The organism is Solimonas sp. SE-A11, assembly GCF_030345715.1.
Lineage (GTDB): Bacteria > Pseudomonadota > Gammaproteobacteria > Nevskiales > Nevskiaceae > Solimonas_A.
This window is the reverse complement of sequence record NZ_JAUASX010000008.1, coordinates 1-56708: the sequence shown is the minus strand read 5'-3', so window position 1 is coordinate 56708 and position 56708 is coordinate 1. Positions and strand designations below refer to the sequence as shown.

The 56708-nt window shown below is 67.7% G+C and carries 53 protein-coding genes and 1 other RNA gene (1 of these 54 running past the window's edge); 6 read left to right on the top strand and 48 right to left on the bottom strand.

Translation table 11 applies throughout. The features are described from left to right. Positions 1–1330: the 3' portion of a phosphatidylserine/phosphatidylglycerophosphate/cardiolipin synthase family protein gene (locus QT386_RS10785; protein WP_289273768.1), read on the top strand. The gene continues 155 nt to the left of window position 1, outside the view; only the last 1330 of its 1485 coding nucleotides appear in the window; the start codon falls outside the window, past its left edge; the stop codon is at positions 1328–1330. On the opposite strand, the gene QT386_RS10780 is transcribed toward QT386_RS10785, so the two are convergent. The 15 genes from QT386_RS10780 to QT386_RS10710 all read right to left on the bottom strand — a co-directional run bounded on the left by QT386_RS10780 (position 1314) and on the right by QT386_RS10710 (position 19998). Continuing rightward, positions 1314–2180 carry a bifunctional diguanylate cyclase/phosphodiesterase gene (locus QT386_RS10780; protein ID WP_289273767.1) on the bottom strand — a complete coding sequence of 289 codons (867 nt, stop codon included), beginning with the start codon at positions 2178–2180 and terminating at the stop codon, positions 1314–1316. The genes QT386_RS10785 and QT386_RS10780 overlap by 17 nt on opposite strands. Before the next feature lie 85 nt (positions 2181–2265). After that, complete coding sequence (locus QT386_RS10775; RefSeq protein WP_289273766.1) at positions 2266–3210, bottom strand: oxidoreductase; 945 nt, start codon at positions 3208–3210, stop codon at positions 2266–2268. Further along, a complete protein-coding gene (locus QT386_RS10770) occupies positions 3207–4430 on the bottom strand; it encodes an NADH:flavin oxidoreductase (RefSeq protein ID WP_289273765.1) in 1224 nt (407 codons plus the stop codon). The genes QT386_RS10775 and QT386_RS10770 overlap by 4 nt, the downstream gene beginning before the upstream one ends. 74 nt (positions 4431–4504) lie before the next feature. Further along, positions 4505–5380, bottom strand: a complete 876-nt coding sequence (gene dapA, locus QT386_RS10765; protein ID WP_289273764.1) for a 4-hydroxy-tetrahydrodipicolinate synthase — start codon at positions 5378–5380, stop codon at positions 4505–4507. A gap of 137 nt (positions 5381–5517) precedes the next feature. Further along, positions 5518–5670 carry a hypothetical protein gene (locus QT386_RS10760; RefSeq protein WP_289273763.1) on the bottom strand — a complete coding sequence of 51 codons (153 nt, stop codon included), beginning with the start codon at positions 5668–5670 and terminating at the stop codon, positions 5518–5520. A gap of 34 nt (positions 5671–5704) precedes the next feature. Continuing rightward, the gene (locus tag QT386_RS10755; RefSeq protein ID WP_289273762.1) at positions 5705–6478 is read right to left on the bottom strand and encodes an enoyl-CoA hydratase-related protein; all 774 of its coding nucleotides are present in this window, start codon (positions 6476–6478) and stop codon (positions 5705–5707) included. Positions 6479–6490: 12 nt separating this feature from the next. Beyond that, positions 6491–7246: an SDR family NAD(P)-dependent oxidoreductase gene (locus QT386_RS10750; RefSeq protein WP_289273761.1), complete on the bottom strand. Its 756-nt coding sequence runs from the start codon at positions 7244–7246 to the stop codon at positions 6491–6493. A 99-nt stretch (positions 7247–7345) separates the two neighbouring features. After that, entirely contained in the window at positions 7346–8551 is a 1206-nt protein-coding gene (locus tag QT386_RS10745) for an MBL fold metallo-hydrolase (RefSeq protein WP_289273760.1), read from the bottom strand. A 74-nt stretch (positions 8552–8625) separates the two neighbouring features. Continuing rightward, positions 8626–9567: an enoyl-CoA hydratase/isomerase family protein gene (locus QT386_RS10740; protein WP_289273759.1), complete on the bottom strand. Its 942-nt coding sequence runs from the start codon at positions 9565–9567 to the stop codon at positions 8626–8628. Positions 9568–9637: 70 nt separating this feature from the next. After that, positions 9638–9979, bottom strand: coding sequence for a hypothetical protein (locus tag QT386_RS10735; protein WP_289273758.1), 342 nt, complete (start codon positions 9977–9979; stop codon positions 9638–9640). A gap of 126 nt (positions 9980–10105) precedes the next feature. Then, on the bottom strand, positions 10106–11839 hold the full coding sequence (locus QT386_RS10730) for an FAD-dependent oxidoreductase (RefSeq protein WP_289273757.1): 1734 nt from the start codon (positions 11837–11839) through the stop codon (positions 10106–10108). A 141-nt stretch (positions 11840–11980) separates the two neighbouring features. Beyond that, a complete protein-coding gene (locus QT386_RS10725) occupies positions 11981–13171 on the bottom strand; it encodes an acyl-CoA dehydrogenase family protein (protein WP_289273756.1) in 1191 nt (396 codons plus the stop codon). 139 nt (positions 13172–13310) lie between these two features. Next, entirely contained in the window at positions 13311–15959 is a 2649-nt protein-coding gene (locus tag QT386_RS10720; protein WP_289273755.1) for an RND family transporter, read from the bottom strand. Between the two features lie 131 nt (positions 15960–16090). Beyond that, positions 16091–18865: a preprotein translocase subunit SecA gene (gene secA / locus QT386_RS10715; RefSeq protein ID WP_289273754.1), complete on the bottom strand. Its 2775-nt coding sequence runs from the start codon at positions 18863–18865 to the stop codon at positions 16091–16093. A 212-nt stretch (positions 18866–19077) separates the two neighbouring features. Next, a complete protein-coding gene (locus QT386_RS10710; protein WP_289273753.1) occupies positions 19078–19998 on the bottom strand; it encodes a M23 family metallopeptidase in 921 nt (306 codons plus the stop codon). A gap of 8 nt (positions 19999–20006) precedes the next feature. Here QT386_RS10710 and QT386_RS10705 point away from each other — a divergent pair, with 8 nt between their 5' ends. Beyond that, positions 20007–20327, top strand: a complete 321-nt coding sequence (locus QT386_RS10705; RefSeq protein ID WP_289273752.1) for a DciA family protein — start codon at positions 20007–20009, stop codon at positions 20325–20327. Positions 20328–20508: 181 nt separating this feature from the next. Here the strand turns inward: QT386_RS10705 and lpxC are convergent, their stop codons facing one another. From lpxC to rnpB, 18 genes are all read right to left on the bottom strand, one after another. Continuing rightward, on the bottom strand, positions 20509–21432 hold the full coding sequence (gene lpxC / locus QT386_RS10700) for a UDP-3-O-acyl-N-acetylglucosamine deacetylase (protein WP_289273751.1): 924 nt from the start codon (positions 21430–21432) through the stop codon (positions 20509–20511). A 254-nt stretch (positions 21433–21686) separates the two neighbouring features. Next, positions 21687–22916 (bottom strand): cell division protein FtsZ, encoded by a 1230-nt coding sequence (gene ftsZ / locus QT386_RS10695; protein ID WP_289273750.1) that lies wholly within the window; start codon positions 22914–22916, stop codon positions 21687–21689. Between the two features lie 216 nt (positions 22917–23132). Then, positions 23133–24365 carry a cell division protein FtsA gene (ftsA, locus tag QT386_RS10690; RefSeq protein WP_289273749.1) on the bottom strand — a complete coding sequence of 411 codons (1233 nt, stop codon included), beginning with the start codon at positions 24363–24365 and terminating at the stop codon, positions 23133–23135. Beyond that, on the bottom strand, positions 24358–25128 hold the full coding sequence (locus QT386_RS10685; RefSeq protein ID WP_289273748.1) for a cell division protein FtsQ/DivIB: 771 nt from the start codon (positions 25126–25128) through the stop codon (positions 24358–24360). Before QT386_RS10685 ends, ftsA begins: the two co-directional genes overlap by 8 nt. Next, positions 25125–26063: a D-alanine--D-alanine ligase gene (locus QT386_RS10680; RefSeq protein ID WP_289273747.1), complete on the bottom strand. Its 939-nt coding sequence runs from the start codon at positions 26061–26063 to the stop codon at positions 25125–25127. The genes QT386_RS10685 and QT386_RS10680 overlap by 4 nt, the downstream gene beginning before the upstream one ends. After that, the gene (gene murB / locus QT386_RS10675; RefSeq protein WP_289273746.1) at positions 26060–27019 is read right to left on the bottom strand and encodes a UDP-N-acetylmuramate dehydrogenase; all 960 of its coding nucleotides are present in this window, start codon (positions 27017–27019) and stop codon (positions 26060–26062) included. The genes QT386_RS10680 and murB overlap by 4 nt, the downstream gene beginning before the upstream one ends. Next, on the bottom strand, positions 27016–28440 hold the full coding sequence (gene murC, locus QT386_RS10670) for a UDP-N-acetylmuramate--L-alanine ligase (protein ID WP_289273745.1): 1425 nt from the start codon (positions 28438–28440) through the stop codon (positions 27016–27018). Before murC ends, murB begins: the two co-directional genes overlap by 4 nt. Beyond that, complete coding sequence (murG, locus tag QT386_RS10665) at positions 28437–29513, bottom strand: undecaprenyldiphospho-muramoylpentapeptide beta-N-acetylglucosaminyltransferase (RefSeq protein ID WP_289273744.1); 1077 nt, start codon at positions 29511–29513, stop codon at positions 28437–28439. Before murG ends, murC begins: the two co-directional genes overlap by 4 nt. Beyond that, positions 29510–30778, bottom strand: a complete 1269-nt coding sequence (gene ftsW / locus QT386_RS10660) for a putative lipid II flippase FtsW (RefSeq protein WP_289273743.1) — start codon at positions 30776–30778, stop codon at positions 29510–29512. Before ftsW ends, murG begins: the two co-directional genes overlap by 4 nt. Further along, positions 30775–32139, bottom strand: a complete 1365-nt coding sequence (gene murD / locus QT386_RS10655; protein ID WP_289273742.1) for a UDP-N-acetylmuramoyl-L-alanine--D-glutamate ligase — start codon at positions 32137–32139, stop codon at positions 30775–30777. Before murD ends, ftsW begins: the two co-directional genes overlap by 4 nt. Before the next feature lie 4 nt (positions 32140–32143). Beyond that, positions 32144–33229: a phospho-N-acetylmuramoyl-pentapeptide-transferase gene (gene mraY / locus QT386_RS10650; RefSeq protein ID WP_289273741.1), complete on the bottom strand. Its 1086-nt coding sequence runs from the start codon at positions 33227–33229 to the stop codon at positions 32144–32146. Continuing rightward, positions 33229–34599, bottom strand: coding sequence for a UDP-N-acetylmuramoyl-tripeptide--D-alanyl-D-alanine ligase (gene murF, locus QT386_RS10645; RefSeq protein ID WP_289273740.1), 1371 nt, complete (start codon positions 34597–34599; stop codon positions 33229–33231). The genes mraY and murF overlap by 1 nt, the downstream gene beginning before the upstream one ends. After that, a complete protein-coding gene (locus QT386_RS10640; RefSeq protein ID WP_289273739.1) occupies positions 34596–36080 on the bottom strand; it encodes a UDP-N-acetylmuramoyl-L-alanyl-D-glutamate--2,6-diaminopimelate ligase in 1485 nt (494 codons plus the stop codon). The genes murF and QT386_RS10640 overlap by 4 nt, the downstream gene beginning before the upstream one ends. After that, positions 36077–37864 carry a penicillin-binding protein 2 gene (locus QT386_RS10635; protein ID WP_289273738.1) on the bottom strand — a complete coding sequence of 596 codons (1788 nt, stop codon included), beginning with the start codon at positions 37862–37864 and terminating at the stop codon, positions 36077–36079. Before QT386_RS10635 ends, QT386_RS10640 begins: the two co-directional genes overlap by 4 nt. Further along, complete coding sequence (ftsL, locus tag QT386_RS10630; RefSeq protein WP_289273737.1) at positions 37861–38133, bottom strand: cell division protein FtsL; 273 nt, start codon at positions 38131–38133, stop codon at positions 37861–37863. The genes QT386_RS10635 and ftsL overlap by 4 nt, the downstream gene beginning before the upstream one ends. Further along, a complete protein-coding gene (gene rsmH, locus QT386_RS10625; protein WP_289273736.1) occupies positions 38130–39083 on the bottom strand; it encodes a 16S rRNA (cytosine(1402)-N(4))-methyltransferase RsmH in 954 nt (317 codons plus the stop codon). Before rsmH ends, ftsL begins: the two co-directional genes overlap by 4 nt. A 60-nt stretch (positions 39084–39143) precedes the next feature. Then, positions 39144–39590 carry a division/cell wall cluster transcriptional repressor MraZ gene (gene mraZ, locus QT386_RS10620; protein ID WP_289273735.1) on the bottom strand — a complete coding sequence of 149 codons (447 nt, stop codon included), beginning with the start codon at positions 39588–39590 and terminating at the stop codon, positions 39144–39146. Positions 39591–40008: 418 nt separating this feature from the next. Beyond that, positions 40009–40390: RNase P RNA component class A (rnpB, locus tag QT386_RS10615), an RNA gene on the bottom strand. Positions 40391–40483: 93 nt separating this feature from the next. On the opposite strand from rnpB, the gene QT386_RS10610 reads away from it, so the two are divergent. From QT386_RS10610 to QT386_RS10600, 3 genes are read left to right on the top strand one after another with little or no spacing between them, the layout of a single operon-like run. Then, positions 40484–40915, top strand: a complete 432-nt coding sequence (locus QT386_RS10610) for an SRPBCC family protein (RefSeq protein ID WP_289273734.1) — start codon at positions 40484–40486, stop codon at positions 40913–40915. Continuing rightward, on the top strand, positions 40912–41682 hold the full coding sequence (locus QT386_RS10605; RefSeq protein WP_289273733.1) for an ABC transporter substrate-binding protein: 771 nt from the start codon (positions 40912–40914) through the stop codon (positions 41680–41682). The genes QT386_RS10610 and QT386_RS10605 overlap by 4 nt, the downstream gene beginning before the upstream one ends. Positions 41683–41688: 6 nt before the next feature. Further along, positions 41689–43377, top strand: a complete 1689-nt coding sequence (locus QT386_RS10600) for a hypothetical protein (RefSeq protein WP_289273732.1) — start codon at positions 41689–41691, stop codon at positions 43375–43377. Between the two features lie 208 nt (positions 43378–43585). On the opposite strand, the gene QT386_RS10595 is transcribed toward QT386_RS10600, so the two are convergent. The 15 genes from QT386_RS10595 to QT386_RS10525 all read right to left on the bottom strand — a co-directional run bounded on the left by QT386_RS10595 (position 43586) and on the right by QT386_RS10525 (position 55757). Then, positions 43586–44422 carry a hypothetical protein gene (locus QT386_RS10595; protein WP_289273731.1) on the bottom strand — a complete coding sequence of 279 codons (837 nt, stop codon included), beginning with the start codon at positions 44420–44422 and terminating at the stop codon, positions 43586–43588. A 34-nt stretch (positions 44423–44456) separates the two neighbouring features. Further along, a complete protein-coding gene (mgtE, locus tag QT386_RS10590; protein WP_289273730.1) occupies positions 44457–45809 on the bottom strand; it encodes a magnesium transporter in 1353 nt (450 codons plus the stop codon). A 2-nt stretch (positions 45810–45811) separates the two neighbouring features. Continuing rightward, entirely contained in the window at positions 45812–47554 is a 1743-nt protein-coding gene (ptsP, locus tag QT386_RS10585) for a phosphoenolpyruvate--protein phosphotransferase (RefSeq protein ID WP_289273729.1), read from the bottom strand. A gap of 8 nt (positions 47555–47562) precedes the next feature. Continuing rightward, positions 47563–47829, bottom strand: coding sequence for an HPr family phosphocarrier protein (locus QT386_RS10580; protein WP_289273728.1), 267 nt, complete (start codon positions 47827–47829; stop codon positions 47563–47565). A 1-nt stretch (position 47830) separates the two neighbouring features. Further along, positions 47831–48241 carry a PTS fructose transporter subunit IIA gene (locus tag QT386_RS10575; protein ID WP_289273727.1) on the bottom strand — a complete coding sequence of 137 codons (411 nt, stop codon included), beginning with the start codon at positions 48239–48241 and terminating at the stop codon, positions 47831–47833. After that, the gene (gene rapZ, locus QT386_RS10570; protein ID WP_289273726.1) at positions 48238–49131 is read right to left on the bottom strand and encodes an RNase adapter RapZ; all 894 of its coding nucleotides are present in this window, start codon (positions 49129–49131) and stop codon (positions 48238–48240) included. Before rapZ ends, QT386_RS10575 begins: the two co-directional genes overlap by 4 nt. Positions 49132–49165: 34 nt before the next feature. Further along, entirely contained in the window at positions 49166–49738 is a 573-nt protein-coding gene (locus tag QT386_RS10565; protein ID WP_289273725.1) for a hypothetical protein, read from the bottom strand. 69 nt (positions 49739–49807) lie between these two features. Beyond that, positions 49808–50266, bottom strand: a complete 459-nt coding sequence (locus tag QT386_RS10560) for a PTS sugar transporter subunit IIA (RefSeq protein ID WP_289273724.1) — start codon at positions 50264–50266, stop codon at positions 49808–49810. Between the two features lie 121 nt (positions 50267–50387). Next, positions 50388–50711, bottom strand: a complete 324-nt coding sequence (raiA, locus tag QT386_RS10555) for a ribosome-associated translation inhibitor RaiA (RefSeq protein ID WP_289273723.1) — start codon at positions 50709–50711, stop codon at positions 50388–50390. Positions 50712–50743: 32 nt separating this feature from the next. Beyond that, positions 50744–52219, bottom strand: coding sequence for an RNA polymerase factor sigma-54 (locus QT386_RS10550; protein ID WP_289273722.1), 1476 nt, complete (start codon positions 52217–52219; stop codon positions 50744–50746). 195 nt (positions 52220–52414) lie between these two features. Further along, a complete protein-coding gene (gene lptB, locus QT386_RS10545) occupies positions 52415–53149 on the bottom strand; it encodes an LPS export ABC transporter ATP-binding protein (protein WP_289273721.1) in 735 nt (244 codons plus the stop codon). Then, positions 53146–53751, bottom strand: a complete 606-nt coding sequence (lptA, locus tag QT386_RS10540; protein WP_289273720.1) for a lipopolysaccharide transport periplasmic protein LptA — start codon at positions 53749–53751, stop codon at positions 53146–53148. The genes lptB and lptA overlap by 4 nt, the downstream gene beginning before the upstream one ends. Next, complete coding sequence (gene lptC / locus QT386_RS10535) at positions 53729–54292, bottom strand: LPS export ABC transporter periplasmic protein LptC (RefSeq protein ID WP_289273719.1); 564 nt, start codon at positions 54290–54292, stop codon at positions 53729–53731. The genes lptA and lptC overlap by 23 nt, the downstream gene beginning before the upstream one ends. Continuing rightward, positions 54292–54807 (bottom strand): HAD family hydrolase, encoded by a 516-nt coding sequence (locus tag QT386_RS10530; protein WP_289273718.1) that lies wholly within the window; start codon positions 54805–54807, stop codon positions 54292–54294. The genes lptC and QT386_RS10530 overlap by 1 nt, the downstream gene beginning before the upstream one ends. Beyond that, entirely contained in the window at positions 54807–55757 is a 951-nt protein-coding gene (locus QT386_RS10525; RefSeq protein WP_289273717.1) for a KpsF/GutQ family sugar-phosphate isomerase, read from the bottom strand. The genes QT386_RS10530 and QT386_RS10525 overlap by 1 nt, the downstream gene beginning before the upstream one ends. Positions 55758–55804: 47 nt before the next feature. Here QT386_RS10525 and QT386_RS10520 point away from each other — a divergent pair, with 47 nt between their 5' ends. Continuing rightward, positions 55805–56530: a Sir2 family NAD-dependent protein deacetylase gene (locus QT386_RS10520; protein WP_289273716.1), complete on the top strand. Its 726-nt coding sequence runs from the start codon at positions 55805–55807 to the stop codon at positions 56528–56530. Positions 56531–56708 lie beyond the last annotated feature (178 nt).

Sequence of the window (56708 nt, the reverse complement as noted above, 5' to 3'; positions counted from 1 at the left end):
CCTCCCACGCCAGCTGCGCGCGGCGGTGGGCGACGGCGACTATGCCTTCATCGAGGAGGTCAGCCGCATCGAGTCCGTAGTGGCGCGGCGCCCCCTGATCGGCGGCAACCGCGTGCGCCTGCTCAAGGACGGCCCGGAAACGCACCGCGCCCAGCTCGAGGTCATCGCCCGTGCGCGGCACCACGTCCATCTCGACGTTTACCTGCTCACCGACGATGAGCTGGGCCAGCGCTACGCGGAGCTGCTGACGCGCAAGGCACGCGCCGGCGTGAAGGTGCGCCTGATCGTGGACGGCCTCGGCGGCATGGGCGCTGGCGAGGACTATCGTCGCCGCCTGCAGGAGGCCGGCGTGGAGATCCGCGAATTCCACAGCGTCAGTCCATGGAAGGATCCGCGGCTATGGCGCATGACGCGCCGCAACCATCGCAAGATCCTGGTGGTGGACGGGCGTGTAGCCTTCACCGGCGGCATCAACATCACCGACGACTACTCCGGCTCTTCCTCGGGAAGCGGCTCGCGGCTCAGCGGTAGTTCCGGTAGCCGGTCGAGTGACCGTTCGGGCAGCCGCTCCGCGCGCGGCTGGCGCGACACGCAGGTAGGCATCGAGGGGCCGGCGGTGGCGGAGTTCCAGCACCTGTTCCTGTACTGGTGGGGCGAACTGGGGGACCAGCAGCAGGACCCGCCGCTAACCCTGTTCCCGGGCATCGAACGGCGCGGCGACCAGTACGTGCGCGTGGTGGTGGACCAGGGCGAGGACCTGCTCGACAACCTGCTGGCACCCGCGGACAGTGCCTGGAAGGCGCTGAGCGGCAAGCAGCAGGACGAGGCCCGCATCTATGCCAGCTATCTCACTGCGATCGGCAAGGCGCGTCACCGCGTGTGGATCACGCAGGCCTACTTCGCGCCCAACGAGGCCTTCGTCGCGGCGCTGGAGGATGCCGCGCGGCGCGGCGTGGACGTGCGCCTGCTGATGCCGGGCGAGAGCGACGTGACGCTGCTCATGCACGCGGCGCGCTCCCATTACCAGCGCCTACTGGATGCCGGCATCCGGCTCTACGAGTATCAGGACACGGTGCTGCACGCCAAGACCGCGGTGATCGACGGAGTCTGGTCCACCGTGGGCTCCGCCAATCTCGACACCCGCAGCTTCATCCTCAACGACGAGGCCAACGCCATCATCATCGGCCGCGAGTTCGGCCGGCAGATGGAGGGCATGTTCGAGCAGGACCTGAAGTCAGCGAAGAACATCGACCCGAATGAGTGGAAGCAGCGGCCCTGGACGCAGCGCGTGAAGGAGCGCGGCGCGGCGGCGATCAAGTGGGCACTGTAGCGCTGCCCTGCGCAGCCAGCAGCTCGGCGAATTCCGCCGCCGGCATCGGCCGACCGGTGAAGAAGCCCTGCACGTAGTCGCAGTGCAGGCGCCGCAGCGTGTTCAGTTCGGACTCGGTCTCCACACCCTCGGCGACCACCCTGAGGCGCAGCGAGTGCGCCATGGCGACCATGGCGCGCACCACGCGCTGGTCGCGCGCGTCGCGGTCGACGCCGGCGACGAACTCGCGGTCGATCTTCAGCGCATGCATCGGCAGGTGCCGCAGGTAGCGGAAGGACGAATAGCCGGTGCCGAAATCGTCCAGTGCCACACCCAGGCCCAGCTCGCCGGCGGCGCGCAGGTTTTCGGTGGCGCGGGTGAAGTCGGAGATCAGGCCATGCTCGGTGACTTCCACGCGCAGCAGCCGGCCCGGGACACCGTGCCGCTGCAACGCCTCGGCGATCTGTGCGGCGAAGCCCGGCTGCTTGAGCTCGGCACCGGAAATGTTGATGGCCACCGGCACCGGCTCCAGCCCCTGGGCCTGCCAACGCGCGATCTGCGCCACCGCCTGCGAGAGCACATGCCGGCCCAGGTCCAGGATCAGGTCGCTGCGCTCGGCCAGCGGGATGAAACGCGCCGGGCTGACCTGGCCCAGTTCGGGATGACGCCAGCGCAGCAGGGCCTCCGCCGAGTGCAGGCGCAGGCCCCGGATGTCGAAGATCGGTTGGAAGACCAGGCTCAGCTGATCCTGCAGCAGCGCGTCCTGCAGACGGCGCTGCAGGGCGATGAGTTCCGGGTCGGCCGCCAAGGTGGCCAGCTCTGCCGACAGGTTTAACGAAAACAGGGCGCTATCGTCGACCATGCTCGACATGGATTACCTCCCCCGGTATCCGCCCAGTGCTACGGACAGCGGCAGGCTACACCGCCCGGCCGCCGGATTTCCCCACCCCCGGGGTCTAAACGTACCTCTCCCCTGTCAGGCCCTCGCAGGCCTCCCAGAGACGGCGGCGGACGGCCGGGTCCAGGGCCGGCTTCGATAGCCGGACCCGCCGGGGCAGGCCACGGAACTCGCCGAAGCCGTCCGGGCCGTAGAACTCGCCGCCTTTCACGTCTGCCGCAGCGGCGGCCTTGAGGATCGGCAAGGCCCCTTGCCCTGGTGCCTGGCCGAGCCAGCCCATAGCGATGCGAAAGGCAATGGCGGCCAGGTGGTCGGTGAAGCGCTGCGCCTGCTGGCCCTGGCGGCTGTCGCCGATGCCGGTGCGCGAGATACCGGGGTGCGCCGCCACTGCCTGCAGCGCCCAGCCCGCCGCGTCGGCACGCGCCTGCAGTTCCATGGCCAGCACCAGGCAGGCCAGCTTGGCCTGGTTGTAGGCGCGCTCCGGCTCGTAGCGCCGCTCCAGCTGCAGGTCGTCGAAGTACAGCTTGCCCTGGCGATGCACCAGGCTGCTGACCCAGACCACGCGCGGCGCTGTGCTGCGGCGCAGGCTCTGCAGCAGCTGCGCCCCGAGCGCGAAGTGGCCCAGCACATTGATGCCGAACTTCAGCTCGAAGCCGTCCGCGGTGATGCGCCGCGCCAGCGGCGGCAGGATGCCGGCGTTGTTCACCAGGATGTCCAGCGCGCATCCATCTGCCGACAGCGCCTCGGCAAAGCCGCGCACCGCCGACAGGTCCGCCAGGTCCAGCGCACGGAATTCCAGCTTCGCAGCCGGCACCGACTCGCGGATGCGCCGCAGCGCGGCCTGGCCACCCTCGACGTTGCGGTCGGCGAGGATCACCTCGGCGCCGCGCGCGGCCAGGCCCAATGCGGTTTCGTAGCCCAGGCCCGCCGCCGCGCCTGTCACCAGCGCGCGGCGGCCAGAGAGCCCAGGCAGCTCCCGCTGCACCCATTCCAGGGTGTTCATGCGGCGCCGGGAATGCGGTTGAGTTGGGGATTGGCCTTTTGCGTCAGCACGCAGCGCGTGCCGCCGGGCGTGTACATCTGCGACACGCATTCATTGCAGGCATTGCAGCCGGATACGGTGACCTCGCCGCTGGCGAACTTGTTGACCAGGCCTGGATCGTGGATCAGCGCGCGGCCCATCACCACGCAGTCGAAACCATCCTGCATCGCCTGCTCCACGCCAGCGATGGACTTGGCACCACCGAGATAGGCCAGCGGCATGCGCACCGCCGCGCGCACCTGGCGCGAGTGTTCGAGGAAATACATCTCGTGGAACGTGAGCTTGGGCTCCCACAGCCGCATCATGCGCGTGGCTACCTTGATGATGGGGCTCTGCACCGACTCCACCGCCGCGGCCGGCATGTTGCTGCCGAAGATCGCCCAGGGCGCCTCCACGTTCATGCCGCCGCTGAGCACCAGCAGGTGGGCGCCCGAGCGTTCCAGTACCTTGGCCACGTCGACGGCCTCGGCCGCGCTGGCACCGCCCTTGTAGCCCTCGGTGACGCAAATCTTGCAGGTCACGGCCAGGTCCTTGCCCACGGCGTCGAGCACGCGTTGCAGGATTTCCGCCGGGTAGCGCGTGCGCTGAGTCGCATTGCCGCCGTATTCGTCGCGCCGGCGGTTATAGCGCGGCGAGATGAACTGGCTCAGCAGGTAGCCGTGGCCCATGTGGATCTCCACCGCGTCGAAACCGGCCTGCTGCGCCAGGCGCGCACCGGCGACGAACTCCGCGGCGATGCGGTCCATGTCGCCGCGCTTCATCGCGGTCTTGAAGAAGCGGCCACTGAGCACGCCGGCGGCATTGAACCCGCCGGAGGAACTGAAGGGCGAGCCGCTGGACAGCTTCGGCAGGAAGGTGAAGGCACCGCCATGGGTGATCTGCGCACAGGCCGCGCCGCCCTCGCGGTGCACCGCATCGGTCAGCGCCCGCAGGTGCGGCAGGCTCGGCGCATCCAGCGTGACCTGGTCCTCGAAGGTGCGGCCGTCCGCGCTGACCGAGCAGTAGGCCACCGTGGTCATCGCCGCACCGCCGGCCGCCATGCGCCGGTGATGCTCCACCAGGGCCTTGGAGGGCACGCCGCCCTTGGCCATGCCCTCGTTGGTGGCGGACTTGATGAAGCGGTTGCGCAGCTTCAGGGGGCCGATCTGGATCGGCGTGAAGGCGGCGGCGGGGCTGGTCATGGACTGGCTTTCCGTTCAGGTATCTTCCGACCTTAGCCCCCCGCCCCGCCCCCTGGCCTCGTCCGTATGCAGTGTCACAGCGCCAGGATGGCCGGCAGCGCCTGCTCGATGCGCTGCCGCAGCCCGGCGGACACCTCCGTCATCGGCAGGCGCAGGCCGTCGGTGATCAGGCCCATGGCGGCCAGGGCCGCCTTGACCGGGGCCGGGTTGGGCTCCGCGAACAGCAGCCGGATCCAGGGCAGCAGGGCGTAGTGGATGCGCCGCGCCGCCTCCAGCTCGCCGGCGCGGACATGGGCCAGCAGGCGGCGGTAGAGGTCGGGGCGGACGTGGGCCGCCGCCGCGATCGCGCCATGGCCGCCGAGGCAGGCACAGGTGAAGATCAGCGCGTCCTCGCCGCTGAGCACCTGCAGCGGCGTGTCCCGGATCAGCGCGCAGAGCTGCTCCAGGTCGTTGCCGGCGCTCTGCTTGATGCCGACGATGCGCGGGTGCTGCGCCAGGGCCCCGAGCGTGCCGGTCTCCATCGCAATGCCGCTGCGGTAGGGGATGTTGTAGAGCAGGATGGGTCTTTCCGTGGCCCCGGCCAGGGCCTCGAAGTGCCGGCGGATGCCCTCCTGCGAGGGCCGCGTGTAGTAGGGCGCGCTGATCAGCCAGCCGGCCAGCGGCTGCGGCTCCAGCTCGCGCAGCCGTGCCTGCATCGCCGCGGTGTCGTGGCCGGCGAGGCCGAAGACCACGGGACAGCGGCCCCGCGTCACTTCGAGCACGGCGGCGAGCACGCGCTCCTGCTCCTCTTCGCTCAAGGTGGCCGGTTCGCCGGTGGTGCCGCAGACGATGAGGCCGTCCACGCCCTGGTGCAGCAGGTGTTCCGCCAGCCGCTGCATCGCGGCCAGGTCGGGTCGGTTCTCCCGGAAGGGGGTTACCAGCGGGATCCAGATTCCCTGGAAAGCAGTCATGTGAAGCTCCTGTCGTGATGGATGACGGACGTCGGGGACGCTGGCCATCGGCACGGAGCCGGCGGAGGGACTGCGGGGACTGCAGGGGGTACGGCAAGGCAGGCGATCCGTCGGCGGCGCCGACGGACAGCATCCCGTCAGGCGAGAGGCTGTTTTTTGGATTTGCCGAACGATGCCAGGCGCACGCAGGCCGCCACGCGGCAGGGCGGCTGGAGGCTGATGGCAATGTGGGTTTGCGTACGCATGGCGGCGCGCACGATAGTCGAAAGCCGGGAAAGCTGCAAAAGCACGCCCTCTCCCACTGGCGGTAGAGGGCGTGCTTTTTTACTTCTTCTTTTCAAGGAAAGCGTTGACCCGCTTGGCGAAATCCTCGGTCCTGGCGCAGCGCAGGAAGGCCGCGCGCTCGGCGTCCAGGCGCGCGGACAGCTCCGGCTCGGCGGCATCGCCCAGCAGCTGCTTGAACTCGCGCAGCACCTGCGGCGGCTGCTTGGCCAGCAGGGCGGCGTAGGCGGCCGTCTCCTGCTCCAGCGCGGCCGGGTCGGCCAGTTTGGCCACCAAGCCCAAGGCCTCGGCGGTAACCGCATCGAGCAGGCCACGGGCCAGGATCACGTCCATGGCGCGGTTGACGCCGATGCGGCGTGCCAGCGTGTAGCTGAGGCCGCCGTCGGAGGAGGTGCCCAGGGCCGGATAGCCCACCACGAAGCGCGCATTGCTGGCCGCCACGATCAGGTCGCAGGCCACGGCCAGGGACATGCCGCCGCCCGCGGCGGAGCCGGCGACACTGGCGATAACCGGCTGCGGCAGCGCGCGCAGGTTGCGCACGGTGCGGTGCAGGCCGTCGATGATCGGGCCCAGCAGGCGGTCGGGATCGGGCAGGGCGTCGCGGATCGCAGCGATGTCGCCGCCGGCGCAGAACTGGCCGTTGTCGCCGCGCAGCACTACCACGCGGATCTCGCTGTCGTCCTTCAGCGCGTCGGCGGCATCGGCCAGCGCGTTGCCGGAGGCCAGCGACAGCACCGGCATGCGGCCGATGGCGCGCAGCGTGAGGGTGGCGACGCCGTTGGCGCGTTCGACGGAGACGTATTCGTTGCTGCTCACGTGTTGCTTTCCTTATGCGATGAGGGCCTGGCCGCCGTCGACGCCGATGGACTGGCCGTTGATGTAGCGGGAGTCGTCGGAGCATAGCGCGACCACGAAGCGTCCGATGTCCTGCTCGCAGTCGCCGACGCGGGCCTGCGGCACGGTGGCGATGAAGGCGGCGGATTCCTCCGGGCGCTCGCGCGTCCACCATTCCATGGCCGGCGAGTTGGCCAGCGGCAGGATGGCGTTGGTGCGGATGCCGTCGCGGGCCCATTCGCAGGCAGCGGCGCGGGTGAGCTGGCGGATGGCCTCCTTCACCGCAGCGTAGGCGCCGTAGCCGGCCATGTCCCAGCGCTTGGCGGCGGAAGAGCCGAAGTTGACGATGTTGCCGTCGCCCTTTAGGTGCGGATGGCACAGCTTCATCAGGCGGAAGCTGGCCAGCGGGCCGGACTCCCAGCCGGCGGCGAAGGCCTCGTCGCTGACGTCGTTGAGCGCGCCTAGCGGCACCTCCTGGGCGTTGTTGACCAGGATGTTGAGCTTGCCGAAGTGCTTGACCACGGCCTCCACGCAGGCCGCCAGCGAGGCCGCGTCGCGCACGTTGCACTCCACCGCCAGCGCCTTGCCGCCGCGCTTCTCGATCTCCTGCACGGTGGCATCGAGCTTGGCCTTGGTACGGCCGGTTACGGCTACCGCGACGCCCTCGGAAGCCAGTGCAAACGCGATGCCCTGCCCCACGCCCTGCCCTGCGCCCGTGACCAGCGCGACCTTGCCCTGCAGCTTTGCCATGTCTCTCTCCGGAATGCCTGTTATGTGGCAGGCACTATCGGCCAGCCGGACAGGCCCCGGCCTGATCCGGCTGGAGTAGAGGCAGGGGCGGAAAAACCCTCAGCCGGCGCAGGATGAACCGGGCATCGGCACTTTCCAGCGCGGATCGTCCACGCGGAACACGCGTGGCTTCATGTAGTCCTCGGGATCGCGCAGGTAGTCCAGCTCCGGCGGGTTTTCCAGGCTGGCCAGGGCATTGCGCCACTGCGTCTCGTAGGCCGCCGCGCCGCCGCCCAGCACCGGCGCCCAGGCGTCGTGGTGGCTGGGCAGGAACAGCTGCGGGTGGGCGCTGGCGACGTAGAGCGTGGAGTCGCGCAGGCCGCTGGTGACCATGCCGAAGCCGACGATGGCCCCCACCTGCACGTCGACGCAGCCGGGGAAGCCATCCAGCGCCGCCTGCACCGCCGGCCCCTGGGGCTCCTCGTCGCCAATGGGACCGGTGGAGTCGTGCCACAGCAGGCTGAAATCGCCCACGCGCAGGTGATAGGCCCAGGTGCCGCCCTCGGGCTGGCCCAGCAGGCCGTCGTCGGTGAGCGACTGCACGAAGCCGGCGATCTCGCGCGGGTCGGTATTCAGGTGTTCCAGGAAGCTCAGCACCTGTGGCACGAAGATCAGCGGCAGGCCGCCGGTCAGCAGGTCGGAGGGGTCGACCGCGGAGTGGATGTGCTGCAGCACCCGCAGCGGCGGCAGGTCGCGCCACAGGCGCAGCTGCTGCAGTGCGCCCGGCCCTGGTGACTCGCGGCTGCCCAGCACCACGCAGGGGAAGGCGGCCATGGCACCGAGCTGCGCCGCGCGCTCGCGCGCGGTGTTGCAGACGGTCTGCCCGGCCACCAGGGCGGCACCGGTATGGCCGGCCACGTAGCCGGCGTCGGCAGCATGGTCGAAGTGTCCGTGGCCGATCAGGATCGCCTCCGGCTGGATCGCCACCAGTTCCTCGCGGCCGATGGGCACGTAGTCCTCCTGCAGGCCCACCGACTCCCAGGCGTCGAACAGGAACAGGTGGCCGCCGGCCGAGGCGATGAAGCTGGAGACGCCGTACCACCACAGCTTCACCGTCGCCGGATCGGTAGCCTCGGGACCCAGGATGCGGTCGCGCGCGGCCTGCACCTCGGTGCTGACCGCCGGGGCCGGCGGCAGCGGCTGCCACTCGGCCGCGGGCACGTCGCCGACGTTGACTCCCCCGGCGGACTCGCCGAGCCCCTCGGAGCGGGAGCAAGCCACCAGCACGGCAAACAGCGGCAACAGCAGCAGGACGCGCAGCGTCATGGTTGGAATCCCCATTGGTGAAGACGCGAAGCCTAGCAAGACTGCGCCGGGCCGCCTTGGACGGAACGCGCGGGCTAAGGCTTGTTGAAGTCGATGAACGTGCCATCCACCAGCCGATCGCGCATTTCCGGATTGGCGGCGGCCACGTCGCCGCTGCTCTGCATCTCGGCGATGTAGGCCTCCATGGCCCGCTGCGTGGACTTGTGGCCCAGCGAGGACACGAAGGCAGCCTGCTCCATCTTCAGGCCCATCTCCAGCGGCAGGTTGCCGCCCTCCAGCACCGCCCGCTTGCAGGCGGCGACCACCGGCTTGGAACGACGCGCCAGACGCTCGGCCGTGGCCAGCGCCTCGTCGAGCAGTTGCGCGCGCGGCAGCACGCGGTGCACCAGGCCGATGCGTTCCGCCTCGTCCGCCGGCACCGCGCGGCCTTCCAGAACCAGCTCCAGCGCACGGCCGCGGCCGATCAGGCGCGACAGGCGCTGCGTGCCGCCGCCGCCGGGCGGGATGCCCAGCAGGATCTCGGGCTGGCCGATCAGGCCGTCGTCGCTGATCAGGCGCAGGTCGCAGGCCAGCGACAGCTCGCAGCCGCCGCCCAGCGCCACGCCGTTGATCGCGGCGATGAACACCGCGCCGCTGCGGCCGATGCCATTCAGGGTGTCGTGGAAGCCGCGCAGCTGCGACAGGCCGGCGGCCGGCGTGTGTTCCAGCAGGCTGCCACTGCCCGGAATCCGCTCCAGCGCGCCGATGGCGCCGATGCTGGCCTTGGCCAGGGATTCGGGCAGGGCCGGCGCGCTGCGCGCCAGTGCCAGCAGTTCACGCACGTCGTAGTGCGCGATGAAACGCTCCGGGTGGGCGCCGGTCAGCACCACGGCGCCGATGCTGTCGTCGTCACTGGCATGGCCCACCAGCTGGTCCAGTTCCGCGACCATGCCGGCGCCCATCAGCGCATGCGGGGGATTGTCCAGCGTGGCCAGCAGCACACGGCCGCGCTGTTCGATGTGGATCTGCCGGGACATGGCGCACTCCCTGGGGGCCAGGGCTACAGACTAGCAGTAGCGGCAGACCCCAGGGACCGCCCTGCTGACGCTACCGGTATGACGAGCGCTTCAGTTCCATGCCGCCCGCGGCGGGGCAGTTGATGAGCATGGCGCCGTCGCCGCCCCAGACCTTGGTGCTGCGCAGCTGCGGCGTATCCACCAGCCGCACGGAAGGCGAGACCGACGACGCCGACTTGGACAGCTTGTCGGAACGCGCCAGGCACTCCTCCCGGCTCATCTTGTGGGTCTCCTGCCGCGTCACGGGCCCCTCGGCCGGGTAGTTGCCCAGCGGGATCATCAGCTTGAGCTCGCCCGGGGAATAGGTCTTGGCAGCCTGCGCCGGCAGCGTCGCCAGCACCAGCAGGGACAGGAGGAGACGGGGGAGTTTCATGTGGTATCCGGCAGGTCCGGGCAACGGGAACAGCCGCTAGGTTAAGCCCCCGCCCGCGGCGCGTGAAGCGGTCAACAAAAAAGCCCGGTCTTCTCTCGAAGACCGGGCTCAGGTTCACACGAGACTTCAGGCCGCGGCCGCGATCCTGGGCTGCTCCGCCTTGGCCGACTCCGCGATATCACGCGCAGCGATATAGCCGAAGGTCATCGCCGGGCCCAGCGTGGAGCCGGCACCGGGGTAGGTGCTGCCCATCACCGCAGCAGAGGTGTTGCCGATGGCATAGAGGCCGGCGATGACGCTGCCGTCCTCGCGCAGCACGCGCGCCTTCGGGTCCACATCCAGGCCACCCTTGGTGCCGATCTCGCCGGGGTACATCGGCACGGCGTAGAACGGCGCCTTGACGATGGGGCCCAGGCAGGTGTTGGGCTTCACGCTGGGGTCGCTGTAGTAGCGGTCGATCGGGATGCTGCCCTTGCCGAACTCCGGGTCCACGCCGCTCTTGGCGTATTCGTTCATCTTGGCCACGGTCTCGGCCAGGCCGGCCTTGTCCACGCCGATCTTGCCGGCGAGCACGTCGATGCTGTCGGCGCGGTAGTAGACCTTGTCCAGCCAGTCGGCCGGCAGCCGCGCGTCCGGCTCGATCTGGCCCGGCAGGAAGATGCCCATCGGGTACTTGTAGCGGAAGGTGGCGTCGAACACGAGCCAGGCCGGCACGCAGCCGTTGCCCTTGGCGTTGTCGGCGTACATCGCGTCACGGAAATCCGGATAGGCCGCCGCCTCGTTGGCGAAGCGCTTGCCCTTGGCGTTGACGGCGACGCAGCCCGGCATGCCGCGCTCGATGAACAGCGTGATCTGCTGGTCGGCACCCGGCTTGCGCACGGTGGGCGAACCCCAGACCTTGTCCATCAGCTTGGTGGCGGCGCCCAGAGACTGGCCGGCACGGATGCCGTCGCCCTGGTTGATCGGCGGGGCGGCAGTCCACTCCACCTTGGTCGGCTGCGACAGGTATTTCTCGCGCATCGCCTGGTTGGACTCGAAGCCACCGCAGGCCAGGATCACGCCACGACGCGCGCCATAGCGCAGCTTGCGGCCGCGGTGCACGACGTTGACGCCGACTACCCGGCCGTTTTCCTCGATCAGCGACTCCATGCCGCACTCCAGCACCAGCGGCACGTTCTTCTGCAGCATGGCGTAACGCAGCGTCGACACCATGCCCTGGCCGAGCACCTGGCGGCGGTCGCGGTGGGTCTTGCGGCGCCAGCCGATGTCGAGCCAGTACTTGAGCAGCATCTTGAGCGTCAGCAGGATCCAGCCCGGGCCGCGCGAGAACAGCTTGTGCGCCTCCACCTGGTTCATGGCGATGCGCCCCATCAGCAGCGTACCCTTGAAGGACTCGCGCTGGCGGTCGAACTCGGGGCCGAGCAGCGAGGCGTCGAAGTCCACCGGCTCCATCGAGCGCCAGCCGTCCTTGCCACCCGGACGGTTGGAGTAGTAGTCCGGGTACTTCGGCACGTTGCGGTACTTCACGCCGAAGGTCTTGGCCATGTAGCGCACCATTTCCGGCGCGTTCTTCAGGTAGGCCTCGATACGTTCCTGCGGGACCTCGTTGCCGACGATGGTCTTGAGGTAGGTCAGCGCTTCCTCGTAGGAATCGCTGCCGCCGGTGCGGGCGATGTCGTCGTTGTTGGGGATCCAGATGCCGCCACCGGACACCGCGGAGGTGCCGCCGTACTTGTCGGATTTCTCGATCACCACGGCCGACAGGCCGAGCGACTGTGCACACAGCGCCGCGGTCATGCCGCCGCCGCCGGAGCCGACGACAACGACGTCGAATTGCTGGTCGAAGCTGGTGTTGCTCATGTCGCGTTCCTTTGCTTGGGACTCCCCTCTCCCGTGTATGGGGGAGGGGCGGGGGGAGAGGGCGCTGTGAAACCTCGGAAGATTTACAGCACTCTCTCCCCTACCCCCTCTCCCGCCAGCGGGAGAGGGGAACAAATGGGCTTACAGGAAGAAGTCCGTGTTGTCGCGGCCCAGCAGCACGCCGCCGTAGTTGCGGCCGAAGATATCCGGGTTGTTGGCGTAATGCGCGCGCGCGGCGTGGATGTCGAGGAAGAAGCGCACCAGCGGGAAGTCGCTGAAGATACCGCGGCCGCCGCAGGCCGAGAACAGCTGGTAGGCGTGGCGCGCGCAGCGCTCGACCACCTGCGCCGCCTGGTAGCGGTAGTGCAGGCGCTCGTTGAGGTCCAGCGGTTCGCCGTTGCGGATCTTGGTCAGCAGCACGTCGAAGTTGCGGCGCAGGATCAGCTTCATCTCGTCCACGGCCAGCATGGCGTCGGCCACGGCGAGCTGGGCGGGGCCCTGCTCGGCGGTCTTGGAGCCCATGTTGCCGGTCCAGGCCTTGCCCCAGTCCACGAAGCTGTTGACCGCACCCTGCAGGCCACCGATCGCGGCGCTGGACACGGCGCGCACGAAGATCTGGCCGAACGGCAGGTCGTACAGCGTGGAGGTGAAGGTCTCGCCGCCGGGGTTGGTGCCCATGAAGCCATCGCTGGCCTTGTGGGTACGGTATTCCGGCACGAAGCAACCCTTGACCACGATGTCCTTGGAGCCGGTGCCCTTCAGCCCCATGGTGTGCCAGGTGTCGATCACCTCGAAGTCCGAACGCGGCAGCAGGAAGGTGCGGTACTCCGGCGCGCCCTTGCCGTCTTCCGGGAAGATCAGGCCGCCGAGGAACACCCACTGGCAGTGGTCGATGCCGCTGGAAAAGCCCCAGCGACCGCTGAACTGGAAGCCGCCCTCGACGCGCTTGACCTGGCCTTTGGGCATGTAGGTGGACGCGATGAGCACGGAGTGGTCGCCGCCGCCCCAGACATCGGCTGCGGCACGCGGGTCGAACAGCGCGATCTGCCAGTTGTGCACGCCGATCACGCCGTAGATCCAGGCGGTGGACATGCAGCCCTCGGCCAGGGTGGTGCAGACATCGTAGAACACCTGCGGGTCCATCTCGTAGCCGCCGTACATCTTCGGCTTGAGCACGTCGAACAGGCCGGCGGCCTGCATGTCGGCGATGGTCTCCTTGGGCACGCAGCGGTCGGCCTCGGCCTTGGCGGCGCGCTCGGCCAGCACCGGCACCAGGTCGCGGGCACGCTGGACCAGGATCTCGGGGGTGACGGTCTGGGGCTTGGCTTGCATCGGTAAGTCTCCTTGACGAGCCCCGCGCGACAGGGGGCCTTTTCGTAGTGGCGCAAGACTCACACAGGGCCGATGCCCCAGCATCATCCAAAATGACTAGGGGCGGATCAGCCCCTTCTGGAGCCGTAAAAACAGCAGCTTAGCGTCGGCTGGCGGCCGGCATCAGGAAGCGGCACAGGGCCGGGCCCAGCAGCACCGCGCCCAGCATATTGGCGGTGAACATGAAGGCCAGCAGCAAGCCCATGTCGCGCTGGAACTGCAGGGCCGAGAACAGCCAGGAGACCACGCCGCCAGCCAGGCACAGGCCGGTGAACAGCACCGCCTTGCCGGTCTGGCGCAGCGTGGCGACGTAGGCCTCGCGCAGGTTCAGGCCTTCGTCCAGCACCTTGTGGCGCAGCAGGTCGTAGACGTAGATGCCGTAGTCCACGCCGATGCCCACCGCCAGCGTGATCACCGGCAGCGTCGCCACCTTCAGGCCGATGCCGAACACCGCCATCAGGGCATTGGCGAAGATCGACACCAGGAACAGGGGGATGCCGATCACCAGCAGGCCAACGAAGGACCGGTAGGACAGCAGCACCAGCGCACCGATCACCACGTAGACCCACAGCACGGTCTTGAGCTCGCTGGCCTCCACCACCTCGTTGGTGGCCGCCATCACGCCGACGTTGCCGGAGGCCAGCGCGAAATGCACCGGGCAAGGCGAAGGGCCCGGCTCCACGCGCGATTCGGCGCTGCGCTTGCCGGCCTCGCAGGCGGCCGGATCAAGCTTCGGGTGGTCAGCGAAGAAGTCGCGGGCATTGTCGCGGTTGAACTGCTCCACGGCATCGGTGATGCGGTGGATCGTGGTGGCCTTGTGGTCGGAGGTGAAGACGTAGACCGGGATGGCGCTGCAGTCGGCATTGAGCAGGCCGGTGGAGGTCTCCACCGGCTTGGTGGAGAGCACCAGCGAATCGTGGTTGCGCGGCAGCACGCGGAATTTGACGTGGCCCTCCCAGAAGCCGGAGTAGATCGCGCGGGCGATGTCCGGCAGCGCGCGCGTGGAGGCCACGCCCTCGACGTTGCGCATGTGCCAGGCGAAGCGGTCCACCTGTTCCAGCGGGTCATGCTCGATGCAATCCCAGGAGTCCGCCTCGGCCACCACGGTGAGGATGTCGGTGGCGATGCTGAAATTCTCGGCGATGGTCCGCGAGTCGTGGTTGTAGACCGAATCCGGCCGCAGTTCCGGCACGCCGGCCTGCGCGTCGCCGATGATGCGCTGGCCCTGCAGGTGCCAACTGATGCCCAGCACCACGGCGGCCAGCAGCAGCAGGCCCGCCGCCACCGGCGCGGTGGTGACCACCGCCATGCGCTGCCACAGGGCCTCGCCGCTGCGCGCCAGCTGTGCACGCCGCGCGCGGAACGCTTCCAGGTCCTTGACCCGCAGTCGCGATAGCCAGATCGGCATCATCACCTTGTTGGTGATGATCACCGCGAACATGCCCAGGCAGGCATTGGCGGCCATCTCGCGGATCACGCCGATCGGCACCAGCGCGATGGTGAGGAAGCCCGCGACGTTGGTGATCAGCGCGATGCTGCCGGGGATGAACAGGCGGCGGAAGGTGGAGCGCGAGGCCTCGAAGGGTGCCTCGCCCTGCACCACCTGGTCGGCCCAGGTGTTGACGTACTGCACGCCGTGCGAGGTGGAGATGGCCAGCACCAGGAAGGGCACCATGATCGCGAACGGATCCAGGCCGTAGCCGAAGCTGTGCAGCAGGCCCATCTCCCAGGTCACCGCCACCACCGAGCAGGCCAGCGGCAGCCAGGCCAGGCGCAGGTCGCGCAGGTACAGCAGCAGCGCCAGGAAGGTCCCGAGCACGGTCAGCGCGAAGAAGAACACCACGCTGCGGGTGGCGTCGGTGACGTCGCCGATCACCTTGGCGAAGCCGACGATGTGCACCGAGATGCGCGGGTTGTACTGCGGGTTGGCCACGCGCTCGGCCTGCAGCAGGCGCCCGGGCAGCTGCAGCACCACCGGCTGGCCGTGCTCGTCCTGTCCGGCGGTGTCGATGCTGCGGAACCACAGCCGCCAGCCCGGATCGGCGTAGCGCACAGCCACCACCTGCCCGGCCTTGAAGGGGCCATGGTCGGCCTTGAGCTTGAGCTGGTACTTGTCCGGGCTGGTGAAGCGGCCGCGCACGTCGCTTTCCAGGCCATGGGCGACGCGCTGGTAGTCGGTGCGGGCATTGGTGCTGGGATTGCGCTCCAGCACCTCGGCGTAGACCATCGCGCCGCGCTGGTCCTGGCTGACCAGGCGACCGATGACGCCGGCCTTGCCCACCGCCTCGCGCACGCCCGCCAGCATCTCCGGGGTCGGCGTGTAGTTGGCCGGGATCACATCCTCGGCACGGAAGCCTCCGTCCACCACCTCCAGGTAGCGCACGTTGCGCGTGAAGATCGAGGATAGGCGCGCACGATCGATGCCGGGGATGAACTCCACCTCCTCGGTCGCGGCCTTGAGGCTGGCCATGAACTCGGGGTTGTAGATGTCGCCCTGGTCCTGCACCAGCGCCACCAGCACGGCGTTGGCACCGCCGCCCAGGTCCTCCTGGTAGCGCTGCAGCACCTGCATGTAGGGGTGCTCCAGCGGCACGGTCTTGTCGAAGCTGGCGTCCGGCTTGAGCTGCAGGGCCTGCCACAGCATCGCCAGGGTCATCAGCACCAGCAGGGTCACACTGATGCGGCGCCCGCGGGAGCCGTACAGCGCCGGCTCGACAAAGCGGATGATGGACTGCGCGCTCAAGGCCATGGCTGCGGATTTCCCAGGATTTTTCCAACGCTAACGGCAGGACCCGACCCATGCCCCGTTCGTTTGCAGTATCCGCCAAAAAGAAAGGGCGGCTTACGCCGCCCTTTCTGACATGAACAGCACTTCGGCGATCAGGTCAACGCACCGTGGCACTGCTTGTACTTCTTGCCGCTGCCGCAGGGGCAAGGATCGTTGCGGCCAACCTTGGGCATGTCGCGCACCATCGGGGCCTGGCGCGGGGCCGCCGGCTCGACGGCCTCCAGACGGCGCGGCGCGGCAGCGCCCTGCGCCGGCGCGGCAGCCTCCTCGGCGGCACCCACCACGTCCGGGGCGGCGGCGTGCTGGAACTGCAGGTCGCGCTCGGCCTGCTGGCGGCGCTGGTCCTCGATCGCCCGCACTTCCTCTTCCGACTGGATGCGCACGCGCGCCAGCATGGAGATCACGTCGTGCTTGAAGCGCGCCAGCATGTCGTTGAACATGCCAAAGGCCTCGCGCTTGTATTCCTGCTTGGGGTCCTTCTGCGCGTAGGAGCGCAGGTTGATGCCCTGGCGCAGGTAGTCCACCGCGGCCAGGTGCTCGCGCCAGAGATTGTCCAGCACCTGCAGCATGATGGCCTTCTCGAAGTGCTCCAGCACGGCCGCGCCGATCTGTTCCTTCTTCTCGGCATAGGCCTGGCGCACCTTGTCCAGCAGGCGCTCGCGCAGCTTCTTCTCGTTGAGGTCCTGCTCCTCGTCCAGCCACTGGCGGATCGGCAGATCCAGGTGGAAGTCACGCTTGAAGGCATCCTGCAGGCCGTCGATGCTCCACTGGTCCTCGATGGTCTGCGGCGGGATGTGGGCGTCGATCACGGCGCTGACCACGTCAGGGCGGATGTCCTCCACCATGGCGCTGACGCGCTCGGCGCCCATCAGCTCGTCACGCAGGTCGTAGACCGCCTTGCGCTGGTCGTTGGCGACGTTGTCGTATTCCAGCAGGTGCTTGCGGATGTCGAAGTTGTGCGCCTCGACCTTGCGCTGCGCGGTTTCGATGGCGCGCGACACCCAGCGGTGCTCGATCGCCTCGCCTTCCTGCATGCCCAGGCCCTGCAGCATGGCGCGCATGCGCGGAGGCGTGAAGATGCGCATCAGGGTGTCGTCGAGCGACAGGTAGAAGCGCGAGGCGCCCGGGTCGCCCTGGCGGCCGGAACGGCCACGCAGCTGGTTGTCGATACGGCGGGACTCGTGGCGTTCTGAGCCGAGCACGCAGAGGCCGCCGGACTGCAGCACCTGCTCATGGCGCAGCTTCCACGCGGCGCGAGCGGCTTCGCGGCCGGCGCTGTCGTCCTCCGCCAGCAGTGCCAGCTCGGACTCCAGGTTGCCGCCAAGCACGATGTCGGTTCCGCGTCCGGCCATATTGGTGGCGATGGTCACGGCGCCGGGGCGGCCGGCCTGGGCCACGATGTCGGCCTCACGCTCGTGCTGCTTGGCGTTGAGCACCTCGTGGACGATGTTTTCCTTCTTCAGCAGTGCCGACAGCAGCTCGGAGGTTTCGATGCTGGCGGTACCGACAAGAACCGGCTGCTGGCGCTGGTGCGCTTCCTTGATCTCGGCGATCACCGCGGCAAACTTGTCCTTGGTGTTCATGAACACCAGGTCGCCATGGTCCTTGCGGAGCATCGGACGATTGGTCGGGATGACCAGCACCTCGAGGTTGTAGATGCTCTGGAATTCGAAGGCTTCGGTATCGGCCGTGCCGGTCATGCCGGACAGCTTGTTGTACAGGCGGAAGTAGTTCTGGAAGGTGATTGACGCCAGCGTCTGGTTCTCCTGCTGGATCTTGACCCCTTCCTTGGCCTCGATCGCCTGGTGCAGACCATCGCTCCAGCGGCGGCCCGCCATCTTGCGGCCGGTGAATTCGTCGATGATGACGATCTGGCCGCGCTCCACGATGTACTCGACATCGCGCTTGTACAGCTGGTGCGCGCGCAGCAGCGCGTTGAGGTGATGCATCAGCACGATGTTGGCGGCGTCGTAGAGGCTGTCCTCCTCGCCGAGCAGCTTGGCCGCACGCAGCAGGTCCTCGACCTTCTCGTGACCGGCCTCGGTGAGATGCACCTGCTTGGCCTTCTCGTCAACCACGAAGTCGCCGGTACCCTCTTCTTCGTCGGAGTCCTTCTCGCCGCGCGTCAGGCGCGGCACGATGGCGTTGATCTTGCGGTACAGCTCCGGATCGTCGTCGGTGGGGCCGGAGATGATCAGCGGCGTGCGGGCCTCGTCGATCAGGATCGAGTCGACTTCGTCGACGATGGCGAAGTTCTGGCCACGCTGCACCTTGTCGGCCAGCGAGAAGGCCATGTTGTCGCGCAGGTAGTCGAAGCCCAGCTCGTTGTTGGTGGCGTAGGTGATGTCGCAGGCATAGGCCTCGCGCTTCTCCTGCGTGGTCTGGCCGGAGGTGATCACGCCCACGGTCAGGCCCAGGAAGCGATAGATGCGCCCCATCCACTCGGAGTCGCGGCGCGCCAGGTAGTCGTTGACGGTCACCACATGCACGCCCTTGCCGGGCAACGCATTGAGGTAGGCCGCCAGCGTGGCGACCAGGGTCTTGCCTTCACCGGTACGCATTTCGGCGATCTTGCCGTCGTTGAGCACCGCGCCGCCGATCAACTGCACGTCGAAGTGACGCATGCCCATGGCGCGCTTGCCGGCCTCGCGAACCACCGCGAAGGCTTCCGGCTGCACCGCGGACAGCTTCTCGCCCTTGGCCAGGCGCTCGCGGAAGACGACCGTCTGGTTGGCCAGTTCGGCGTCACTCATGGCGGCGAACTTCGGTTCCAGCGCTCCGACCTGGCGAACAAGGCCGTCGAGCTTCTTCAGCATGCGCTGGTTCTGGCTCCCAAAGATGCGAGCCAGCAGGTTGTTAGCAGCCATATGTTTTCTTGAGGAAAAGCCGGAGTCGCGGGGCGCTGCGGCAGGATCGGGCGGGGTTCGGAAAATAGGCGAATATTATGCCTGACTGGGGCCGGCCGGGGCCTTTTCAAGCCCCCGGCCCTCCCCGCCGGGCCGACAAAAAAGGCGCAGACCCTGGGGTCTGCGCCTTGGTTCAGCTCTCTCTGCGCCGACCGCGGTGGCGCTAACAGGCCCTACCGCGCAGCCTGGATGTACTCCTGCGGGTTGACCACGGCGCCGTTGAACAGCACCTCGAAGTGGACGTGCGGGGCGGTGGAGCGGCCCGTGGAGCCGACCAGGGCGATGCGCTGCCCCTTCAGGACGCGGTCGCCGACATTGACCAGGATGCGGCTGTTGTGGCCGTAGCGGGTCACGTAGCCGTTGCCATGGTTGATCTCGACCAGGTTGCCGTAGCCGGCATGGACGCCGGCCTGGCTGACGATACCGGCGGCGGCAGACATCACGTCGGAGCCGGCGCGGGCGGCGAAGTCGATGCCCGAGTGCATGGTGGTGCGGCCGGTGAACGGGTCAGAGCGCCAGCCGAACAGCGAGGAAATCCAGCCATTCTCCACCGGCCAGCCCGAGGGGCGGGTCTGCTTCTGCATGCGGCTGGCCAGCAAGAGGTCTTCCAGCACGCGCAGCTGGCGCTCGCGGTCGGTGAGCTGCTGCTCGAAATCGTCCAGGGAGATCAGCACGCTGGACAGGCCGCTGCCCTCGATCTCGGACTCCTCGGGGCCACCGATCGGCGGCGGTTGGGAGAAGTCGAATTCGCCCTGCTCCAGGCCCGCAACTTCGGTCAGGCGCTGGCCAGCGGCATCCAGGCGCAGTACATGGGCCTGCAGCAACGCGATACGGCGCGCCAAGGCATTGGCGTCTTCCTCGGCGGCGGCTCGGGCCTTGCGCAGTTCCACGCGCTGCGCCTCGACCTCATTGGCCCAGTCGGCCACCAGGCGCTCGGGCAGCACTCCGCCCTCGCCACGGCTGGCATAGCCGATGAAGAACACGGCGGCGGAGAACAGGCTGAAGACCAGGGCCACGGGACCCCACAGCAAGACATTGCGACGGTCGAGCTTCAGGCGCGTCGTGCGCCCGCGGTTGACGACTATAATGTCCATGAATCCGTATGAACCCCCAAAAATTTAGCGGCAAACCGATCGGCGACTGGCTGCGGCAACAACCTTCCGAGCTGCGTGGCCTGTTGGACCGCGCGCGCCTGCTTGCCGACATCAACAGCGCTCTCCCTTCCTGGTCCGCGGAACCCTGGGTGGCCCTGATACGGGTCGCCAATATCCGCGGTGAGACGCTGGTCATCCATGCGCGATCCGCCGCTGCACTGGTGCCGCTGCGTTACCGCAGCACCGCGCTGCTGGCGTGGCTGAACCAGCGATTCCGTCTCGAACTCACGAAAACAGAAGCAAAAGTCAAGCCTGAACCGTCACGTTGATGCCCGTCGAGTGTACGTGCCGTGTGACGCAAGCCGCAAGTCTACGGGCCGACATAAGGTAGTTCCCCTGGGGAATAGCGTGGGGAATGAGGCGGAATTACTAGAACGGGCCGTTTCTGGCCCGATTTTTTTGTTTATTTACATTTAACTCAACAAAAATTGTTGAGAAAATATCACACGATCAGGCTGCCGATGCCAAGCTGCCGCGGGCAAAGGCGATCGGCGGCGGGGTCTGCTCGTTGTCGTAGGTGACGATGTCCCAGGCCGCCTGGTCGGCCAGCACGGCCCGCACCAGCTTGTTGTTGAGGGCGTGGCCGGACTTGTAGGCGGTGTAGGCGCCCAGTACCGGGTAGCCCAGCAGGTAGAGGTCGCCCACCGCATCGAGGATCTTGTGGCGCACGAACTCGTCGTCGTAGCGCAGACCGTCGTGGTTCACCACGCGGTACTCATCCAGCGCCACGACGTTGTCCAGGCTGGCGCCCAGGCCAAGATTGTTGGAGCGCAGCTGGTCCAGCTCACGCATGAACCCGAAGGTGCGAGCGCGGCTGACTTCCTTGATATAGGCGGCGGTGGAGAAGTCGATCACCGAAGACTGGCTGCTGGTCTTGAACACCGGGTGCTTGAACTCGATGCCGAAGCTGAGGCGATAGCCCTCGTAGGGTTCGAAACGGGCGAACTTGTCGCCTTCCTGCACCTGCACCGGCTGGCGGATGCGTAGGAATTTCTTGGCTTTGTCCTGCTCGTGGATGCCCGCGCTCTGGATCAGGAACACGAAAGGGCCGGCGCTGCCGTCCATGATCGGCACCTCCGGCGAGGACAGCTCGACGATGCAGTTGTCGATGCCCAGGCCGGCCAGGGCCGACATCAGGTGCTCGATCGTCATGATCTTGGCCCCCGTGTCGTGGACCAGGGTGCTGCACATGACCGCCTCGCGCAGCAGCTCGGCATGGGCCGGGACTTCCACGGTGGGATTCAGGTCGGTCCGGCGGAACACGATCCCGGTATCGGGGCCGGCCGGCAGCAAGGACATGTAGACCTTGCGGCCAGAGTGCAGGCCGATGCCGCTGGCGCGGACCGACTGGCGAAGAGTGCGTTGACGAACCATGTGCGGCTCTGGATTCCCGTCGTCTAGCCTTTGGGGGGCTTATTGACCGTCCACTTTACCACGGGGTCCTGGCCGCTTCCTGAATCGGGGGTAGATAAAAAGCTCAGGGGCCCTGCCCCCCCCCGGACGGGGATTTGGGCGTGGATCGGCGGAGGCGGCCTGGCCCACTGGCACGACCCGCAAGCAAAAGGGCGGCCCTTTCGGGCCGCCCTTGCGGTGGATCGTCATCGCCGTACGCCGGTGCGATCCCCGGCTCAGTCAGCCTGGTTGCGCAGGAAGGCAGGGATGCTGAGGATGTCGTCGTCCAGCAGCGGGAAGGACGAACCGCCGCCCACCGCCACCTTCTGCTGCTGGCGCGGGTAGCCCAGCTCCGGCTGCATGCGGCCCTGCGGCATCTGCGGGGCCTGCTGCACCGGCTGCTCCACCGGCTTGATGAACTGCGCAACCTTGGGGTTCAGCACCGGCATCGGCTGCTGCGCCACGGGCGCCGCCATCGACACCGCCTTGCCGCCGGCCAGGCCGGTGGCCACAACGGTGACGCGCAGCTCGCCATTGAGGTTGGGGTTCACCGACATGCCGCACTTGGCGTCGGCCTCGTCCGAGGCGATCTCGTAGACGCGGGAGTTGACGTACTCCCACTCCTCCATCGTCAGGCTCTCGTCGCAGGTGACGTTGACCAGCAGGCCGCGGGCACCGTGCAGCTCGATATCGTCCAGCAGCGGGCTGGAGAGGGCCATTTCCACGGCCTTCTGCGCACGGCCTTCGCCGGAGGCGTAGCCGATGCCCATCATCGACATGCCGCGGTTGGACATGACGGTCTTCACGTCGGCGAAGTCCACGTTCATGTGGCCCGGGCGGGTGATCAGCTCGGAGATGCCCTGCACGGCGTTCTGCAGCACGTCGTTGGCAGACTTGAAGCAGTTCAGCACGGTGATCTTGGTGCCCAGCACCAGGCCCAGCTTCTCGTTGGGGATCAGGATCAGGGAGTCGGTGAACTGGCGCAGCTCGTCGATGCCCTTGACGGCCGTGGCCATGCGCTTCTTGCCTTCGTGCACGAAGGGCTTGGTCACCACGGCAACGGTCAGGATGCCGAGTTCCTTGGCCACCTGGGCGATCACGGGAGCCGCACCGGTGCCGGTGCCGCCGCCCATGCCGGCGGTGATGAACAGCAGGTCCGTGCCTTCGATCAGGTCCTTGATGCGGTCACGGTCTTCCTCGGCGGCCTGGCGGCCGACGGAGGGGTCCGAGCCGGCGCCGAGGCCACGGGTGATGCCCGCGCCCAGCTGCAGCTGGCTGGTGGGGACGCAGCGCTCGAGGTGATCGCGATCGGTGTTGGCGACGATGAACTCGACGCCGTCGATGCCGCCCTGGGCCATCTGGTTGACGGTGTTGCAGCCGCCGCCGCCGACGCCCACCACGCGGATGACCGCCCGCTTCTTCTGGCCATCCATCAATTCAAAGATTTCTCGAGTCTGTGCGCCCATGTTCGTGCTCCTGCGTCCTGCGACGCGTCTGACCGTTGCCCTAACTGAAAAACGCCGCGCCGATCAAGGCTGCCGACACCGCAAGGACTGTGTTGAATATTCTTTTTTTACTAAAAATGAAAATAATTCAACACAGTGCCAATGTCAACAACAATCTTGCGCGATCTGCTTCAAAATCACTCCCGGTCCGGGACCGGCTTTCACCACTTTTCCGCTCTAGAAATTGCCCTTTAGCCACTCGCTGATCCGCTGCAGTGCGAAGCTCGCACCGCCGCCGCCGGCACGCGCCGCATCGCTACGCGGCTGCGCATGGCGCCCGTACAGCAGCAGGCCGGCGGCCGTCGCATAGGCGGGGCTGCCCACCACCTCGTCGCTGCCGGTGACCTGCTGCGGCAGGCCAATGCGCACCGGCAGCTCGAACACTTCCTCGGCCAGCTCGGCCACGCCCGGCATCTGCACCGCCGCGCCGCTCAACACCACGCCGGCCGGGATCGATTCGTACCAGCCGCTGCGCTGCAACTCCTTGCGCACGAAGCGGAACAGCTCCTCGTAACGGGGTCGCACCACTTCGGCCAGGGTCAGGCGCGACAAGCGCCGCGAGCCCTCGCCCACGCCGCGAATCTCGATCTCCTCGTGCGCTGCCGCCAGCTGCGGCAGCGCGCAGCCGAACTGCACCTTGATCTCCTCTGCCTGCTGCGCCGGAATGCGGAAGGCCATGGCGACGTCGTTGGTAACGTGGTTGCCGGCCACCGGCAGTACCGCGGTGTGGCGGATGGCGCCGCCCTTGAACACGGCGATGTCGCTGGTGCCGCCACCGATGTCGAGCGACACCACGCCAGCTTCGCGCTCGTCCGGCAGCAGCACGGCCTCGGCGGCGGCCAGGTGCTGCAGGATCAGGCGGTCCACGCGCAGGCCGCAGGCCTCGACGCACTTCGACAGGTTCTGGATCGAGCTGGAGCTGCCGTGGATGACGTGAACGTTGGCTTCCAGGCGCACGCCGTACTGGCCCACCGGGTCCTGGATGCCGCGCTGCCCGTCGATCACGAACTCCTGCGGGATCACGTGCAGGATGCGGCGGTCGGCCGGCATCGGGATCGCCTTGGCGGTCTCGATCGCGGCGTCGACGTCGCGGTCGGTCACCTCGCGCTGGCGGATCGCCGCCAGGCCCAGCGAGTTGCCGGACTGGATGTGCTGGCCCGACAGGCCGACATAGACCGACTGCGCCCGGCAGTTGGCCATGTGCTCGGCGTTCTCCACCGCGCGGCGGATCGCCTGCACGGTAGCGTCGATGTTCACCACCTCGCCGCGGTTGAGGCCGCGCGAGGCGTGCTCGCCATGCCCGACGATGTCGACACCACCCTCGGGCATCACCTGCCCGATCACGGCGACACACTTGGTCGTGCCAATGTCCAGGCCGACCAGCAGATTGCGCACTTCGCGCTTAGCCATTCTTTTCGCTCCCGCCCGTAGCGGGCTGCGGCTGAGACCGCCAGCCCACCGCGAACCCGTTGGTGTAGCGCAGGTCGATGTGTTCGACCTGCGGCAATTCTTCAGCCAGCTTGTGGAGTACCGCGCCCAGCAGCATGTCGAGCTTGTCGTCGGGCGCGCCGCGGCCCAGGCGCAGTTCGATGCCGTCACGCGTGCGGGCGGTCCATTCACCGCGCGCATCCTGGCTCAGCGCCGCCAGCACGAAGGGGCTGCCGCGCAGCCGCTCCTCCAGGCGCTGGTAGGTTTCCATCACCTCGCGCTCGTGGCCCTCGATGCCACCCAGCAGCGGCAGTTTCGCCGGGATTTCCTCGGCCTTGGGCGCAAATACCTTGGACTCGGTGTCGAGCAGCTGGCCGTCGTTCCAGCGTGCGAAGGGCTCGCGCTCCCAGACACGCACGCGCAGCGTGCCTGGCCAGATGCGCTCCACGCGCGAGCGCGCCACCCAGGGCAGCGTCGCCAGGCGGTCGCGCGCATCCGCCAGCGGCAGCGCCAGGAAGCCCTGGTCCAGCTGCGGCCGCAGCACCGCCTCGACGTCGGCGGCGGCCACGCGGTCGAACGCCCCCTCGATCTGCAGCTCCGCCACCTGCGGGCTGCTGGTGGCGCGCAGCATCATCCAACCGCAGCTGCCAACCGCGAGCAGTCCCAGCAGCCCCAGCAGGAAAGGCCTGAAGCTCCGGAAATTGATCTCGGGCAGGCGCAGGTCGCCCATGGTCATGACGGTCATGGCTTGCGCCCCAGGGTGGTTTCCAGCAGACGCCAGCACAGCTCGTCGAAGTCGATGCCCCGTGCTCGCGCCGCCATCGGCGCCAGGCTGTGGGAGGTCATGCCAGGCAGCATGTTGATCTCCAGCAGCCAGGGATTGCCCTGGGCATCCATCATGAAGTCCACGCGGCCCCAGTCGCGGCCGTCGACCAGTTCGAAGGCGCGCCGGCAGATTTCCTGGCAGCGCCGCTCGTGCTCCGCGTCCAGGCCGGCCGGACAGTGATACTTGGTGTTGTCCGAGATGTACTTGGCGTGATAGTCGTAGAACTCGCCATCGGGCTCGATGCGGATCACCGGCAGGGCCTCGCCACCCAGCACGAAGCAGGTGTACTCGCCGCCGGCGATGAACTGCTCGGCGATCACCACGCGGCCCGGGCCACGCGCGTCGTCGAAGGCCTTGCCGATCTGGTCGGCCGACTTGACCTTGCTGACGCCGACGCTGGAACCGTCCGCCGCCGGCTTGATGATGAAGGGATAGCCGAAGCGTTCGGCCGCCTGGCGGGCATCGCCGACGTCCTGCAGCAACGCGAAGTCCGGCGTCGGCAGGCCCTCTGCCTTCCAGATGCGCTTGGTGCGTAGCTTGTCCATGGCCAGCGCGGACGCCAGAACGCCGCTGCCCGGGTAGGGGATGCCGAGCAGGTCCAGCACCGCCTGCACCGTGCCGTCTTCGCCGCCGGTGCCGTGCATGATATTGAAGACCCGATCATAACCCTGGTCTCCCAGGCCCAGCAGGATGCCGGGGTTGACCACATCCACGGCGGTCACGTCGATGCCGCGGCGCTGCATGGCCTCCACCACGTTCTTGCCGCTCCACAGCGAGACCTCGCGCTCGGCGGACCAGCCGCCAAGGAGGACTGCGACGCGGCCAAAGGCCTTGGGATCGGTGACGCGGGTCATGCTGCTTCTCCAACAACCTTTACTTCGGGAATCAGCTCGACTCCCGTCTTCTCATGAACGATGCCGCGCACCTGCGCGATCAGTGCCTCGACGTCGGCCGCACGCGCGCCCTCGTCGGTGATGATGAAATTGGCGTGCAGCTCCGAGACCTGCGCGCCGCCGATGCGGCACCCCTTGAGACCACAGCTCTCGATCAGCCGCGCCGCATGGTCGCCCGGCGGGTTGCGGAAGGTGCTGCCGGCGCTGGGCTTGCCCACCGGCTGCGTCGCCTTGCGCTTGGCCAGCCACTGCTTCATGTCCTGCGCCGCAGTGCCGGTGGTATCCGGCGTGAAACTGAGGCGCGCCGCGAGGAAGCCCACCATGCCCTGCGGCCACTCGACGTGGCGGTAGCCGTAGCGGAACTCGCTGCGCGGCAGCCAGGCACTGCGGCCATCGCGGAATAGGACCTCGACCTCGCTGACGTGGTTCCAAGTCTCGCCACCGTGCGCGCCCGCATTCATCGCCAGGGCGCCGCCCACCGTGCCGGGGATGCCGGCAAAGAATCCGGCGCCGGCCAGGCCTTCGCCAGTGGCGTACTTGGCCATGCGCGCGCAGTGCACGCCGGCCTCGGCATGCAGAAGCCGGGAATCGGGAATCGGGAATCGGGAATCGCGCGCGCCCGCGCCCGCCATGCCCATCTCGTCCAGCGCGCCATGCAGGCAGAGAACCGTGCCGCGGACTCCGCCGTCGCGCACCAGCAGGTTGCTGCCGAGGCCGATCCAGAGGATGGGCTCGTCCGGCGGCAAGCCGCGAACGAATGCGACGAGATCCTCCCGATCTGCCGGCTCGTAGTAGCGATCCGCAGGGCCACCCACACGCCAAGATGTGTGCCGGGACAGGGGCTCGTGAACCAGGAGACGGCCACGCAGGCCCTCCCGATTCCCGATTCCCGATTCCCGATTCCCGGCATGGCTCATGCCGCGCTCCGGTATCGCGCCAGCAGCGCCGGTGCCGAGCCGATGTCGCCGGCCCCCAGGGTCAGGATCAGGTCGCCCTCGCGCACGATCGACTCCAGCGCGTCCGGCAGGTCCTGCACGCCGCGGATCAGCACCGGCTCGACCTTGCCGCGGGCACGGATGCCGCGGGCCAGGGCGCGGCCGTCGGCGCCTTCGATCGGCGCTTCGCCGGCAGCGTAGATGTCGGTCAGCAGCAGCGCGTCGGCACTGCTGAGGATGTCGCAGAAGTCGTCGAACAGGTCGCGCGTGCGCGTGAAGCGGTGCGGCTGGAAAGCCACCACCATGCGCCGTTCGGGATGCGCGGCGCGCATCGCCTGGAACGTGGCGGCAATCTCGCGCGGGTGATGACCGTAGTCGTCCACCAGCAGGGCCTTGCCCTGCGGAAACTGCAGCTCGCCATGCGGCTCGCAGCGACGGCCCACGCCCTGGAAGCCGCTGAGCGCCTTGCGGATCGCCGCCATGCTGACGCCCAGCTCGCGGCCGATGGCCACGGCCACCAGGGCATTCTGCACGTTGTGGCGGCCGGGCAGGTTGAGGTGGAATTCCTCACGGCTGCCATCGCGGAAATGCACCGTGAAGTGCGCACCGGCACCTTCGGGACGCACGTCGCTGGCGCGCACGTCGGCATCGTCGGAAAAGCCATAGGTCAGCAGCGGCCGGCCGATGTCGTTGATGGTCTCGCGAATCACCGGGTCGTCGATGCACATCACCGCCAGGCCGTAGAACGGCAGGCGATGCAGGAACTCGACGAAGGTGGCGCGCAGGCGACGGAAGTCGCCGCCATAGGTTTCCAGGTGATCGGCGTCGATGTTGGTGACGGCCGAGATCATCGGCGACAGGTGCAGGAACGACGCGTCGCTCTCGTCGGCCTCGGCCACCAGGTACTTGCCCTCGCCCAGCCGCGCATTGGCGCCGGCGGACTTGAGCTTGCCGCCGATGACGTAGGTCGGGTCCAACCCACCCTCGGCCAGCACGCTGGAGACCAGGCTGGTGGTGGTGGTCTTGCCATGCGTGCCGGCGATGGCGACGCCATAGCGGAAGCGCATCAGCTCGGCCAGCATCTCCGCGCGGCGCACCACCGGGATGTGCTGCTCGTGCGCGTACTCCAACTCCGGATTGTCGGCCTTGACCGCCGTGGAGACGACGATGGCATCTGCACCGACCGCATTCTCGCGCTGGTGGCCGAAGAATATCTTCGCACCGGCCTCCGCCAGGCGCTGGGTCGAGGCACTTTCCTTCAGGTCGGTACCGCTGACCTCGTAGCCTAGGTTGAGCAGCACCTCGGCGATGCCGGCCATGCCGGAGCCGCCGATGCCCAGCATGTGGATGCGGCGCACGCGGCGCATCGGGGTGTCCATCATCGTGCTGGTGGTCTTGTTCATGCCCTGGCACTCCCTTGTGCGAGACATTCGGCGACGATGCGCGCGGTAGCGTCGGTCCAGGCGGCGCGGCGCGCGGCCTCGCCCATGCGCGCCAGCGCGGCGCGGTCGGCCAGCATCGTGCCGAGCAGGGCCGCCAGCAGTTCCGGGTTCAGGTCACGCTCCTGCACCAGTTGCGCGGCGCCGGCCGCGACCAGGTACTCGCCGTTGCGGGTCTGGTGATCGTCCACCGCCGCCGGGAACGGCACCAGCAGCGCGGCGCAGCCGGCGGCGGCCAGCTCGGCAACCGTGGAGGCGCCGGAACGGCAGATCACCAGGTCGGCCCAGGCATAGGCCGCGGGCATGTCGTCGATGAAGGCATCGACCGATGCGGAGACCCCGGCATCGGCATAGCTCTTCTGCGCGCGCTCCAGCGTGCGGCCAGCCTGATGGCGAACCTGTGGGCGCGCCGCCTCCGGCATCAGGGACAGCGCCTTGGGCACCAGCGTGTTGAGCGACAGCGCACCCTGGCTACCACCGATCACGAGCACGCGCATGACGCCGTCGCGAGCGAGGCGCTGTGCCGGTGCCGGAAGTTCCGCGAAGCCGGCGCGCACCGGGTTGCCCACGGTCAGCGCATGCCGGAAGGTATTCGGGAAGGCTTCGAGCACGCGCGTGGCGATGCGCGCCAGCAGGCGATTGGTCATGCCGGCGGCGGCGTTCTGCTCGTGGATCAGCAGGGGCCGGCGCGTCAGCCAGGCTGCAACACCGCCGGGGCCCGCCGCGAATCCGCCCATGCCCAGCACCAGCTGCGGCTGCTGGCGGCGCAGTGCCGCCAGCGCATCGCGCAGCGCACGCAGCAGTACCAGTGGCGCCGAGAGCAGCTTGCCGATGCCCTTGCCGCGCAGGCCGCTGACGCGGATGAACTCCATGGCAATGCCATGCCTGGGCACCGCGCGCGACTCGAAGCTGTCGGGGGCGCCCATCCACACCACCTCGTGACCCTGCTGGCGCAGTGCGTCAGCGATGGCGAGCGCGGGGTAGACGTGGCCTCCAGTACCACCCGCCATGATCATGACCTTGATGCCCTTGCTCATGAGCCGTTCTCCGCCAGCCATGGCATCTCCGGGCTCTTGCGGCGCGGGCGCGGCACAGCGGTCTCGCGCGATTCGCGCTGCGAGGCCTTCGGCTCCTTGGGCACCGGCGCCGGCTCGGCATCGCCGGCCAGCGCGGCGCGGTTCTCGTAATCCACACGCAGGATCAGGCCCAGCATCGCGCAAACGATGATCAGCGACGAGCCTCCATAGCTGAGCAGCGGCAGCGTCAGGCCCTTGGTCGGCAGGATGCCCATGTTCACGGCCATGTTGATCAGCGCCTGCAGGCCCAGCCAGCTCGAAAGGCCATAGCACAAGAAGCCCGGGAACAGGCGGCCGCCGGCCTCGGCCTCGCGGCCGATGACGAAGCCGCGCCAGACCATGACGCCGAACAGCAGCACCAGCGCCAGCACGCCCATCAGGCCAAACTCCTCGGCCAGGATCGCGAAGATGAAGTCGGTGTGCATTTCCGGCAGGTACAGCAGCTTCTGCACGCTGTTGCCCAGGCCAACACCAGCCCACTCGCCGCGGCCTACCGCGATCAGCGACTGCGCCAGCTGCCAGCCGCCGTTCTCCACGTCCGCCCAGGGGTTGGTGAAGTTCAGCAGGCGGCGCAGGCGATAGGGCTCGGCCACCGCCAGCAGTGCCACCGCGCCACTGGCCAGCAGGCCGGCAATGCCGAAGTAGACGACGCGGGCGCCGCCCAGGAACAGCATCAGGAAGGCCACCGCCATCAGGATCACGGTGGCGCCGAAGTCCGGCTCCATCAGCAGCAGCAGGCAGGGCAGCATCAGCAGGGCGATGGGCTTGGCCAGGCCGCGGAAGCCATGCTGCAGCTCGGCCTGGCGGCGCGTGATGTAGCCGGCCAGGAACAGGATCAGCGCCAGGCGCGCCGGCTCCGAGGCTTGCAGGCGGAACAGTTCCAGGTCGATCCAGCGGCGCGCGCTGTTGACCTTAACGCCGATGCCGGGGATCAGCACCACGATCAGCAGGAAGATCGCGAAGCCGACCAGCAGGAAGCCGCTGCGCTCCCACTGCCGCGTGGGCACGCAGTACATGATGAAGCCGGCGGCAAAGCCCATCGCGATGAACAGCAACTGGCGGTAGAAGAAGTAGAACGGCTCGCCGGTCAGCTTCTCGGCTTGCGCCACCGAGGCGGAAGCCACCATCACCACGCCCCAGGTCAGCAGGATCGCGGCGGCCAGGCTCAGCCATATGTCCATGCCGTAGCGGGCCCGCGGCATCGTCAGTTTCAGCGAAAAGTTCATCGCATCGCCTCCACTGCGGCGCGGAACCGGTTGCCGCGGTCGACATAGCTCTTGAACTGATCGAAGCTGGCACAGGCGGGCGACAGCAGCACGCGGTCGCCGCGCTGTGCCAGGCCGCGAGCACGCGCCAGCGCCGCCAGCATGTCCGGCTCGCGGTAGATCGGCAGCGCGCCGTAGACGTCGGCCTCGATGCGGCCGGCGTCCTCGCCGAACAGGATCGCGGCACGACCCTTGGCTGCCAGGGCTTCGCGCAGTTCGGTGAAGCTCTGTCCCTTGCCCTGCCCGCCCGCCAGCCAGACGATGCCCTCGGGCAGGCCATTGAGTGCCGCCAGCGTGGAACCGACGTTGGTACCCTTCGAATCGTTGAAGTACTGCACACCGTCGATCTCGGCGACGAACTGGCAGCGGTGAGCCAAGCCACCGAAGGCACGCAGTGCCCGCAGCGAGGCCTCGCGCGGAATGCCGGCGGCATCCGCCAGCGCCAGCGCCGCCAGGGCATTGGCAGCGTTGTGCAAGCCGTGGATCTTCAATTGGGAATCGGGAATCGAGAATCGGGAATCGTAGTCCGTCAGCTGATTCGATCCGTCCTTGCGCACCAAGCCGTACTCGCCCTGCTGCTGCGGGGCCCCCAGGCCGAAACTCCAGAGCTGCTGTGACGATTCCCGATTCCCGATTCCCGATTCCCGGGCGAGCGCCATGACCATCGCGTCATCCCGATTTACCACCGCCGTCGCGCAGCCCCTGAAGATGCGGGCCTTGATCGCGCCGTAGTGCTCCATCGTGCCGTGGCGATCGAGGTGGTCCTGCGACAGATTCAGGATCGTGGCGGCGACGCAGCGCAGGCTGTGCGTGGTCTCCAGCTGGAAGCTGGATAGCTCCAGCACGTAGAGCTGCGCGTCGTCGCGCAGCAGGTCCAGTGCCGGGGTGCCGAGATTGCCGCCGATGCCGGTACGCAGGCCGGCGGCCAGCGCCATCTCGCCGACCAGGGTGGTCACGGTGCTCTTGCCGTTGGAGCCGGTGATGCCGATCACCGGGGCCTTGGCGGCACGGGCGAACAGCTCGACATCGCCCGCCAGCGACACGCCGGCCGCGGCCAGTTCGCGCACGAAGGGCTCGTCCAGCGCGATGCCCGGCGACAGCACCGCCTCGGCATACTGCGACAGGGGCGCCGGCGCGGCGAAGGCGCCGCAGTGGAAGGCGATATCCGGAAACTGCTGCTGCAGCTCGGCCAGCCCCGCCGGTGCGGCGCGGCTGTCGGTGGCCGTCACGCGGGCGCCTTCGCGCACGAGGTAGCGCAGCGCCGAGGCGCCGCTGGCTCCGAGGCCGACTACCAGCATGTGCTTTCCGGCGTAGCGGCTCATGTTCCTATCGGATCTTCAGCGTTGAGAGGCCGATCAGCACCAGGATCAGCGTGATGATCCAGAAGCGCACGATGATCTTGGGCTCGGGCCATCCCTTCAGCTCGTAGTGGTGATGCAGCGGGGCCATACGGAAGATGCGCTTGCCGCCGCTATACTTGAAGTACAGCACCTGCAGCGCCACCGACACGGTCTCGGCGACGAACACGCCGCCCATGATCGCCAGCACCAGCTCCTGGCGCACCATCACCGCCACCACGCCCAGCGCGGCGCCCAGCGCCAGCGCACCGACGTCACCCATGAATACCTGCGCCGGGTAGGCGTTGAACCACAGGAAGCCCAGGCCGGCACCGGCGATGGCCGTGCAGAAGATCGCCACCTCGCCGACTCCGGCGATGTAGGGAATGCCCAGGTACTCGGCGAACTTGACGTTACCGCTGGCGTAGGCAAACACCGCCAGCGCCGAGGCCACCAGCACGGTCGGCAGGATCGCCAGGCCATCGAGGCCGTCGGTGAGGTTGACGGCATTGCTGCTGCCCACGATCACCAGGTAGGCCCAGGGGATGAAGAAGATGCCCAGGCTGATCGTCACGTCCTTCATGAACGGGAAGAACAGCGTGGTTTCCACCGGCGTCTTGTGCGTGAAAAACAGCAGCGTGGCGACGCCGAAGCCGGCCAGCGACAGCCAGAAATACTTCTTGCGCGCCGGCAGGCCCTTGGGGTCCTTGTTCCTGATCTTGATGTAATCGTCAGCGAAACCCACGGCGCCGAAGGCCAGCGTCACCAGCAGGGCGCACCAGACGAAACGGTTGGTCAGGTTGGCCCAGAGCAGTGTCGAGACGCTGATCGCCAGCAGGATCAGCACGCCCCCCATGGTCGGGGTGCCGGTCTTCTTCAGGTGGGTCTGCGGGCCATCGCTGCGGACCGGCTGGCCGAACTTGAAGCGGTACAACCGCTCGATCATCCAGGGCCCGAAGGCGAAGGAGAACACCAGCGCCGTGAGGATGCCGAGCACCGCGCGGATCGTCAGGTAGTTGAACAGGTTGAAACCGCTGATGTGCGGCTGCAGGTATTGGGCAAGGTGATACAGCATCAGTGGTCCCCCGCATTCTGTGTCTCGCCGGTGAGGGCGGCGACCACGCGCTCCATGCGCGAGGACCGCGAGCCCTTCACCAGCACCACCGTCTGCGCATCGAGTTGTTGATTGGCGGCAGCGGCGAGTTCCTCGACGCTGTCGTATGCTTCGGCGCCGGTGCCGAAGGCTTCGGCGGCATGGCGCGCCATCGGGCCCAGCGTCAACAGCCGGTCGATTCCCAGCGCGCGCGCCGTGCGGCCGGCATCGGCATGCAGCTGCACCGAATTCGGCCCCAGCTCCACCATCGCGCCCAGCACCGCCCAGCGACGGCCGGCCATGCCGGCCAGCAGCTCCAGGCCCGCCTTGAGCGAGCTGGGGTTGGCGTTGTAGCTGTCGTCGAGCAGACGCGCGCCCTGCGGCGTGGTCTTCCAGGACAGGCGACCGGACGGCGCGTCCACGCCCGCCAGTCCCTGGGCGATCTGCTGCACGTCCAGGCCCAGGGCGACGCCGCAGGCGGCGGCGGCCATGGCGTTGGCCACCATGTGACGGCCCGGCAGCGGCAGACGCACGCTCTGCTTGCCGTTGGGTGCACGCAACTCGAACTGCATGACGGACGGGGCGGCGGGCGGCTCGGCCTGAACATGAAGGGCCCGTACGTCAGCGCCTTCGTCGAAGCCGAAGGTCAGCACCGAGGCATGCCGTGCCAGGTCGCGCCACAGCGGCGCGTAGTGATCGTCGGCATTGATCACGGCAACGCCGCCGGACAGCGCCGCGAACAGCTCGCCCTTGGCGCGGGCCACGCCTTCGCGCGAACCGAAGCCTTCCAGGTGCGCATCGCCGGCCTGGGTCACGACGCCGACGTCCGGCTTGGCCAGGCTGGCCAGCAGGGCGATCTCGCCCGCATGGTTGGCGCCCATCTCGATCACCGCGGTGCGGTGTTCCGGGCGCAGGCTCAGCAGCGTCAACGGCACGCCGATGTGGTTGTTGAGATTGCCGCGCGTCGCCAGCACCGGCCCGCGCGCCGCGAATACCGAGGCCAGCAGTTGCTTGGTGGTGGTCTTGCCGTTGCTGCCGGTCACCGCCACCACCGGGATGTCGAAGCGACGGCGCCACTCGGCGGCATACTCCTGCAGCGCCTTGAGCGTGTCGCCCACCACCACCTGCGGCAGCGAGGACTCGACCCGACGCGACACCAGTGCGCCGGCGGCGCCGGCGGCAACGGCCGCTTCCAGAAAGTTGTGTCCGTCGAAGTTCTCGCCCTGCAGCGCGACATAGAGATCGCCCGGCTGTAGCGTGCGGGTATCGGTGCCCACGCGGGAAAAGCCGGCGTCGCCACCGGCGAGTTCGCCGTTGAGCAGGCGCGCCAGCGTGGAGAGACGGTCCATCATGCCGCGGCCCCGAGCAGTTGCGCCACGTAGGCGCGATCGCTGTAGTGGCGGCGCTCCGCGCCGTAGATCTGGTAATCCTCGTGACCCTTTCCGGCCACCAGCACGGTGTCGCCCGGACCGGCGCCGCGCACTGCGGCGGCAATCGCGTCGGTGCGGCTGTGGACGACGCGCACGTTCGCACGGCCGCTCATGCCGGCACGAATCTCGGCGACGATGGCAGCGGGGTCCTCGCTGCGCGGATTGTCGTCGGTGACGATCACCTGGTCGGCCCCCTCGGCGGCGGCCTGGCCCATCAGCGGACGCTTGCCGCGATCACGGTCGCCGCCGCAGCCGAACACGCACCACAGGGCCTGCGCGGTGTGCGCGCGCGCGGCGCTCAGCGCGGCGGCCAGGGCGCCCGGAGTATGCGCATAGTCCACCACCACCAAAGCCGGCGATGCCGTGCCGCGGAAGGCTTCCATGCGGCCCGGCACGGTGTGCGCCTCGCCCAGCGCCGCGACCGCCTGCTGCAGCGTAAAACCGCCATGCAGCACCGCGGCCAGCGCGGCCAGCAGGTTGTAGGCATTGAAGCGGCCGAGCAAACGGCTGTGCAGCGTTGCCTGGCCCCAGCTGCTGTCGATCCGCAGCTCGATGCCGCGCTCGTGCAGGCGCAGCCCGCGGCCAATCATATAGGCGCCTTCGCGGGGAACTTCGCCGTCCAGGCCATAGCGCGTCACGCCCGGGTGGTTCGCGAGCTCGTCGGCCCAGGCTGCGCCGCGCGCGTCATCGCGGTTCAACACCATGGCACGCAGGCCCTCGCGCTCGAACAGGCGGCGCTTGGCCGCGGCGTAGCGCTCCACCGTGCCGTGGTAGTCCAGGTGATCGCGCGTGATGTTGGTCAGCACCGCCACGTCGAACTCGACGCCGGCGACGCGGGCCTGGTCCAGCGCGTGCGAGGACACCTCCATGGCGCAGGACTCGGCCCCCAGCTCGAGCTGGTGCGCCAACAGGCGCTGCAGGCTGACGGGGTCCGGCGTGGTGTGGTCGCCGCTGGCAAGCCGGCCGGCGCGGCCGGTACCCAGCGTGCCGACATAGACACAGGCACGGCCGAGACGGTCCAGCGCCTGGGCCACCAGGTGCGCGGTGGAGGTCTTGCCATCGGTGCCGGTGACGCCGACCGTGTAGAGATGACGCGAGCCATGGCCGTAGAAGCGTGCGGCGATTTCGCCGACGTGCGCCGAGAGCCCCGGCACCGCCACCAACGGCACATCGGCCTGCGGCGCGGACCAGCCTTCGGCCGGCTCCCAGGCGATCGCCGCCGCGCCCTGCTCCAATGCCTGCTCGGCATAGGACAGGCCATGCTGGCCATGGCCGCGGCAGGCCAGGAAGAGATCACCGTGCCCGACGCGGCGGCTGTCCATCTGCACGCCGCCAATCTCGACGTCGGGCGCGTCGGCCAGGCCCTCGAGAAGGCTGCTCAGGGAGCGCGCGTGGCGGCTCATCGGGCCTGCTCCGGCGAGGGCGGCGGCAAGCTGCCATGCTGGGCCACCTGCACGATCGGCGCAGGCGGCTGCTGCACCATGGTGCGCGGCGGCGGGGGCGGCATGTCATCGGGCGGAATCTGCAGTTGGCGCGCGGCGCCCTGCATCACGCGCGAGAACACCGGGCCCGCCACCAGGCCACCGTAATAGGCGCCGGCGCCGGGCTCGTCGATCATCACCAGGCCCACCAGGCGCGGGTGCTCGGCCGGCACCATGCCGATGAACACCGACTGGTGCTTGTCGCCGTGATAGCCGCCGGTCTCGGAAACCTTGCGCACCGTGCCGGTCTTGGCAGAAACGCGATAGCCGGGGATCGCGGCACGGATGCCGGTGCCGTCCGGCGAGACCACGCCCTCCAGCATCTTGCGCACGTTGCGCGCGGTCTGCGCGGACACGGCGCGCTGCGGCGGCGTGGCCTGCTCGTTCTGCACCAGGCGCAGGTGCGGCATCAGGCCGTCGTTGGCCAGCGCGGCATAGGCACGCACCAGATGCAGCGCGTTGACCGACAGGCCGTAGCCATAGGACGCAGTAGCGGTGGCGATCTGGCCCCACTCGCTGTAGTGGCGCAGCAGCGGATTGACCTCGCCGGGGAAACCCGAATACACCGGCTCGCCCAGGCCGAAGCGCTGGTAGCCGTTCCACACCGCCTCAGGGCCGATGGTCAGGCCCACCTTGGCGGCGCCGACGTTGCTGGACTTCGCCAGCATCTTGGCCAGGTCCACCACGCCCTGCGGGTGCACGTCGCGCACGGTCAGCGCCCCGACCTTGTAGGTGCCGGGGTTGGTGTCGATCATGCTGGTAGGCTGGAACACGCCCAGCTCCAGCGCCTGCGCCACCAGCAGCGGCTTCACCGTGGAGCCCGGCTCGAAGCTGTCGACAATGGCGCGGTTGCGCGTGCCGCTGGAGCGACGCTCCGGCGGATTGTTGGGGTTGAAGCCCGGCTGCGAGGCCACTGCCAGGATTTCGCCGGTGGTACTGTCGGCCACCACGATCAGGCCGCCCTTGGCCTTGTTCTCGGCCACCGCCGCCTTCAACTCGCGGTAGGCTAGATACTGGATGCGCAGGTCGATGGTGAGCTGCACATCCTTGCCGGAAGCGGCGGCCACCGACTCCAGCGTGTCGTCAACGACACGACCCTGGCGATCACGGATCACGCGGCGCGAGCCGGCCTTGCCGCTGAGCAGCGTCTCCTGGGACTTCTCGATGCCCTCCAGGCCATCGCCGTCACGGCCGCAGAAGCCCACGAGCTGGCCCGCCACCTCACCCGCCGGGTAGTAGCGTGCATAGGCCGGCTCGGAGAACACGCCCGGCGCCTTCAGCGACAGCGCGCGCTGCGCGTCGGCCGGCGGCAGCGGATCGCTGATATAGACGAACTTGCGGTCCTTGCGCTGCTCCAAAAACTTCTCGAAGCCACGCGGATTCTTGTTGAGCAGCTTGGCCAGCGCGGTCACGTGCTGCGGCGAATCCAGCAGGGCCGACGGCACCGCCCATAGCGACTCGACCGGCGCCGACAGCGCCAGCGGCTCGCCGCGGCGGTCGGTGACGGCTCCGCGATGCGCCGGGATCAGCATCGTGCGGATATGGCGCTTGTTGCCTTCCTGGCGCAGGAAGTCGCGCTCCAGCACCTGCAGCTGGAAGGCCCGGCCGACCACGGTCGCGGCACCCAGGCTGAGCACGCCCAGCACCAGCCAGCGACGCCACTGCGCCACCGGCTCGGCTACGGGATTGGGCCGCGCGCCGCTCATGGGCGATCTCCGACGATGACGTAGTCACGCGGCTCGGTCATGCCGAGCTGCTCGCGGGCCAGGCGGTCGACGCGCGCGTTGTGCGACAGCGTGGCCTCCTCCAGTTGCAGCTGGGCCCACTCCATGTCCAGGCGGGTCTGCTCGCCGCGCAGTTTCTCGAGTTCGTTCACCAGTGCACGGTTCTCGTGCTTGGTGCGGATCACCGCCAGCGCCGAGGTGACCACGGCAATGGACAGCATCATCGGCAGGAGCATCGCACCGCGCTTCATGGGGCCTTCTCCACCACGCGCAGCACCGCGCTGCGGGCGCGCGGGTTGTCGGCGCTCTCCGCGTCCGTCGGGAAATAGCGGCCAACCTTGCGCAGCAGCGGACCGGTGCGAGCCGGCGCCACCGGCATCCGTGGATCGTGGAAATGACCCCTCGGTGAAGGCTCGCGGTTACCGCTTTCGTTGCCCGCCTCACGCATGAAACGCTTGACGATGCGGTCTTCCAGCGAGTGGAAGCTGATCACCGCCAGGCGTCCGCCGGGCGCCAGCAGCTCGCCGGCTTGCGATAAGGCTTCGGGCAGCACGTCCAACTCGCGGTTGAGGAAAATGCGGATCGCCTGGAAGCTGCGCGTGGCCGGATGGATATGACGGCTGCGCGGGCCCGGCACCGCAGCAATCAACGCGGCGAGCTGCGCCGTGGTGGTCAGCGGCGCCTCCGCCCGCGTCTCCATGATGCGGCGCGCGATGCGGCGGCTGTTGCGCTCCTCGCCGTACTGGTAAAGCACGTCGGCGATGTCGGACTCGCCGGCGCGCGCGAGCCACTGCGCAGCGGACTCACCAGCCAGCGGGTTCATGCGCATGTCCAGCGGGCCGTCCTTGGAGAAGCTGAAGCCGCGGCTGGCATCATCCAGCTGCGGCGAAGAAACGCCCAGGTCCAGCAGGATGCCATCGATGCGGCCGGCAATGCCGGCAGCCTCGGCCACCACGCGCATCTGCGCGAAATTGGCATGGTGGATGCGGAAGTTACCCACGGCGCCGAAGCGCTCCTTGGCATGCGCCACCGCTTGCGGATCTTGGTCCAGGCCATGCAGCTCACCGCTACCGCCGAGCGCCTCCAGGATCGCCGCGGAATGGCCGCCACGGCCGAAGGTGCCGTCCAGGTAGACGCCGCCCGCGCGGACGGCAAGGCCGGTGAGAGCCTCATCGAGCATCACCGGCCTATGCAAGGTCATAGCGGCGTCAGTCCCCGGAGCGATAGCGGCAGGGGCGGCATCGAACGGCATGCGCGCACCTCACCGGTTGAGAACCTGGAACGCCTCGGCCAGCGCGCCCAGCTTGCTGTCGGGACCCTCGCTGCTCCAGCGCGCATTCCACAGGTCTTCCGCCCACAGCTCGAAGTGGTCGATGTTGCCGACCAGCACGCCGGTGCCGTTGAGCTTGGCCTGGTTGCGCAGGAACTGGGAAAGCTGCAGACGCCCCTGCTTGTCGATCTCGCACTCCATGGCCAGGCCGATGAAGCGCTGGCGCAGCAGCGCGGCCGGGCCACGCGGCGGCAGTTCCATGATGGATTTGACGATGTCCTGGAACTGCGGTGCCGGGTAGATCTCCAGGCAGGACTCCGGGCCCATGGTGACGACCAGTTGCGAATCACAGGTGTCGGCCAGCGACTGGCGATAGCGCGCAGGGATCGCCAGGCGACCCTTGTCGTCAATCGTCAATTGGTGCGATCCGGCAAACACGTCGTTCAGGCGGTGGGCTTCCCCACTTTCCCCCACTTAGAGCCACTTATTACCCACTATAAACCACCCCCTGGCCCCCAGCAACAAAAATCGGAACCAAAATTCGAGGCAAAACAAAAACTTAAGGCCACCTGAATGAGCATTCCAACGGTCATATAAAACAATAAGTTACGACTTATATTTAAAGTAAGCACAGAATTAGCGCGCGATAAGTCCATGATCTCGTAGACTTGTTATTTTTATATATATTTTAATTTTTATTTAAATAAAAAATCACATTTATGTATGCCGCAACCCTGCCGGCGATGGACGGCACCGGCATTCCCGGCGGAAAACGAAGAGTGGATTCAGCGGCAGCAGCGATGAACGGGCACAGACTCCAGCGGGGCCGGGCCTTTGCGGCCCGGCCGGATGAAAAAGTGGGAGTCGGCCGATAAGCCGGGTTCTGTCCTGAGCCCTTGCGGGCCGAGGCAACCATTCCTCTACGCGACGCGTCACCGCGGCGCTTTAGCAGCCTACCCGGATGGCGCGCGGGCCGCGCGTTGCAGCCTTGCGGCTGCATCCATCCCTATTTGGCCTTGCTTCCGATGGGGTTTACCGTGCCGTTGCCGTTGCCGGCCCCGCGGTGCGCTCTTACCGCACCGTTTCACCCTTGCCTGATCCCTTGCGGGCCATCGGCGGTCTGTTCTCTGTGGCACTTTCCGTCGGCTCTCGCCGCCCAGGCGTTACCTGGCACCTCGCCCTGTGAAGCCCGGACTTTCCTCCCCCGCTTTCGCGGCGGCGATTGCCTGGCCGGCTCCCGCGCGCATTATCCGCCCTGGGGCATCGACTTGCACATGACTGCAGCGCCAATGGCCGCCACAATGCGTGCCTTGCCTCCCAGGAACCCCGTCATGCCCCGCTATGAAGTCCGCCTGGCCGCCACCGTGCGCGCGCCGGTCTCAGAGGTCTTCGAGTTCTTTGCCGACCACGAACGCTTCACCACCCTGTTCGGCAGCAGCGGTCTGCGCATTCGCGAGGGGGAGCTGGAGACCAACGGCATCGGCTCGGTGCGCCGCATCGGCAGCGGGTCCAGCAGCTTCGACGAAACCATCGTCGCCTTCGAGCCCAACCGCCGCATCGACTACCAGGTCACCCGCGGCAGCCCGATCAAGAACCACCTGGGCCAGATCCAGTTCAGCACGGACCATGGCGCCACGAAGATCGATTACCTGATCCGCTTCGACCCGAAGATTCCCTGCACCGGCAAGCTGCTGGTCCTGGCGCTGCAGCTGATGTGGCGGCGCAATGCGCCGAAGCGGCTCAAGGGGCTGGAGCGCGCTTGAGTACCACGCCGCGGCGGGTGCTCTCGCACACCTGCTCCAACACCGAGATCGTCTGCGCGCTAGGCTGCGCGGACCTCATCGTGGGCATCGACACCGACTCCGACTATCCACCGGAGATCGTCGCCCACATCCCCAAGCTGGGCCGCGACCTGGACCTGGACGTGGAAGCGGCCATCGCCCTGCGGCCGGACCTGGTGCTGACCTCGCTGACCGTGCCCGGTCACGAGCGCATCGTGGAGGCCCTGCAGGCCGCCGGCTTGCGCTGCATCGTGATCGACCCCCTGAGCCTGGACGATGTCTTCGACAGCATCCGCGTGATCGCCGAGGCGCTGGACGTGCCGGAGCGCGGCACCGCCCTGGTGGCACGGATGCAGGCCGCCATGCCGCCCGTGGCGCCGGCCGCGGATGCACCGCGTGTGCTGGTGGAGTGGTGGCCCAAGCCGGTGATCGGCGCCGCGCGCCAGTCCTGGGTACATGACCTGATCGAGCGCGCCGGGGGCCGCAACCTGCTGGCCGACGCCGACCTCAAGAGCGCCACGCTGGATGTCCCCGAGGCGCAGCGGCTGGCGCCGGAGATCGTGGTGATGTCCTGGTGCGGCGTGAAGGAAGAGAAGTACCGTGCCGAGGTGGTCTTGCGGCGCGAAGGCTGGGAGAGCATCCCCGCCGTGCGCGGCGAACGCGTCCACCCCATTACCGAAGCCTTCCTCGGGCGGCCCGGGCCGCGGCTGGTGGAAGGTTATTGCGCCTTGCGCAAACTGATCGGCTGAAAACCCATGCGTGCATTCCTGCTGTCTTCACTGGCCCTGCTGCTCTGCGCCTGCGGCAGTTCGTCCGTACCAGCCGAGTCTTCCGGTGGCGGCAACCTGCCGCCGGCCGAACGCTCGCCCTCGATCCTGGAGACGCGTTTCCCCGGTATCCGCACTGTGCCGAACCTGCTGTGCCCGGAGGACTATCTCGGCACCACCGGCCTGCTGATCCCCACGGTGCTGGATCCCGAGCGCTTCAGCCCGATGCAGGGCGGTCCCGAGGCTCCGCCGCAGGTCGCGGCCCTGCTGCCGCGCGACGTGCATTTCCGCGGTCGCCAGGAATCCCTCGACGGCCGCTACTACTACGCCGTGCGCGAAGGCCGCATCTGGGTCAAGGCCAACCGCGACGCCACCGGCACCGACGAGCCCTGGCGCCAGTTGCGCATCCCGCGCTGCCTCGACGGCCAGGTCTCGGCAATCTCCGCCGACGGCACCGTGCTGATCGCGCTCAACGCGCAGCGCGACATCTACACTTTGGACTACGCCAACGGCGCCATCGGCAGCGGCGGCTGGACGCGACGCTGGGGGCCGTTTTTCTGGACCGACCTGGGTGGGCACATCTTCAGCGACGTGCGCGACTGGGCGACAACCCACTTCACCGGCACCGATGAATACTTCGTCGACGGCGGCGGCTACCGGCAGGCACCCGCCGGCATCCTCAACGTCTTCCTGCTGCGCGGCGACGGCCTGCGCATCACCTACATCGATCCCTGGCTGCCGATGGACGAGAGCCGCGAGGTCTGCGGCCCCGAGCGCGGCACCGCCGTGATTGCGGGGCTCAGCGGCAGCGGCTCCACCGCGATGATCGTCACCGCCACCGGCGAGATCTATACGCGCCTCTACGAGTTCGACGTTTCCGGCGGCAATGCCGTGCTGCTCGACTACTCCTGGCAAGACCAGAGCGGCGTCGAGTCACCCAAGATTCAGTTGCCCGCGCCGGACTGGGTACGGCAACCGAATGTGCCCGGCCGCATCACCGACCGCATCAGCCTGCGTAAGCTGCCGCCCGGCTCCGAGCATCGCCTGATGCGCGTGGAAGGCCAGGACGGCAGCGGCCGCAACGGCTACTGGGAGCGCGACATCGCCGGCGGCGACTGGCGCTTCGTCTTCACCGGCGAAACCCTGCAGGGCCGCACCCTGCCCCTGCCCGGCCCGCACCACGGCCTGCCCGAGGACTTCAGCTACACCGGCCGCATCGCCGGCCATGACGCGCGGTTGCTGGACTTCAACCCTTACTGCTCGCCGGCCACACTGCGCATCGACCTGAACGGCCAATCGCTGGATTTGGAACTGCACAGCACCGACGGCCTGCGCCAGGAACGCCGCGCGCGCGGCCTGGACATCTACCCGCGCTACTACCGCGCCGCCGTGAAGGTGCCGGCCGCGCTGTGGCAGCAGCGCGCCAGCCAGCCCGCCATGGTGCAGGAGTTCCTGGCGCAGCACTTTGGCGAGAGCGCCGTGCTGGAGACCGAGCTCTACGCCACCAGGAGCCGTATCGATATCGCGCAGGCTTGCTGGACGCTGCGGCGCGATGGCGGCGGCTTGCTGGACGAGCTGACGCAGCCACCGGTGCCGGATGCGGGGACGCTGCTGGCGATCCTGTTGGCGCAGCAGGAGGATGGGAGGTTGCCGAAGTTGTGTTTGCCGGGGTTATAGCGCGAAAACATCCCGCCTTACACGACAGGCAGGTCAGAGTCCTAATATGACTACCTTAAGCCAAGATGCCGCGAAAAGTTCAGCGGCATATCGGGAAAAGCCACCCCTCGCCCCAACTCTATTTCCACAAATAGGATGGAGGAGAAAAGGGATCAGCCCGCAGCTTCTCTGAAGAGACCGCCTTTGGGTCAAACAAGACCCACACCAGCTATCTGCAGCGCGTCGTAACCGTGTATCCCAGCGCGCTAGACTCGCAAGTCAGGGTCTGCGGTGGCTGATAGACCTGTGGCGGCTGATAGGCAGAGCGCATCCCGTTGAGGATGGTTTGAGACATCAACGCACGGCGTTGAATATCTGTGGCTTCCTGTTGCGCAAGAAGCTGCTTTCGCCGCAACTCCAAGTCCCTATGCTGCACGAGACTTAGCTGTGCTTGAGAGTCCGCTGCAGCACGGATACGAGCAAGTTCATTACCCTTCATCAAAGTGAGATATCTGTATTCTTCGATAGAAATCTCGCCCTGGTCCACTCGCTTTGCTTGCCATGCCTGGTACAGCAAAAGCTCCTCGTCGATCTGATCTATCTTTTTGCCAGAGGCTCCGAGCCGCGCTCTGGCACGCAAATCCTCTGCCGCACTGAGAGTGATCGCTCCGGAACCATGCAGATGCGAAATCAAATCTTCTGCTATCGACAAGGCAATGATCTCGGCTGCTTCCGGTATGTACCGAACATACCTCTCGTCCTGAAAGAGCAGCGTCACATAGGAAGCATTGGGCTCAGCGAGAGTATGGCCCTGATAGGCGACAAGTCTGTAGCCGACCGCCACTCCCTGAATCGCGACTGACAGCTCACGCTGAGTTACATTCTCGGGCATGGCCCGCTTGGCTTGATCCACGGACATCCCAGGCGTCAGCCGATCCACGCGAATGTTTGTTATCAAGTCGTAGCGCTTCTGTTGCTCCTGAAACCACGCGTCATCTGACGACGCACAGCCTATCAGCACCAACAGAGAAATAAGTGCTCCAAAGCACGTACTTATCCTGATCATCGTCCCCCCCATCAACGTGGAAACTCCCAGAGCTTCAGCGAATCAGGATCAGCGTCCCCAACCCCAGAAACAGGAAGAAACCCATCACATCGGTGAACGTGGTCACCACCACGCTGCCTGCCAGCGCCGGATCCAGCCGCAGCTTGCGCAGGATCAGCGGCACGAAGACGCCCGCCGTCGCCGCGAATCCCAGGTTCAACACCAGCGCCAGGCCAATCACCAGTGACAGCGCCGCGCTCTTGAACCAGAACAGCACCACCGCCGCAATCACCAGGCCCCACAGCACGCCGTTGATCAGCGCCACCGCGATTTCCTTCTTGAACAGCGCGCCGGTGTTGCCGCTACCCACCTGCCCCAGCGCCAGGCCGCGCACCATCAGCGCCACGATCTGGTTGGCGGTGATGCCGCCCATGCTGGCAACGATGGGCATCAGCACCGCCAGCGCCACCACCTGGCTGATCGTCGCCTCGAAGGCGCCGACCACGCGTGCGGCCAGGCAGGCGGTGAACAGGTTCACGCCCAGCCACAGCGCGCGGCGCCGCGCCGCCTTGCGCACGGGTGCGAACAGATCCTCGTCCTCGTCCAGGCCGGCCATGGCCATCAGGTTGTGGTCGGCCTCGGCACGGATGACGTCGACCACGTCGTCCACCGTGATGCGGCCGAGCAGGATGCCCTTCTCGTTGACCACCGGCGCGGACACGAGGTCCGCGTTCTCGAAACGCTGCGCCACCTCGCGGTCGGACAGGGTATCCAGGAAGGGCTCGCGCTCGTGCTCCATCACCGCCTGCACCAGCGAATCCGGGTCGCGGGTCAGTATCTTGTCCAGCGGCAGGGTGCCCAGGTAAGCGCCGTAGCGGTCCACCACGAACAGCGCATCGGTGTGCGACGGCAGCTCGCCGCGCAGGCGCAGGTAACGCTGCACCACGTCCAGCGACACGTCCGGGCGTACCGTGACGGTGTCGGTGTTCATCAGGCCGCCGGCGGTGTCCGGCTCGTAGGCCAGCACCGACTCCAGGCGCGCGCGGTCGTCCGCGTCCAGCGCCTTGAGCACCTGTTGGGTCACGGTTTCCGGCAGATGCTCGACGAAGTCGGCGAGGTCGTCGATATCGAGTTCCTCGGCGGCAGCCACCAGTTCGGCGGCGTCCATGTCGCGCATCAGGCCCTCGCGCACCTCGTCGGCCAGGTGCAGCAGCACCTCGCCATCATCCTCGCGGTCCACCATCTCCCAGACGACGTTGCGCTCCTGCGTCGGCAGCGACTCCAGCAGGCTGGCGATCTCGGCGGGGTTCAGTGCCTGCAGCGAGCGCTTCACCGGCAGCAGGCGGCCGCCCTCCAGCGCTTCGCGCAGGCGGGTCAGGTGGGCCTGGTTGCGGGTCTGTTCGGCCATGGTTATGAAACGTCGCCGTGGTCGAGTGCAGTGATCAGCTCACGCATCTCGTGCAAGTCGGTGGAGGCCAGCAGGCGCTGCGCGATCCGGCGCAGGGCACCGATGTCCGACTCCATGATGATGCGCTTCACTTCCAGCACGGAGGCGGGGTGCATGGAGAAGTCGGTCAGGCCCAGGCCCAGCAGCAGGCGAGTGTAGCGCACGTCGCCAGCCATTTCGCCGCACATGGCCACCGGGATGCCGGCCTTGGCGCCAGACTCGATGGTGTGGCGGATCAGCTGCAGCACCGCGGGATGCAGCGGGTCGTAGAGGTAGTTCACCTCGTCGTCCACGCGGTCGATCGCCAGGGTGTACTGGATCAGGTCGTTGGTGCCGATCGAAAAGAAGCGCGCATGGCGCGCCAGCATCGGCGCGGCGATGGCCGCGGCCGGCACCTCGATCATGGCGCCCACCGGCACCTCGGGCGCCATCCGGGCCCCCTCGCGCTCCAGTTCGGCGCGAGCCAGCTCGATCAGGCTGAGCGACTGCCGGTATTCCTGCAGGTTGGAGATCATCGGCAACATGATCTGCACGCGGCCCAGGGCCGAGGCACGCAGCAACGCGCGCACCTGCACGCGGAACAGCTCCGGCTCCTTCAGGCACAGTCGGATCGCGCGCAGGCCCAGCGCCGGGTTGTTGGGCGTGGGGCCGAGCTGGCGGCCGGAGTCCACCTGCTTGTCTGCACCCAGGTCCAGCGTGCGGATGGTGATGGGTCCGTCCACCGACGACACGATGCGCGCGTAGGCCTCGTACTGCTCGTCCTCGGACGGCAGCGTCTTGCGGTTCATGTACAGGAACTCGGTGCGGTACAGGCCCACGCCCTCCGCACCGTTGGCGGCCGCCTCGCGGGCGTCCTCCGGCAATTCGATGTTGGCCAGCAGGCGGATCTTGACGCCGTCGCGCGAGACCGCGGCCTTGCCACGCAGCTTGACCAGGTTGCGGCGGTACTCCGCCTGCTCGGCCTGGCGGTTGCGGTAGAAGCCCAGCGCCTGTTCGTCCGGATCGGCCAGCACATGGCCGGGCTCCCCGTCGACGATGATGGTTTCGCCGTCGCGCAGCAGGCGGCGTGCATCGCGCAGGCCCACCACGGCGGGAATGCCCAGGCTGCGCGCCAGGATCGCGGTATGCGACAGAGGGCCGCCGTACTCGGTGACGAAGGCCGCCACGTTCTGCTGCGACAGCAGGATGATGTCGGCGGGCGTGATGTCATCTGCCACGACGATCACCGGCTCAGCGCCGATCTCCATCTTCGGCAGCGCTTTCTCGGACTCCAGCAGCGATCGCAGGACGCGCGCGACGACGTGCTCCACGTCGTCCTTGCGCGTCTTCAGATACGGGTCGTCCATCTGCTCGAACACCGCGACCAGGGTGTCTCGGGTCTTGCGCAGCGCGGCCTCGGCATTGATGCGCTGGCCTCGGATGTGCGAAACCGTGGTCTCGGTGATGGAGCGGTCCTCCATCATCAGCAGGTGCGTGTCGATGAAGGCGGCGATATCGCCCGGCGTGCCCGGCGGAATCTGGTTGCGCACATCGCGCAGCTGCTCACGCGCCCGGGCATGCGACTCGTTGAAGCGCCGCACCTCGGGCTCGATCTCGGAGGGCTCCAGCCGGTACTCGGGCGCGTCGAGATCGCCGGCGTGCACCTTCTGCACGCGCGCGATCGCGATGCCTCGCGAGACACCGATGCCGGTGAGCCAGAGCGACATGCGGCTTTCTACACCTCTTCGCCGAAGCGGTCGGCGACCAGCGCCGCCAGTTCGTCCAGCGCCTGCTGCGCGTCCTCGCCGTCGGCGATCAGCGTGACCTGAGAACCCTTGGCGGCCGCCAGCATCATGACGCCCATGATCGACTTGCCGCTGACCTCGCGGCCGTCCTTGCGCACGCGCACGTCGGACTCGAACTTGGATGCCAGGGTCACCAGCTTGGCGGCGGCACGGGCATGCAGTCCGAGCTTGTTGACGATATCAACGGTCTTTTCCACCTCAGGCCCCTTCGGTATGGTCTTTGCGCGGACAGGCGATGATGCCGCGCTGTCCGCCGTCCACTGCACACTGGGCCATCTCGGCCAGCGCCAGCTTGGGATAGTTGAAGATGCGCACCAGCATCGGCAGGTTGACGCCCGACACCACGCAGGCCCTGCGTTCCGTGGCCAGCTTGTTGGCGATGTTGCTGGGCGTGGAGCCGAAGGCATCGGTCAGCAGCAGCACGCCATCGCCATCGTCCAGCCGGGCCGCCATCTTCTGACCCTGCAGGATCAGGCCCTCATGGTTCTGCACCAGGTGCACTTCCAGCACGTCATGTCGCAGCGGCAGTTCGCCCAGCATGTGGCGCATGGTCTCGAGCAGGTTCTGCCCCAGCTTGCCGTGGGTCACCAGCAGCACCCCGACACTCACTGCGCCGCCTTGCTGGAGCGGCGCTCGGTCGCCTCCCAGGCCTCGCGGTGGCGCACCGTAACACTGTCGTAGCGCTCGCGCAGGCTGGCACCCAGCTTCTCCACCAGGTAGACGCTGCGATGCTGTCCGCCGGTACAGCCGATAGCGACGGTGACGTAGCTGCGATCCTGGCGCTTGTATTCCGGCAGCCAATGGTCAAGAAACTGGCGGATGTCGCCGAGCATGCGGTTGACCTGCGGGAAACGCTCCAACCAGGCCGCCACGGCCGCGTCGCGGCCGGTCATCTTGCGCAGCGTCGGCTCCCAGTGCGGGTTGGGCAGGCAGCGCACGTCGAAGACGTAGTCCGCCGCATCCGGCAGCCCGTTCTTGTAGCCGAAGGACATCACCAGCAGCGACAACTTGCCGGCGCCACCGCCCGGCACCTGCGCCAGGATCTCCTCGCGCAGCTCGTGCAGGTTCTTGCCGGTGGTCTCGATGGTGGCGTCGGCCACGTTGGCGACCGGCGCCAGCAGGCGACGCTCCAGCGCGATGGCCTCCGGCAGCGAGACCTGCTCGCTGGCCAGCGGGTGGCGGCGGCGGGTTTCGGAGTAGCGCTTCAGCAGGGTCTGGTCGTCGGCGCGCAGGAACAGCACGCGGGTTTCCACGCCCTGCTCGCGCAGGTATTCCAGGTAGCGCGGGAACTTCTCGATCTCCTTGGGGCTCTCGCGGGCGTCGATGCCGATGGCCAGGCGGTCGAAACGCTGGTCCAGCTGGCGGATGGCGCGCCGCGCCATCGGCCCCACCAGGGCCAGCGGCAGGTTGTCGATGCAGTAGTAGCCCAGGTCCTCGTACTGCTTGAGGGCCACGGTCTTGCCGGCTCCGGAGAGCCCGCTGACGATCACCAGCTTCATGCCGGCATCTCCATCGGACGGTTCTGGACGGGCTTCATTCGGGTGGCCTTGCCTTGGTTCCGGGACGGCTCTTGCGGGGGCCCCGCCGTCCGGCGCGGCGGATCGCGTCGAGCTGGCGTTGGCTGAAATCCTCGTCGGCGCGGTAGCCCTGGCGACGCAGCTTGAGGTCGCGGCAGGCGGCTTCGACGAGCACCGCCAGATTATGCCCGAGGCGGATGGGAATTGAGATTTCAGCGACGGCGATTCCGAGGATTTCCCGCTTGCCGCGGTGCCCGGTCAGGCGCTCCATGCCGCTGAGCGGCGCCACCGGCGCGTCCAGTTCGATCACCAGGTCCAGCATGGCCGACTTGCGCAGGGCCTTGGGGCCGAACAGGCGGCGGATGTTGAGCACCCCGAGGCTGCGAGCCTCCAGGAAGCCTTCCAGCAAGGGAGGGCAATGCCCCTTCAGCCCATCGCCGTGGCGCTCGAACTCCACCGCGTCATCGGCCACCAGGCGGTGGCCACGCGCCAGCAGTTCCAGCGCCAGTTCGCTCTTGCCCAGGCCGGAGCGGCCGGTGATCAGCACGCCGTCGCCGAATACCTCCAGGAAGACGCCGTGCAGGGTCACGGCATGCGGAGTCGGTCCAGGGGGCTGGCGGGTCCTGCGGGAGGCGGCCATCGGCGACCGCGGCCGGTATTACGCCGGCTTGAAGTTGGCCAGCAGCGCGTGCAGGGCCTGGTCATCGGCCGCTTCGCGGGCGGCGCGGCAGAAGTTCTCGTCGGAGAACATCTCGGCGATGGCGGCCAGGTGCTTCAGGTGCGCTTCGGTGGCGTTCTGCGGCACCAGCAGGCCGAACACCAGGTCCACGCCGTTGCCGTCATGGGCTTCATAGTCCAGCGGGTGCCGGAGGCGCATGAAAGCGCCCACGCTCTCGCTGACGCCGGACATGCGGCCATGCGGGATCGCCACGCCGTGCCCGAGGCCCGTGCTGCCAAGCTTCTCGCGCGCCGACAGGCTGTTGAGGATATCGCCACTGCCCACGTCCGGAGCGCCCTTGGCGAGGAGCTTGCTGAGCTCTTCCAGGGCCTTCTTCTTGCTGGTGAACGTATGTCCGCTGCTGATACGGTCAGCAGAGAGGATATCGGCGAGTTTCATGATCTGATTATGCATTCAAACAAAAGGGCCGTCCCCACCCGCGTGGGAACGGCCCTCACTTTACCGCATCGGCTCCTCAGGCGGGCTGATGCATCTGGACGAAGGACGGGTCAGGGATGGACTACTGCAGGTCCATGCGCTTGATGGCGTCCTTGTGGTGGTGGTTGCGGAGCTTTTCCTTGTGCTTGCGGGTCTGCTGGTCGAGCTTGTCCATCAGCAGGTCGATGGCGGCGTACATATCGCCGTTGATGGCTTCGGCGTGCAGATTGGCGCCGCTGGCGTGGACCGTGGCTTCCGCCTTCTGCTGGAGCTTGTCTACCGTGAGGATCACATCCGCGCTGATCAGGTGATCGAAGTGGCGCTCCACCCGCTTGAGCTTCGCCAGCACATACTCGCGCAGCGGCGGGGTGACATCGACGTGGTGACCAGAAATGTTCAGGTTCATCTAAAACGCTCCTCTGGTTGACCGTCCTGCCATCAGGACGGAGGTTTACGCTCATGCGAGGGCGGAATGCCGAGACCCTCGCGATACTTCGCTACGGTTCTGCGTGCAACTTGTATGCCTTCCTTCAGCAGCATTTCCGACAGCGTGGAGTCGGACAGCGGGCGTGCTGGATCCTCGGCGGTGATCAGTCGCTTGATCATGGCCTGGATTGCGGTTGCGGAGCAGACGCCACCCTGGGTGGTCTGCACATGACTGGAAAAGAAGAACTTGAGCTCGTATAGCCCACGTGGCGTGAGCATGTACTTGTTCGCGGTTGCGCGTGAAACCGTCGATTCATGGATCCCGAGCTGTTCGGCGATGTCTCTCAGGACGAGGGGACGCATCGCTTCCTCCCCATATTCCAGAAAAGCGCGCTGTTCTTCAACTATGCATTGTGCAACGCGCAAAAGTGTCTCGTTGCGCGCTTCCAAGCTATTGATGAAATAGCGGGCTTCCTGCAAATGCGACTTCAGGGTCAGCTGGTCACGGGAACTGTCCGCGCGGCGAATCATGGATTGGTAGAAGCCATTGATGCGCAAGCGGGGGGCGTGCTCGGGGTTGAGCGACACCCGCCAGCGCCCTTCCTTCTTGGTCACGAACACGTCCGGCGCCACGTAGTCCGACTCGTGCGCCTGGAACGGGCGCCCCGGGTGCGGCTGCAGCGACTGGATCAGCGCCAGGGCCAGCTCCACCTGGGGCTGCGCCAGCCCGCTGCCCTTGGCGATCAACGCCGGGTCCTTGCGGGCCAGCAGGCCGATATGGTGGTCCACCAGGGTCAGCGCCGCCTGGATACCCGGCTCGCGTGCCGGGAACTGCAGTAACTGCAGGCGCAGGCACTCCGCCAGGTCACGGGCCGCCACGCCGTTGGGGTCGAACTCCTGCACGGTCTTGAGCACCGTGTCGACCTGGTCGTAGCTGACGTCCAAGGCCTCCTGCAGGCGCTGGGCGATGTCCTCCCAGTTCTCCAGATAGCCGTCGTCGTTGATGGCGTCGATCAGGTGCGCCGCGATCTCGGACTCGGTGGGGGTGAAGGGCGCCAGCCCCGCCTGCCAGTTCAGGTGGTCACGCAGGCTGGTCTGGCCGTGCAGGTTGGCCTGCAGGTAAACCTGGAGGTCGTCATCCTCGCCGCTCTTGCCGGTGGCGCTTCCGGTGCCGGCGCTGTCGTAGACATCGCCCCAATCGGCATCCACGGGCATTTCCTGGGGAATATCGACGTCACTGCTGACCTCCACTGAGGCCACCTCGACTGAGGACGAAGCCGCCGCATCCTGGGCCTCGGCCGACTCCGAGCCGGGCTCCAGCTCGGCCGGCGCGTCGCCGTCGAGCTCGAGCATGACGTTGGATTCCAGCACCTGCTGGATTTCCTGCTGGAGGTCGAGGCTGGAGAGCTGCAGCAGCTTGATCGCCTGCTGCAGCGCTGGCGTCATGGTCAGGGACTGCCCCAGCCGTAGGCCCAGGGAGGTCTTCATGCGGAGAAAGCTGCGGCGTGAATCATGTGTCGCATTCTACGCCTGAAACGGTACGAAAGTTGCTTCACTTTTAATGCATTCCATCCTTGGAATGAGAGGCTCCGTCGGAGCCTTGGCGGGCGGTTTCTGGCCGCCGGCACGGCCTCCAGGCCGGAAACCGCCCTGTCCCGGGGGATTCCGGGGCCGCCCTGGAGCTTACAGCTTGAACTGCTCACCCAGGTACACGCGGCGCACGGTCTCGTTCGCCAGCAGCGTGGCCGGAGCACCCTCGGCGATCACGGCGCCTTCGGCCAGGATATACGCCCGTTCGCACAGCGACAGCGTCTCGCGCACGTTGTGGTCGGTGATCAACACGCCGATACCGCGCTGCTTGAGGTGATGCACGATGTTCTGGATATCCCCTACCGCGATCGGGTCCACGCCGGCAAAAGGCTCGTCCAGCAGGATGAAGCGCGGGTTGGCGGCCAGCGCACGGGCGATCTCCACGCGGCGGCGCTCGCCGCCGGACAGCGACTGGCCTTCGCCGTCGCGTATGTGGGCGATGTGCAACTCCCCGAGCAAGCGTTCCAGCTCCTGCTGGCGGCCTGCCTTGTCCAGGTCGTCGCGGGTTTCTAGGATCGCCAGGATGTTCTCCGCCACGGTCAGCTTGCGGAACACGCTGGCCTCCTGCGGCAGGTAGCCGATGCCGCGGCGCGCGCGGGCATGCATCGGCGAGCGGGTGAGGTCCTCCCCGTCCAGCTCGATGCGGCCACCGTCGGCCGCGACCAGGCCCACGATCATGTAGAACGAGGTGGTCTTGCCGGCACCGTTGGGGCCCAGCAGACCCACGATCTCGCCGGCCCGCACGTTGACCGACACATCGCGCACCACCGTGCGCTTCTTGTAGCGCTTGACCAGGTTGTGCGCACTCAGCACGGAAGCGGCGCTCACGGCTGGACCCCTTCGTCCATCGCCGGCGGCGGCGGCGCCTTGGGGGCGGCGCGGCTGCCACCGGTGCCGGACTTGGGTGGCGGCTGGATCACGATCTTCACCTGGCCACCCTCACCGCCCGCGGCCCGGATGCGCCGCGCCGCGGCGTCGTAGCCGATATTGTCGCCATCGATCTGGTCCTTGCCGCGGGTCAGGTGCGCGTTGCCGAGGATGTCGACCATGCTGGTACGGCTGTCGTAGTTGAGCGTGCGCGCCTCGGCACTGACGGGCGGGCCGGCCTCGCCGTTCTTTTCCTTCAGACCGGGGTGCGCCAAGTGCGCCGGCTTGCCTGTGACGCTGGCGGTGAACTGCCCACCCTCCAGCTGGCGCAGCTCCAGGCGGTCGCCGCGAAGCGTGAGCGTGTCGGAGCTGAGCTGCACGTTGCCGGTGTAGACCATGGCGCCGTTCTGCTCCCATTCCGCGCGGTCGGCCGTCACCGTGACCGGGCCATTGGGGCGCAGGGCATCCACGTTGTTCTCACGCTTCTGCTGCGCAGCGGCCAGGCCCGTGACCAGGCCCAACACCAGCAGCAACGCCGCCTCAGCCGCGCGGTTGCGGGACATACTCCACCTCGACTTCGTTGAGCAGCTTCACCTGCGTACCGCTCCAGTCGGCCCGCATGCCACGGGCGCGAGCAGCGCGGTTGGTGCCGGTGAGGCGTACGCGATCTTCCGTGGCGATCTCCTTGTGCTCCAGGTCCACCCACAGGGAGTCGGTGTCCACGCGCACGGTCTCGCCGCTTTTCATCTTGCCGGTCATCTCCACCGGCTTGTCCAGACGGATACGCTGCTCGCCCGCCGGCATGCTGCCGCTGGGCGACTCCAGGTTCCAGGGCCCGCTCTCGCCCAGGCGCTGCACCTGCAACGTCTCGAACTGCGCGGACCGGTCATCGTAATACCGCGCCGTGGCCGCCGTGGCGTGGACCAGCGGCTTGCCCTGCGCGTCCAGTCGCGTCCACTCCACGCCCTCCAGCTGGTAGCGCGGCGGGCTGCTGCCACCGACCGCCACCTGCGGCCCCTCCGGCTGGAAGCCGCGCAGCATGGTCAGTGCGGCCAGACCCGCCAGAGCCACCGCCATGCCCAGGAACAAGGAGCCGCGCTTCATTAGGCCAGGCCCTGCGCTTCCAGCACGAGGTCGATCGCCTCGCGCACCGCGCCGTGGCCGCCGTTGTAGCGGCTGGTCCAGTGCGCCAGGGCCAGGGCTTTGGGATGGCCGTCCGCCACGGTGCAGGCCAGGCCCACGCGCTTGAACAGCGGCAGGTCGGGCACGTCGTCGCCCACGTGGGCGCACTGCTCGTCGCTCAGGCCCATCTCCGCGCACATGCGCAGGTAGGCCGGCTCCTTGTCTTCGGTGTCCAGGGCGATGTGCTTCACGCCCAGCCATTCCAGGCGGCGGCGCATGGACTCCGACGGCCGGCCGCTGATCACCGCGACCTGCAGGCCGAGCTTGAGCGCCAGCTTGATGCCGTAGCCGTCGCGCACGTAGTTGGTCTTGGTTTCTTCACTGTTGGGGCCGATATACAGCTTGCCGTCAGTCAGGACACCGTCGATATCGAGGAACACGCAACGAATCTTGGACGCACGCTGCTGAATTTCGGCTGAAGACAGGGCGGCGCTCATCACACCACCCCCGCGCGCAGCAGGTCCTGCATGTGCACGATGCCTTCCAGCTTGCCGGCGTCATCCAGCACCAGCAGCACGGTGATCTTGTGTTTCTCCATTAGCTGCACCGCCTCGGCCGCGAGCTGGCCGGCACGCACGGACTTGCCGCCGGCCGTCATCACCTCGCGGATCTTCGCGGTGCGCACGTCAAGGCCCTTGTCCAGCGTGCGGCGCAGGTCGCCGTCGGTGTAGACACCCAGGACCTTGTCGTCCGGGCCGACGATGGCGGTCACGCCCAGGCCCTTGCGCGTCATCTCCAGCAGGGCCTCGGTCAGCAGCGCGTCCGGCCCCACCTTGGGCAGTTCCGCGCCGCCATGCATCACGTCGGCGATCTTCAGCAGCAGGCGCCGGCCCAGCGAGCCGCCGGGATGCGACATGGCGAAGTCCTCGGGCGTGAAGCCGCGGGCTTCCAGCAGCGCCACCGCCAGGGCATCGCCCATGGCCAGCGTCGCCGTGGTGCTGGAGGTGGGCGCCAGGTTCAGCGGGCAGGCCTCCTGCGCCACCGACACGTCCAGGTGCACGTCGGACGCCTGGGCCAGGGTCGACTTGGGCTTGCCGGTCATGGAGATCAGCGGCACGCCCAGGCGCTTGATCAGCGGCAGGATCGTCACGATCTCGCCGGTCTCGCCTGAATAGCTGATCGCCAGCACCACGTCCTGGCGGGTGATCATGCCCAGGTCACCATGGCTGGCCTCGCCCGGGTGCACGTAGAAGGCCGGCGTACCGGTGCTGGCCAACGTCGCCGCCAGCTTGCCGCCGATATGGCCGGACTTGCCCATGCCGCTCACTACGATACGGCCCTTGCAGCCCAGCATCAGGCGGCAGGCGGAGACAAAGGCGTCATCGATGCGCGGCAGGAGATCGGTGAGCGCGTCGCGCTCGATTTCCAGCGCGCGCCGGCCCATCATTTTGAGTTTTTCGGCGTTCATAGGGGTGTAAGTATAAGCTGACAGCCATGACGGAACCCGCCCTGAAATCTTTCGATCCGGCCGAGTACCGGTCCGTGGTGTTCTTCGCCGGCGCCGGCCTGTCGGCCGAGTCCGGCGTACCCACGTACCGGGGACATGCGGGCATCTGGGCGCAATACAACTACGAGGACTACGCCTGCCAGCGCGCCTTCGACCGCGACCCCGTCCGGGTGCTGGATTTCCACGAGGTCCGCAGGACACATGTCCTGCAATGCGCGCCCCATGCCGGGCACCGCCACCTGGCGCAGTTGCAGGCCGCCTACCCCCATATCCGGGTGGTCACCCAGAACATCGACGGCCTGCTGCAGCGGGCCGGCATCCGCGTGGACGCCGAGCTGCACGGCTCCCTCTGGCGCCAGCGCTGCCCAAGCCACGGCCTGCGGGACGACCTGGAGGCCGGCCCCTATCGCCACCGTCAGTGCCCCGACTGCGGCGCCTGGCTGCGCCCGGACATCACCTGGTTCGAGGACAGGGTGAACGAGGCCGTGTTCGACACCGCGCGCCGGCTGGTGGCGGGCTGCGAGCTGTTCGTCTCCGTGGGCACCTCCGGCGTGGTCTGGCCGGCGGCCGGCTTTGCCCAACTGGCGCGGGACTCCGGGGCGCTGATGGTGGAGGTGAATCCGGAGGACAACGAGGCTTCGGCGTTGTACACGCATCGGCTGCGGGGGCCGGCGAGCAAGGTGATTCCGGGGTGTTTTCGCTTGCCGGGTTAGCGCGGGCTGTAGCGGCGCGGCGGCATGGTCTTCAATGGGTGGGCACGCTGCGCTTAGCCCACCCTTGTATTGTAGCTGTGCCTGCCGGAGTCGCTCTTTGGCAGGCAGATCAGCCGGACGCCGAGCCCACCCTTGGATGCTCAATCCGTGACGTAGATGAATGCGCCGGCTGCTCGTT

Excerpts from the sequence above, each read along its gene's own strand:
- QT386_RS10770 (WP_289273765.1), bottom strand. The coding sequence starts at position 4,430 with ATGACCAGCCCCGCCGCCGCCTTCACGCCGATCCAGATCGGCCCCCTG.
- ptsP (WP_289273729.1), bottom strand. The coding sequence starts at position 47,554 with ATGTCGCTCTGGCTCACCGGCATCGGTGTCTCGCGAGGCATCGCGATC.
- murF (WP_289273740.1), bottom strand. The coding sequence starts at position 34,599 with ATGATGGACCGTCTCTCCACGCTGGCGCGCCTGCTCAACGGCGAACTC.
- QT386_RS10710 (WP_289273753.1), bottom strand. The coding sequence starts at position 19,998 with ATGGACATTATAGTCGTCAACCGCGGGCGCACGACGCGCCTGAAGCTC.
- QT386_RS10680 (WP_289273747.1), bottom strand. The coding sequence starts at position 26,063 with ATGACCCGCGTCACCGATCCCAAGGCCTTTGGCCGCGTCGCAGTCCTC.
- QT386_RS10520 (WP_289273716.1), top strand. The coding sequence starts at position 55,805 with ATGACGGAACCCGCCCTGAAATCTTTCGATCCGGCCGAGTACCGGTCC.
- QT386_RS10735 (WP_289273758.1), bottom strand. The coding sequence starts at position 9,979 with ATGAAACTCCCCCGTCTCCTCCTGTCCCTGCTGGTGCTGGCGACGCTG.
- rsmH (WP_289273736.1), bottom strand. The coding sequence starts at position 39,083 with ATGACCTTGCATAGGCCGGTGATGCTCGATGAGGCTCTCACCGGCCTT.
- QT386_RS10725 (WP_289273756.1), bottom strand. The coding sequence starts at position 13,171 with ATGCAAGCCAAGCCCCAGACCGTCACCCCCGAGATCCTGGTCCAGCGT.
- secA (WP_289273754.1), bottom strand. The coding sequence starts at position 18,865 with ATGGCTGCTAACAACCTGCTGGCTCGCATCTTTGGGAGCCAGAACCAG.
- ftsZ (WP_289273750.1), bottom strand. The coding sequence starts at position 22,916 with ATGGGCGCACAGACTCGAGAAATCTTTGAATTGATGGATGGCCAGAAG.
- QT386_RS10705 (WP_289273752.1), top strand. The coding sequence starts at position 20,007 with ATGAACCCCCAAAAATTTAGCGGCAAACCGATCGGCGACTGGCTGCGG.
- lptC (WP_289273719.1), bottom strand. The coding sequence starts at position 54,292 with ATGAAGCGCGGCTCCTTGTTCCTGGGCATGGCGGTGGCTCTGGCGGGT.
- ftsL (WP_289273737.1), bottom strand. The coding sequence starts at position 38,133 with ATGAAGCGCGGTGCGATGCTCCTGCCGATGATGCTGTCCATTGCCGTG.
- ftsA (WP_289273749.1), bottom strand. The coding sequence starts at position 24,365 with ATGGCTAAGCGCGAAGTGCGCAATCTGCTGGTCGGCCTGGACATTGGC.
- lptA (WP_289273720.1), bottom strand. The coding sequence starts at position 53,751 with ATGTCCCGCAACCGCGCGGCTGAGGCGGCGTTGCTGCTGGTGTTGGGC.
- QT386_RS10550 (WP_289273722.1), bottom strand. The coding sequence starts at position 52,219 with ATGAAGACCTCCCTGGGCCTACGGCTGGGGCAGTCCCTGACCATGACG.
- dapA (WP_289273764.1), bottom strand. The coding sequence starts at position 5,380 with ATGACTGCTTTCCAGGGAATCTGGATCCCGCTGGTAACCCCCTTCCGG.
- rapZ (WP_289273726.1), bottom strand. The coding sequence starts at position 49,131 with ATGAAGCTGGTGATCGTCAGCGGGCTCTCCGGAGCCGGCAAGACCGTG.
- QT386_RS10720 (WP_289273755.1), bottom strand. The coding sequence starts at position 15,959 with ATGGCCTTGAGCGCGCAGTCCATCATCCGCTTTGTCGAGCCGGCGCTG.
- mraY (WP_289273741.1), bottom strand. The coding sequence starts at position 33,229 with ATGCTGTATCACCTTGCCCAATACCTGCAGCCGCACATCAGCGGTTTC.
- QT386_RS10530 (WP_289273718.1), bottom strand. The coding sequence starts at position 54,807 with ATGAGCGCCGCCCTGTCTTCAGCCGAAATTCAGCAGCGTGCGTCCAAG.
- QT386_RS10525 (WP_289273717.1), bottom strand. The coding sequence starts at position 55,757 with ATGATGGGCCGGCGCGCGCTGGAAATCGAGCGCGACGCGCTCACCGAT.
- murG (WP_289273744.1), bottom strand. The coding sequence starts at position 29,513 with ATGAGCAAGGGCATCAAGGTCATGATCATGGCGGGTGGTACTGGAGGC.
- murC (WP_289273745.1), bottom strand. The coding sequence starts at position 28,440 with ATGAACAAGACCACCAGCACGATGATGGACACCCCGATGCGCCGCGTG.
- mgtE (WP_289273730.1), bottom strand. The coding sequence starts at position 45,809 with ATGGCCGAACAGACCCGCAACCAGGCCCACCTGACCCGCCTGCGCGAA.
- QT386_RS10740 (WP_289273759.1), bottom strand. The coding sequence starts at position 9,567 with ATGTCCCGGCAGATCCACATCGAACAGCGCGGCCGTGTGCTGCTGGCC.
- QT386_RS10600 (WP_289273732.1), top strand. The coding sequence starts at position 41,689 with ATGCGTGCATTCCTGCTGTCTTCACTGGCCCTGCTGCTCTGCGCCTGC.
- QT386_RS10750 (WP_289273761.1), bottom strand. The coding sequence starts at position 7,246 with ATGGCAAAGCTGCAGGGCAAGGTCGCGCTGGTCACGGGCGCAGGGCAG.
- murD (WP_289273742.1), bottom strand. The coding sequence starts at position 32,139 with ATGAGCCGCTACGCCGGAAAGCACATGCTGGTAGTCGGCCTCGGAGCC.
- QT386_RS10730 (WP_289273757.1), bottom strand. The coding sequence starts at position 11,839 with ATGAGCAACACCAGCTTCGACCAGCAATTCGACGTCGTTGTCGTCGGC.
- QT386_RS10635 (WP_289273738.1), bottom strand. The coding sequence starts at position 37,864 with ATGAGCGGCGCGCGGCCCAATCCCGTAGCCGAGCCGGTGGCGCAGTGG.
- QT386_RS10560 (WP_289273724.1), bottom strand. The coding sequence starts at position 50,266 with ATGAAACTCGCCGATATCCTCTCTGCTGACCGTATCAGCAGCGGACAT.
- QT386_RS10780 (WP_289273767.1), bottom strand. The coding sequence starts at position 2,180 with ATGTCGAGCATGGTCGACGATAGCGCCCTGTTTTCGTTAAACCTGTCG.
- QT386_RS10595 (WP_289273731.1), bottom strand. The coding sequence starts at position 44,422 with ATGATCAGGATAAGTACGTGCTTTGGAGCACTTATTTCTCTGTTGGTG.
- murB (WP_289273746.1), bottom strand. The coding sequence starts at position 27,019 with ATGAGCCATGCCGGGAATCGGGAATCGGGAATCGGGAATCGGGAGGGC.
- QT386_RS10745 (WP_289273760.1), bottom strand. The coding sequence starts at position 8,551 with ATGACGCTGCGCGTCCTGCTGCTGTTGCCGCTGTTTGCCGTGCTGGTG.
- QT386_RS10775 (WP_289273766.1), bottom strand. The coding sequence starts at position 3,210 with ATGAACACCCTGGAATGGGTGCAGCGGGAGCTGCCTGGGCTCTCTGGC.
- raiA (WP_289273723.1), bottom strand. The coding sequence starts at position 50,711 with ATGAACCTGAACATTTCTGGTCACCACGTCGATGTCACCCCGCCGCTG.
- QT386_RS10610 (WP_289273734.1), top strand. The coding sequence starts at position 40,484 with ATGCCCCGCTATGAAGTCCGCCTGGCCGCCACCGTGCGCGCGCCGGTC.
- QT386_RS10640 (WP_289273739.1), bottom strand. The coding sequence starts at position 36,080 with ATGAGCCGCCACGCGCGCTCCCTGAGCAGCCTTCTCGAGGGCCTGGCC.
- lpxC (WP_289273751.1), bottom strand. The coding sequence starts at position 21,432 with ATGGTTCGTCAACGCACTCTTCGCCAGTCGGTCCGCGCCAGCGGCATC.
- ftsW (WP_289273743.1), bottom strand. The coding sequence starts at position 30,778 with ATGAACTTTTCGCTGAAACTGACGATGCCGCGGGCCCGCTACGGCATG.
- QT386_RS10685 (WP_289273748.1), bottom strand. The coding sequence starts at position 25,128 with ATGACCGTCATGACCATGGGCGACCTGCGCCTGCCCGAGATCAATTTC.